General features: G+C 44.9%; 51 protein-coding genes and 2 pseudogenes (1 of these 53 running past the window's edge). 17 read left to right on the top strand and 36 right to left on the bottom strand.

What is annotated here, in order from left to right; genetic code table 11:
* From NQ492_RS10475 to NQ492_RS10465, 3 genes are all read left to right on the top strand, one after another.
* Nucleotides 1-608 carry the 3' portion of a hypothetical protein gene (locus NQ492_RS10475; RefSeq protein WP_015547494.1) on the top strand. It extends 151 nt beyond the left edge of the window, so only the last 608 of its 759 coding nucleotides appear in the window; its start codon lies beyond the left edge, outside the window; it ends in the stop codon at nucleotides 606-608.
* Between the two features lie 100 nt (nucleotides 609-708).
* A complete protein-coding gene (locus NQ492_RS10470) occupies nucleotides 709-1,083 on the top strand; it encodes a helix-turn-helix domain-containing protein (RefSeq protein ID WP_015547493.1) in 375 nt (124 codons plus the stop codon).
* A 2-nt stretch (nucleotides 1,084-1,085) separates the two neighbouring features.
* Entirely contained in the window at nucleotides 1,086-2,159 is a 1,074-nt protein-coding gene (locus NQ492_RS10465; protein ID WP_015547492.1) for an AAA family ATPase, read from the top strand.
* Between the two features lie 1,012 nt (nucleotides 2,160-3,171).
* On the opposite strand, the pseudogene NQ492_RS10460 reads toward NQ492_RS10465, so the two are convergent.
* Nucleotides 3,172-3,441: pseudogene (locus NQ492_RS10460) on the bottom strand (tyrosine-type recombinase/integrase); the annotation flags it as partial.
* A 165-nt stretch (nucleotides 3,442-3,606) separates the two neighbouring features.
* On the opposite strand from NQ492_RS10460, the gene NQ492_RS10455 reads away from it, so the two are divergent.
* A complete protein-coding gene (locus tag NQ492_RS10455) occupies nucleotides 3,607-4,521 on the top strand; it encodes a transposase (RefSeq protein ID WP_259872901.1) in 915 nt (304 codons plus the stop codon).
* A 7-nt stretch (nucleotides 4,522-4,528) separates the two neighbouring features.
* On the opposite strand, the pseudogene NQ492_RS10450 reads toward NQ492_RS10455, so the two are convergent.
* Nucleotides 4,529-5,188, bottom strand: a pseudogene (locus NQ492_RS10450) (tyrosine-type recombinase/integrase); the annotation flags it as partial.
* 94 nt (nucleotides 5,189-5,282) lie between these two features.
* Between NQ492_RS10450 and NQ492_RS10445 the strand changes: the two are divergent.
* Nucleotides 5,283-6,392, top strand: a complete 1,110-nt coding sequence (locus NQ492_RS10445) for a restriction endonuclease subunit S (protein WP_083810296.1) — start codon at nucleotides 5,283-5,285, stop codon at nucleotides 6,390-6,392.
* Here the strand turns inward: NQ492_RS10445 and NQ492_RS10440 are convergent.
* The 5 genes from NQ492_RS10440 to NQ492_RS10420 form a co-directional block, all read right to left on the bottom strand.
* The gene (locus NQ492_RS10440; RefSeq protein ID WP_259872904.1) at nucleotides 6,385-6,915 is read right to left on the bottom strand and encodes a restriction endonuclease subunit S; all 531 of its coding nucleotides are present in this window, start codon (nucleotides 6,913-6,915) and stop codon (nucleotides 6,385-6,387) included. The two genes, NQ492_RS10445 and NQ492_RS10440, sit on opposite strands and share 8 nt — an antisense overlap.
* Nucleotides 6,916-6,948: 33 nt before the next feature.
* On the bottom strand, nucleotides 6,949-8,112 hold the full coding sequence (locus NQ492_RS10435) for an IS4 family transposase (RefSeq protein ID WP_141405246.1): 1,164 nt from the start codon (nucleotides 8,110-8,112) through the stop codon (nucleotides 6,949-6,951).
* Nucleotides 8,113-8,340: 228 nt separating this feature from the next.
* On the bottom strand, nucleotides 8,341-9,192 hold the full coding sequence (locus NQ492_RS10430) for a ComEC/Rec2 family competence protein (protein WP_083810236.1): 852 nt from the start codon (nucleotides 9,190-9,192) through the stop codon (nucleotides 8,341-8,343).
* On the bottom strand, nucleotides 9,185-10,468 hold the full coding sequence (locus NQ492_RS10425; protein ID WP_231839918.1) for a patatin-like phospholipase family protein: 1,284 nt from the start codon (nucleotides 10,466-10,468) through the stop codon (nucleotides 9,185-9,187). Before NQ492_RS10425 ends, NQ492_RS10430 begins: the two co-directional genes overlap by 8 nt.
* A 2-nt stretch (nucleotides 10,469-10,470) precedes the next feature.
* Nucleotides 10,471-11,526 (bottom strand): MBL fold metallo-hydrolase, encoded by a 1,056-nt coding sequence (locus tag NQ492_RS10420; protein WP_015547488.1) that lies wholly within the window; start codon nucleotides 11,524-11,526, stop codon nucleotides 10,471-10,473.
* 305 nt (nucleotides 11,527-11,831) lie between these two features.
* Here NQ492_RS10420 and NQ492_RS10415 point away from each other — a divergent pair, with 305 nt between their 5' ends.
* The gene (locus tag NQ492_RS10415) at nucleotides 11,832-12,287 is read left to right on the top strand and encodes a restriction endonuclease subunit S (RefSeq protein ID WP_231839917.1); all 456 of its coding nucleotides are present in this window, start codon (nucleotides 11,832-11,834) and stop codon (nucleotides 12,285-12,287) included.
* Here the strand turns inward: NQ492_RS10415 and NQ492_RS10410 are convergent.
* The 9 genes from NQ492_RS10410 to NQ492_RS10370 all read right to left on the bottom strand — a co-directional run bounded on the left by NQ492_RS10410 (nucleotide 12,280) and on the right by NQ492_RS10370 (nucleotide 26,548).
* Nucleotides 12,280-13,332, bottom strand: a complete 1,053-nt coding sequence (locus NQ492_RS10410) for a restriction endonuclease subunit S (RefSeq protein WP_157359492.1) — start codon at nucleotides 13,330-13,332, stop codon at nucleotides 12,280-12,282. The two genes, NQ492_RS10415 and NQ492_RS10410, sit on opposite strands and share 8 nt — an antisense overlap.
* 5 nt (nucleotides 13,333-13,337) lie before the next feature.
* On the bottom strand, nucleotides 13,338-14,753 hold the full coding sequence (rhuM, locus tag NQ492_RS10405) for a RhuM family protein (RefSeq protein ID WP_015547486.1): 1,416 nt from the start codon (nucleotides 14,751-14,753) through the stop codon (nucleotides 13,338-13,340).
* A gap of 19 nt (nucleotides 14,754-14,772) precedes the next feature.
* Entirely contained in the window at nucleotides 14,773-16,326 is a 1,554-nt protein-coding gene (locus NQ492_RS10400; RefSeq protein WP_015547485.1) for a type I restriction-modification system subunit M, read from the bottom strand.
* Between the two features lie 16 nt (nucleotides 16,327-16,342).
* Nucleotides 16,343-18,046, bottom strand: a complete 1,704-nt coding sequence (locus tag NQ492_RS10395; RefSeq protein WP_015547484.1) for a DUF262 domain-containing protein — start codon at nucleotides 18,044-18,046, stop codon at nucleotides 16,343-16,345.
* A 4-nt stretch (nucleotides 18,047-18,050) separates the two neighbouring features.
* Nucleotides 18,051-18,974, bottom strand: a complete 924-nt coding sequence (locus NQ492_RS10390) for a DUF5655 domain-containing protein (RefSeq protein ID WP_044054497.1) — start codon at nucleotides 18,972-18,974, stop codon at nucleotides 18,051-18,053.
* Nucleotides 18,975-18,976: 2 nt separating this feature from the next.
* A complete protein-coding gene (locus tag NQ492_RS10385) occupies nucleotides 18,977-21,805 on the bottom strand; it encodes a type I restriction endonuclease subunit R (protein WP_015547483.1) in 2,829 nt (942 codons plus the stop codon).
* A 22-nt stretch (nucleotides 21,806-21,827) separates the two neighbouring features.
* Nucleotides 21,828-22,109 (bottom strand): helix-turn-helix domain-containing protein, encoded by a 282-nt coding sequence (locus tag NQ492_RS10380; protein ID WP_015547482.1) that lies wholly within the window; start codon nucleotides 22,107-22,109, stop codon nucleotides 21,828-21,830.
* A 202-nt stretch (nucleotides 22,110-22,311) separates the two neighbouring features.
* The gene (locus tag NQ492_RS10375; protein WP_044054495.1) at nucleotides 22,312-24,033 is read right to left on the bottom strand and encodes an ATP-dependent nuclease; all 1,722 of its coding nucleotides are present in this window, start codon (nucleotides 24,031-24,033) and stop codon (nucleotides 22,312-22,314) included.
* A 1-nt stretch (nucleotide 24,034) separates the two neighbouring features.
* Nucleotides 24,035-26,548 (bottom strand): N-6 DNA methylase, encoded by a 2,514-nt coding sequence (locus NQ492_RS10370; RefSeq protein WP_015547480.1) that lies wholly within the window; start codon nucleotides 26,546-26,548, stop codon nucleotides 24,035-24,037.
* 659 nt (nucleotides 26,549-27,207) lie between these two features.
* Between NQ492_RS10370 and NQ492_RS10365 the strand changes: the two genes are divergently transcribed.
* Nucleotides 27,208-27,786, top strand: a complete 579-nt coding sequence (locus NQ492_RS10365) for a metallophosphoesterase (protein ID WP_015547479.1) — start codon at nucleotides 27,208-27,210, stop codon at nucleotides 27,784-27,786.
* A 1-nt stretch (nucleotide 27,787) separates the two neighbouring features.
* Nucleotides 27,788-28,555 carry a metallophosphoesterase gene (locus tag NQ492_RS10360; protein WP_015547478.1) on the top strand — a complete coding sequence of 256 codons (768 nt, stop codon included), beginning with the start codon at nucleotides 27,788-27,790 and terminating at the stop codon, nucleotides 28,553-28,555.
* Nucleotides 28,556-28,792: 237 nt separating this feature from the next.
* Here NQ492_RS10360 and NQ492_RS10355 read toward each other — a convergent pair whose 3' ends face one another.
* Both NQ492_RS10355 and NQ492_RS10350 read right to left on the bottom strand, forming a co-directional pair.
* Nucleotides 28,793-30,283 (bottom strand): type II toxin-antitoxin system HipA family toxin, encoded by a 1,491-nt coding sequence (locus NQ492_RS10355; RefSeq protein WP_015547477.1) that lies wholly within the window; start codon nucleotides 30,281-30,283, stop codon nucleotides 28,793-28,795.
* A gap of 11 nt (nucleotides 30,284-30,294) precedes the next feature.
* Entirely contained in the window at nucleotides 30,295-30,603 is a 309-nt protein-coding gene (locus tag NQ492_RS10350; RefSeq protein ID WP_013612025.1) for a helix-turn-helix domain-containing protein, read from the bottom strand.
* A gap of 718 nt (nucleotides 30,604-31,321) precedes the next feature.
* Between NQ492_RS10350 and NQ492_RS10345 the strand changes: the two genes are divergently transcribed.
* The gene (locus NQ492_RS10345) at nucleotides 31,322-34,429 is read left to right on the top strand and encodes a glycoside hydrolase family 2 TIM barrel-domain containing protein (RefSeq protein WP_259872903.1); all 3,108 of its coding nucleotides are present in this window, start codon (nucleotides 31,322-31,324) and stop codon (nucleotides 34,427-34,429) included.
* A 119-nt stretch (nucleotides 34,430-34,548) separates the two neighbouring features.
* On the top strand, nucleotides 34,549-35,589 hold the full coding sequence (locus tag NQ492_RS10340; protein WP_015547476.1) for a nucleoid-associated protein: 1,041 nt from the start codon (nucleotides 34,549-34,551) through the stop codon (nucleotides 35,587-35,589).
* Between the two features lie 2 nt (nucleotides 35,590-35,591).
* On the opposite strand, the gene NQ492_RS10335 is transcribed toward NQ492_RS10340, so the two are convergent.
* The 3 genes from NQ492_RS10335 to NQ492_RS10325 are packed head-to-tail and all read right to left on the bottom strand — an operon-like array spanning nucleotide 35,592 to nucleotide 37,323.
* Nucleotides 35,592-35,987, bottom strand: a complete 396-nt coding sequence (locus NQ492_RS10335; RefSeq protein WP_044054822.1) for a hypothetical protein — start codon at nucleotides 35,985-35,987, stop codon at nucleotides 35,592-35,594.
* 2 nt (nucleotides 35,988-35,989) lie between these two features.
* Nucleotides 35,990-36,709 carry an SDR family NAD(P)-dependent oxidoreductase gene (locus tag NQ492_RS10330; RefSeq protein ID WP_015547474.1) on the bottom strand — a complete coding sequence of 240 codons (720 nt, stop codon included), beginning with the start codon at nucleotides 36,707-36,709 and terminating at the stop codon, nucleotides 35,990-35,992.
* Between the two features lie 53 nt (nucleotides 36,710-36,762).
* Complete coding sequence (locus NQ492_RS10325; RefSeq protein ID WP_044054493.1) at nucleotides 36,763-37,323, bottom strand: Crp/Fnr family transcriptional regulator; 561 nt, start codon at nucleotides 37,321-37,323, stop codon at nucleotides 36,763-36,765.
* A gap of 245 nt (nucleotides 37,324-37,568) precedes the next feature.
* Here NQ492_RS10325 and NQ492_RS10320 point away from each other — a divergent pair, with 245 nt between their 5' ends.
* From NQ492_RS10320 to NQ492_RS10310, 3 genes are read left to right on the top strand one after another with little or no spacing between them, the layout of a single operon-like run.
* Nucleotides 37,569-37,826 (top strand): hypothetical protein, encoded by a 258-nt coding sequence (locus NQ492_RS10320; protein WP_022062005.1) that lies wholly within the window; start codon nucleotides 37,569-37,571, stop codon nucleotides 37,824-37,826.
* A gap of 60 nt (nucleotides 37,827-37,886) precedes the next feature.
* Nucleotides 37,887-38,345: a YqaA family protein gene (locus NQ492_RS10315; protein ID WP_015547473.1), complete on the top strand. Its 459-nt coding sequence runs from the start codon at nucleotides 37,887-37,889 to the stop codon at nucleotides 38,343-38,345.
* Between the two features lies 1 nt (nucleotide 38,346).
* On the top strand, nucleotides 38,347-38,793 hold the full coding sequence (locus tag NQ492_RS10310; RefSeq protein ID WP_015547472.1) for a GNAT family N-acetyltransferase: 447 nt from the start codon (nucleotides 38,347-38,349) through the stop codon (nucleotides 38,791-38,793).
* A 688-nt stretch (nucleotides 38,794-39,481) separates the two neighbouring features.
* On the opposite strand, the gene NQ492_RS10305 is transcribed toward NQ492_RS10310, so the two are convergent.
* The 9 genes from NQ492_RS10305 to NQ492_RS10265 form a co-directional block, all read right to left on the bottom strand.
* Nucleotides 39,482-40,006 carry a ferritin gene (locus NQ492_RS10305; protein WP_022062013.1) on the bottom strand — a complete coding sequence of 175 codons (525 nt, stop codon included), beginning with the start codon at nucleotides 40,004-40,006 and terminating at the stop codon, nucleotides 39,482-39,484.
* A 187-nt stretch (nucleotides 40,007-40,193) separates the two neighbouring features.
* Nucleotides 40,194-40,637, bottom strand: coding sequence for a PepSY-like domain-containing protein (locus NQ492_RS10300; protein WP_015547470.1), 444 nt, complete (start codon nucleotides 40,635-40,637; stop codon nucleotides 40,194-40,196).
* Between the two features lie 89 nt (nucleotides 40,638-40,726).
* Nucleotides 40,727-42,007 (bottom strand): sensor histidine kinase, encoded by a 1,281-nt coding sequence (locus tag NQ492_RS10295; RefSeq protein ID WP_044054492.1) that lies wholly within the window; start codon nucleotides 42,005-42,007, stop codon nucleotides 40,727-40,729.
* Nucleotides 42,004-42,681 (bottom strand): response regulator transcription factor, encoded by a 678-nt coding sequence (locus NQ492_RS10290; protein WP_015547469.1) that lies wholly within the window; start codon nucleotides 42,679-42,681, stop codon nucleotides 42,004-42,006. Before NQ492_RS10290 ends, NQ492_RS10295 begins: the two co-directional genes overlap by 4 nt.
* 148 nt (nucleotides 42,682-42,829) lie before the next feature.
* A complete protein-coding gene (locus tag NQ492_RS10285) occupies nucleotides 42,830-43,807 on the bottom strand; it encodes a glycosyl transferase family 90 (RefSeq protein ID WP_022062016.1) in 978 nt (325 codons plus the stop codon).
* 191 nt (nucleotides 43,808-43,998) lie between these two features.
* On the bottom strand, nucleotides 43,999-45,003 hold the full coding sequence (locus NQ492_RS10280; protein ID WP_044054490.1) for a beta-ketoacyl-ACP synthase III: 1,005 nt from the start codon (nucleotides 45,001-45,003) through the stop codon (nucleotides 43,999-44,001).
* Nucleotides 45,004-45,027: 24 nt separating this feature from the next.
* Nucleotides 45,028-45,975 carry a phosphate acyltransferase PlsX gene (gene plsX / locus NQ492_RS10275; protein WP_083810235.1) on the bottom strand — a complete coding sequence of 316 codons (948 nt, stop codon included), beginning with the start codon at nucleotides 45,973-45,975 and terminating at the stop codon, nucleotides 45,028-45,030.
* Between the two features lie 150 nt (nucleotides 45,976-46,125).
* A complete protein-coding gene (rpmF, locus tag NQ492_RS10270; protein WP_010264557.1) occupies nucleotides 46,126-46,311 on the bottom strand; it encodes a 50S ribosomal protein L32 in 186 nt (61 codons plus the stop codon).
* A gap of 43 nt (nucleotides 46,312-46,354) precedes the next feature.
* Nucleotides 46,355-46,960 (bottom strand): YceD family protein, encoded by a 606-nt coding sequence (locus NQ492_RS10265; protein ID WP_015547467.1) that lies wholly within the window; start codon nucleotides 46,958-46,960, stop codon nucleotides 46,355-46,357.
* 201 nt (nucleotides 46,961-47,161) lie between these two features.
* Here NQ492_RS10265 and NQ492_RS10260 point away from each other — a divergent pair, with 201 nt between their 5' ends.
* Nucleotides 47,162-47,566, top strand: a complete 405-nt coding sequence (locus NQ492_RS10260) for a hypothetical protein (RefSeq protein WP_022062019.1) — start codon at nucleotides 47,162-47,164, stop codon at nucleotides 47,564-47,566.
* 308 nt (nucleotides 47,567-47,874) lie between these two features.
* Nucleotides 47,875-49,104 carry a site-specific integrase gene (locus NQ492_RS10255; protein WP_015547466.1) on the top strand — a complete coding sequence of 410 codons (1,230 nt, stop codon included), beginning with the start codon at nucleotides 47,875-47,877 and terminating at the stop codon, nucleotides 49,102-49,104.
* 116 nt (nucleotides 49,105-49,220) lie between these two features.
* Here NQ492_RS10255 and NQ492_RS10250 read toward each other — a convergent pair whose 3' ends face one another.
* The 5 genes from NQ492_RS10250 to NQ492_RS10230 all read right to left on the bottom strand — a co-directional run bounded on the left by NQ492_RS10250 (nucleotide 49,221) and on the right by NQ492_RS10230 (nucleotide 54,481).
* Nucleotides 49,221-49,604: a hypothetical protein gene (locus NQ492_RS10250; protein ID WP_015547465.1), complete on the bottom strand. Its 384-nt coding sequence runs from the start codon at nucleotides 49,602-49,604 to the stop codon at nucleotides 49,221-49,223.
* 11 nt (nucleotides 49,605-49,615) lie between these two features.
* The gene (locus NQ492_RS10245) at nucleotides 49,616-52,990 is read right to left on the bottom strand and encodes a BACON domain-containing protein (RefSeq protein WP_259872902.1); all 3,375 of its coding nucleotides are present in this window, start codon (nucleotides 52,988-52,990) and stop codon (nucleotides 49,616-49,618) included.
* Between the two features lie 72 nt (nucleotides 52,991-53,062).
* Nucleotides 53,063-53,506 carry a hypothetical protein gene (locus tag NQ492_RS10240; RefSeq protein ID WP_157359490.1) on the bottom strand — a complete coding sequence of 148 codons (444 nt, stop codon included), beginning with the start codon at nucleotides 53,504-53,506 and terminating at the stop codon, nucleotides 53,063-53,065.
* Between the two features lie 499 nt (nucleotides 53,507-54,005).
* The gene (locus tag NQ492_RS10235) at nucleotides 54,006-54,182 is read right to left on the bottom strand and encodes a helix-turn-helix domain-containing protein (protein ID WP_231839957.1); all 177 of its coding nucleotides are present in this window, start codon (nucleotides 54,180-54,182) and stop codon (nucleotides 54,006-54,008) included.
* Nucleotides 54,183-54,310: 128 nt separating this feature from the next.
* Nucleotides 54,311-54,481, bottom strand: coding sequence for a helix-turn-helix domain-containing protein (locus NQ492_RS10230; RefSeq protein ID WP_015547463.1), 171 nt, complete (start codon nucleotides 54,479-54,481; stop codon nucleotides 54,311-54,313).
* A 593-nt stretch (nucleotides 54,482-55,074) separates the two neighbouring features.
* Between NQ492_RS10230 and NQ492_RS10225 the strand changes: the two genes are divergently transcribed.
* Both NQ492_RS10225 and NQ492_RS10220 read left to right on the top strand, forming a co-directional pair.
* Nucleotides 55,075-55,488 carry a hypothetical protein gene (locus NQ492_RS10225; protein WP_014775546.1) on the top strand — a complete coding sequence of 138 codons (414 nt, stop codon included), beginning with the start codon at nucleotides 55,075-55,077 and terminating at the stop codon, nucleotides 55,486-55,488.
* On the top strand, nucleotides 55,485-56,375 hold the full coding sequence (locus NQ492_RS10220) for an IS3 family transposase (RefSeq protein WP_014774758.1): 891 nt from the start codon (nucleotides 55,485-55,487) through the stop codon (nucleotides 56,373-56,375). Before NQ492_RS10225 ends, NQ492_RS10220 begins: the two co-directional genes overlap by 4 nt.
* A 136-nt stretch (nucleotides 56,376-56,511) precedes the next feature.
* Here the strand turns inward: NQ492_RS10220 and NQ492_RS10215 are convergent, their stop codons facing one another.
* Nucleotides 56,512-57,426 carry a transposase gene (locus tag NQ492_RS10215; protein WP_259872901.1) on the bottom strand — a complete coding sequence of 305 codons (915 nt, stop codon included), beginning with the start codon at nucleotides 57,424-57,426 and terminating at the stop codon, nucleotides 56,512-56,514.
* Nucleotides 57,427-57,671 lie beyond the last annotated feature (245 nt).

Below are 57,671 nucleotides of genomic sequence, written 5' to 3'. Positions count from 1 at the left end.
TGGTAATGCTCATTTTGACCTTTGCCGTATTCCGCAAAGTAATGGCAGGACTTTATAAGAGTATTTCAAATAGTGCTATAAATGAACAAGCACAAAGCAACTGTTCGCAAGAGGTTAGCTCAGATAATTCTACAACAGAGACTCAACCGGTTATACTGGAACAAATGCCTGACAGTTTGGAAAAATACGAGAGTATTCTCGTGGAAGAGCAGCTGAAAGAGGTGAAGCGGAAAAGGGATACCATGATAGCCATCCGTGAATATGTGGTGGAAAAGGCCTCGAAATATCTGTCAAAGGAGAATATCAGCACGTTATTCCACAATATCGAGTGTCTTGCCGAAAATCGGGTGACAGACTGCCAGCCAATCCATTCAACGAAAGAAGCGAAGCTCAGTTCTCCCTCTTTAAGACATTTGGCTTGGAATATCGGAGAACGGCTTGGAGTCTCCCGTCGCGACAGGGCTGTATTCATCAAATCATCTTTCCCATACGAATTGCGAAACGCTGATATAGAATATCTGGAAGCCAATTTGCGTGTTAATGCCCCATGCGACATCCCTATTGACGTACCGGACAAAGGAGATTTCCGCTTTCATAACAATACTTGAGAATTAAACCGTGCAGACGGTAATCATTCTTCCGGCTGACGAAATTCTGCAAGATTTCATTCTGTTGGTTTGCAGCATATTAATTTAAATTATTGATAATATGACTGCAACTGAGTTAACTTTTAACGACCTGCCGAAAGTGGTAGGCGAACTATGCGAGCGAATCGCAAGTATGGAAAATTTGCTTAGGGACAATCTTAACCGTCAAAGCGAACCAAAGGAGAATCTGCATGTACCTATGACGGTACAGGAAGCCTGTACTTATCTGAAAATGCCGGTCTCCACCTTTTATTACAAGATAAAGAAGGACAGCATTCCTGTAATCAAGCAAGGAAAGCACCTCTATATCTATCGTGACGAGCTCGACAAATGGCTGGAATCATCACGCAAAACGTCAGTACCTCTCACCTATGAGGAAGAAAACGAAGCGATGTATTCCTCACATCGTCGCAAGCCTAACCCTAAAAACTGGTGAGTATGGAAACGCCAACACCCATTCAAGATCTTGCCCAGGTCGCTACAAGATGGCAAGATACCATGCTCAGCTTGGAAAAGGAGTACGAGCAGGAGCCGGAAGTTCTGAAAATAGGTGGAGTGCCTGTCGGGACATTGGGAAATTTCAGTGCATCCATTGGCAAGGCAAAAAGCAAAAAGACTTTCAATGTTTCCGCTATGGTGGCAGCTGCTTTGTCCGGAAAGGAAGTCCTTAACTACACAACGGACTTCCCAGAAGGAAAGGACCGCATCCTTTACATTGACACAGAGCAGAGTCAGAACCATTGTATGATTGTGATGCATCGTATCATGAAACTGGCAGAGTTGCCGGCCAATGAGGATTGCGGCCGTTTCTATTTTCTCGCTCTACGCAAGTTCAATCCCAAGGAGCGTTTGGCTATCATAGACGATGCCATCAGTCAGATTGAGGGTCTCGGCTTCGTGTTGATTGACGGAATACGCGACCTGGTTTATGACATCAATTCTCCGAGTGAAGCCACATGTGTAATATCCAAACTTATGCAGTGGACTGACGAGCACCAGATTCATCTTCATACCATCCTTCACCAGAACAAAAGCGATGAAAATGCCCGTGGGCACATCGGCACGGAAATCAACAACAAGGCTGAGACTGTCATCCAAATCGAAAAAGACAAGGACAACAGCAACATCAGCAAAGTGGAAAGTGTGCATACCCGTTCCAAAGACTTCCTGCCATTCGCATTTTGCATCAATGACCAATCACTGCCCGAACTTCTGCCGGACTATGTGCCGACAAAGAAGAGCGCAGGTCGTCCCAAACAGGAACCGTTCTCCCCTTATAAGGATATCCACGAAGCCATCCATCGCAAGGCTCTCGAACTGGCTTTTGACGGTAAAGAGACTATTTCGGGATATAAGGCTCTGGAAGAAGAACTGACCACTGCCTACGAACTGGAAGGAACGAAATTGAATCACAACAAGATTGTAGAGCTGATTAAGTTTCTCACGAACAAACGGATGGTGGTTCAGGAAAGCCGTGGCATTTATCGGTTCATGCCGGATTACCACTACTAATCCCCCACTTGACTTTATTCTAAAAGAGTCTATTCGGGATAAGTCAAAGTTCAAGCGCAACGACTTGTTTCATGATAATTCACGGAACTGGTCGCTGCCATTGATTGGGCTTGCCCGTTGTACGGACATTATCTTATATGGGTAGCCTAATTCCCCAAGCAACCAATCGGTTGTTTGAGATTGCCAAATCCTTCAGCAAGCTGATTGTGAGAAAAAGGCGTTATTTGGGCATTTTTTCTTTTCGCCAGCCTCCTAGTTCTCGACAAAAAGCGAAATTTGTCCACTAATTGCATCCTGGGCTTGCCCATTATACAACATTTATTGAGTTAGGGTAACTCAATACCCCAAGCGATAAATCGCTCGTGAGAAGTTGCCAATCTCCAGCAAGCAGGATTGAACTTTATAGCGATTATGGAGTTCGTTTTCACTCCATGTGCATCGTCTTTTTGGAGTGTCGTCTAACACCTCTGTAGCCTCCGTTTGACAACGGCCACAGACAAGCATATTTCAGTAGTTCTTTTACGAACTCTTTTATGAACTCAACAGTTTCTTTCAGGAACACTTCATCACCTTTAGGAACTTATTTTCGTCTTTTAGGAACTGTTCTTGCTTTTTCGTAAACTCTTTTAGGAATCGTTTTTCATAATTCAAGTTCCAATGAGTAGTATTCCGGAGCAATGCCGGCCACATAAGTGACGATACTCGATGACGAACATGAACACAGGACTACTGTGTCCAAATGCCTGCCAATTTAACCATATCAACCTGCCAGATTCCTAAGATTGATTTTGCCAACTTCCGAATGGCATCCTAAAATAGGAAATAGCCTATCTTCTTTGTAGTGCGCAAAAAATACGCAGTCCATTGCGTAAAATGTAAGGTTATACATTTGCTAATAAATTTCAACCAGTTGCTTATTTGCAGACTCGCTTTTACGAACTCAAAAATCGCCAATCATATTGGAATCGAGAGTGAGAGGATTGCCTTTGAATATCCTCCCACTCTTTATTCGTCATTTGCCAAGTGACTTGAATACTTTTGCAATGCAACGCTTTTTCTGTTCCATATTTGGATGGACATAGAGATCCAAAGTCGTTGAGATATTGGAATGTCCAAGCAATACACTGACTGTCTTGTAGTCGCATCCGGCTTCTATGCAACGAGTGGCAAAGCTATGACGCAGCCCGTGATATTTTAGTTTTGGGACACCTAACTTTTCCATTAGTTTGGTGTAATAATTCCGGTAGGTACGCGGTTCTGTCGGGTATTCATCATTGGTTAGAAATTCCAATCAGCAGTTGAACTGCTGTGATTTATAAGTTTAACTGAGGTCATTTAAGCCTCGGAATTAGTTGTAAATATTTGAAAATCAAGGGATGAAAATACTTGCAAAATCCTTGGAAATCAGTAACTTAAAGTAAAAAAATACCCCTATTTTTTGCTTGTTATGATTCCCAAGGACAAAGAGTATAGACTAATAAAAATCTATATGTATATCTGCGATATGTACGAACAAAGCCTCAAATACCATTGCCAAAGATACAGCAATAATTCGAAACCGTTGTTCTCCGACGAGGAAATCCTCACGATTTATTTCTTTGTCGGTCATGAGCAGAAGTACACCCTCATCAAGGATATTCACAACTTCGCTAAAGAGTACTTGCGCGACTGGTTCCCGAACCTGGTGTCCTATCAGACATTCAATTACCGTCTCAACAGGATGGCCGGTGCTGTTAGGGAACTGTCCTCGCAGTTATTAAGGATGTTCAGGCCTTCTGACTGTCAGGATGATACCGTGATTGTTGACTCGATGCCGATAATCACATGCTGCGGAAGAAACCGTACAGGCAAGGTCGCCAGAGATATCGCAGACAAAGGATACTGTTCCACCAAGAACCTGTACTATCATGGACTAAAGCTTCACATGGTAGGATATCGCAGGAAAGGGCATCTTCCTCATCCGTGCCAGATAGCGCTCTCTCCTGCCTCCGAGAATGACCTGAAGGTCTTCCAGAGCGAATGCATGCCGGATCTTTTCAACAAGAAGATCTTCGCTGACAAGATATACCGAAGCAATGACTACTGGGAGCAGGAAAGACGCGATAAGGCCAATGAGTTCTACGCTCCCGTCAAGTCAATCAAAGGGGCTCCTGAAGAAGAGAAGCAGAGAAACAAGGCCGCTGATGACATTTATTCTCAAGCCGTTTCATCTGTCAGGGAACCCATTGAAGCGCTATTCAGTTGGCTGAACGAAAAAACAAATATTCAAAGAGCTTCAAAGTGCCGCTCTACTTGCGGACTGCTAATTCATACGATGGGAAAGGTAGCCATCGCATTTTTATATCTTATTTTCAACTACTGATTCAAATTAGAATATAAAAATCTTCATTGACTACCTTTTTCAGAGGCTTCATCATTGCGAGCAATTCCTTTGTCATAGGAATCTCTCTACAAGAATTTTGGGTTTTGGGAGTATTGATAACCAACTCTGTATGTTTCTGTGTCCCATCAATGATATATATTCGCTCTATTGTACGGTTTACTGTAATAGTTCCGTCTATTGTGTTGATATCGCTCCACTTCAAGGCACAGACCTCCCCAATGCGAAGCCCAGTACATAGACTGATGTAAATACCGAGTCCGGCAAAAGAGAAATGGTTTTGAATATGGTTGAGCACCTTTTTGTGATTGGCAACCGACAAAACCTCCAATTCTTTGTTTGTCGAAATGGTCGGATATTTGATGTCCCATTCATAATAGTCCATCCATTCGTTTTTTACCCCGAACTTCATCACCATTTTGAGGACAATCAAAATGTCCTTTACAGATTTTACACTTAATCCACTCTCGATTTTTCGCAGGACATAGTCCTGCACAGTCTCTTCATGGAGCGAATCACACTCTCCAAAAGAGGGAAGGATGTGGTTCTCCAAGATTAGCACATAAGCAGCCATTGTAGACTGCTTCACAAATGGTCGCTTGCTCTCTTTCCATGCGACCGCAATTTCTCTAATTGTCATGTTGCTCATATTATTTCATTTAATGATAAATGTCTATAATTAGAGAAATATAATGAGCGATGTTCCCCATTTGAGATTCCCAGAGTTTAGTGGAGAGTGGGAAATGGCATCACTTCAAGATATAGCCGCTATAAATCCAAAATCAGACCAGCTTCAGAACACTTTTATTTATATAGATTTGGAAGCCGTCGAAAAAGGTGAGTTGAGAAAAATACAAGAAATAATGCGAGAAGAAGCACCAAGTAGAGCACAGCGCGTTATAAATAACAATGATATTCTGTTTCAATGTGTGCGTCCCTATCAGAAAAACAACTATATTCATAGAATTTTAAATACGAGTAATCAACAATGGGTTGCTTCTACTGGATATGCTCAAATTAGGACAACAGAATCACCAAACTATATTTATCATCTATTGAATACAGACGGATTCAATAGAAAAGTAATGGTTCGTTGCACAGGCTCAAGTTATCCTGCTATTAATAGTGAGGATTTAGCAACAATTCGTTTTTATTATACGCCTGACAAAAAAGAGCAATTTAAAATATCTCGATTATTAGATTTGATAGACGAGCGCATCGCTACCCAAAACAAAATCATTGAGAAACTTGAATCCTTAATCAGAGGAATAAGAAATAGCCTGCTGTACTCTGATAATGGCACACCGATTAGAATCGGGGATATCTTAAAAGAGCGAGTTGAGAAAACGACGGTCAACAATCAACACGAGATTTTAAGTTCAACGGTCAAAGGCATATTCTCGCAACGTGAGTATTTCTCAAAGGATATAGCCAGCGAAAATAATGCTGGCTATAAGGTAATCCGATTACACGATGTTGTATTGAGCCCCCAGAATTTATGGATGGGCAATATCAATTACAATGATCATTTTGAGGTGGGAATTGTATCTCCTTCTTACAAGATATTTACCATTGCGGAGAAATATGACAAAACCTTTATCGCATCAATGCTAAAGACTCAGCGGTCCTTATATAATTACATGTTAGTGTCAGAGCAAGGTGCAAGTATAGTGAGGCGAAATCTAAATATGGAGGCATTTGAACAACTCGTATTCAAAATACCTCCATATGAAAAGCAATGCGAAATAGGAAGAACTATGTCGACCTTGCGAACTAGGCTGGCAATTGCTAATGCTACTAGAATAGCCTACGGACAACAAAAGCAATGGTTGCTCAGACAGATGTTTATATAAACATTTTAGATAATAAGTAACCCTTTTGACTTTTAAGCAAGTCTAACATCCGGCTTGCTAGAACTAACTTGTCTTCAATAGCAGATGTTAGATTCACAATATTTATCAATTCTGGTTTTTCAGGGATAAACACGTTGTTATCAAGAAAGTGAGAATTCGTTATGTTAATAGTGTTTTTAGCTCCTTTCTGAATCAGACGATGTAAATAATTCTTAGTATTAATAGGGCTTTTGAAGTACAAATGCAGATACTTGCCAATGTAATCATTTTTAGGTTGATAGACTCCGTATAATGGCGACACAGCAACTGGTTTCTGAATGTGGCTACGCTTAACTATGCCATATGGAAAATCTCCAGTGGGGCTCTTGGTATAAACAATATCACCATAGTTGACAACATTGTAATGTAGGGTCTCCTTTGCAGCAAAAGATCTGCCAAGATAATCTATCTGATTGATGATCCCTTGACTAACTGATACTGAATAAACCTCATAATTATCTGTATTTTTTATATGTCTTTCCATTAGTGTCCCGTTAAAATTGGGACGAAGTTAATATTAATCAAATAGTCCCTCCAAGAGGGGATAATCGAGTTCTTTGACATCGTTGAAATTAGTCTTTTCGAAGAGATCTCTCAGTGGAGTCTTATCCGTTAGTGAGATGCTCAAAATCTGCAGGACCTCATAAGTTGACCGCTTTAGTCGCATGTCGTGTTGGACGATGGCGACAAGGCAATAAGTTATGATTGCAGAGCAAATTTGTATTCTGACAGCGTTCTCTGTAGTGCCCCAGAATTTCTTAATCTTGAGGTGCTGCTTGAGCCACTTGAAGAACAACTCAATCTGCCATCGGTTCTTGTAGAGATTAGCAATTTCGAGAGCGGTAAGATGGAATGCATTCGTCAAAAATGCGAAGTCTCTGTCTTGCTCGTCATCGTGAAATCTCACAAGTCGCAGCCTCTCAGGAAACTTCTTCTGTGTGTTCACATCCGTGAGTTCAATAACGGAATCAGAAAGCACATTCTTAGGCAATCTACGTTTCCATTTCGTACACTTGTACTGTAAGTTCTTCTTCGCCCGAACCACGAAGTATGATTCATTAAGACAAATCTTGTAGAGTTCCTTGAATGCATTGTAACCACGGTCAAATACGTAGTAAGAACCTGATTCATAGGGAATCTCCTTCATTGCCTTTGAATCGTGTACCGATGCAGTCGTAATATGGAAGAAAGCAGAAACTTGGGACTCCAGATCATAAAGGACATGCGCCTTAACGCCTCCTTTCTTCTTGCGGAACTTTGCCCACCAGAATACTGACAAGCAGAGCGGAATCGTTGTTGAATCAAATGCATAAACATTCCCCTTCAGCTTGAAGATGTCGGTTGCTCGTTTCTTGCGAGCCTGTTCCATCATGAAGAAGGCAAAGTCTTCAAAGATCCTGTAGTCACGATTCTGATTCGCTGTGGCAAATGTCGTTTTCGCTATTGGATTACGCCCCATTCCAAGGTGATAACATTTGGATTGGTGAGTCTCCAATGCAACGACAACATCACGCAGGCTCTCACGGTTACAGAGTTGTCCGAACATGAGTGCCATGAGCTGATTCCAGCAGGTGAAGTTCTTGACATACCTGTTCCCATCATACTTGTCAACCAGGTGACGGAACTTGTTGTTGTCGAGAAATGCAACCAATTGAGCGAATACATATTTGTCTTTGTTCATAGAGCAGTCCCTTTATGGGCTGCAAAATTACAAATTCAAATCGTCGCACATGAAAAATTACTTCTAATAGACTATGTTTCAACTATTTCAAAGACCGACTTGCCCGCTTTTACGGGACAGTAGTGATGTCTTTCAATTAAAATATCTCGAAGAAATACATACTTACCTTTCACAAAAGCTCCCGAGCAAATCTTTGTAACAATTCCTCTGATTAGGAATTTTAGGTCCTTAATTATTCACTAGGAGTTTTGGAACGAAATTTTTAACAGAGCTAATTTGTGTGCTATCGGCGGATAGGTTGTATGCTCTAACTATGTTATCCTCTTTGCATTCTATAATTATATCTCCCGTTTTTGTTGTGAATAGGGTGATACCAGAATAGTATAGAAGATCTCTTATAAATTGAGCAGGATGTTCGAACAGATTGTCATAATTCGATGAGCATATTGCTATTTTAGGTTGTATGGCATCAATTAACTCCCTTGTTGTAAAACCATTGTCTGCGCCATGATGAGCAAGAATCAACACATCTGTTTCATTTACCATTCTACTATTAATCAATCTGCGAGCAATAGCAGGATCTTCACAATCACCAAGACTAAGCAACGAAAATCTACCTTGCCTAAATAATTGTACTACAGAATTGTCATTACTATTATCAGAAATGTATATTGGATTGTATAATATGTTGTTGTATTTTTTCTCTTCACCTGGAGATAAAGAGTTGATGTACTCAGGCGAAATTCTTTCCGTATATCCCTGATAAGCCTCTATTAACTGTTTACACTTTATTGCATTGTCTGTATGAGGCGCATATCCTGGATATTCTATTTTCCAAGGTTTAAAATATTTTAAAATTAATGATAACTCATCATAATCACAATGGTCCTGATCCCAACTTGTTATATGCAAACAATTGATATCGTTTTTATTTAATAGTTTTAATTCTGCGCTAATACCCCGTATACTCATGGGCGTTAGCCGAGCTTCTATCAATGTAAAATGATCATCGACAGAATAAGAAAATGAGGAGCCTGGTGTCCCTAACTGATAAGCTCTAAATCGTGTAATTTTATTCATAATGGGGCTCAATGATTTCTGGTAAATATAATCGTACTTGGATTTCGGTAAGTGCTTCAGAATGACGTATAAGAGCATCAATCTTTTTCCGCTTTAGTCTGGTTAAGTTTGTACCTACAGACCTCGCCATCTTGCAACTCTCTTTATCCGGAAATATCTTGGAAAGTCGATCCCAGCCAATACTCTTTTTTAATGTTGTCACAATATTTTCAAATGCATTCTTTGATATCTCCTTGTCTGAATTCTTAAGGTTATTAATATCTTCCGAAGATATCTTGTGCCAAGAGTATAACGATTCGACTATATTACCATCTATAATATTTCGAACAAACCCCCTAATTAGTCGTTCTTCAATGTCCCACTCTAATGGTACATATGCATATCTATTAGGGTTCGCCCTAGTATATATGTTTTGCTGTCGCTGAAATGTCTTGATACGCGCCATCATAATGTCTGATGTTTTTATCAATAGACTTATGGGATTTAGAATCCATTTTGAGTTAATCTGTGTATTGCCGGCATCACTGACAATTATATAGTCCGTGTGATATCGGCTTTTTTGTGTACTTAACTTATGTGTTCCTTGATTATCGTACAGTCCTCCATCTATAAGTATAGGCGTTTGAGTATCTTCCTTGCAAAACTCTTTTGATATCTTAATAGGGGAAAATGCAAAAGGCACACATGATGATGCCATCACAGCTTTAGCGATAGTAAATTGCGTATTATCAAAAGGTGATGTTGAATAATCACCATTCTTATAATAAGTATAACTGCCCATTTTTAGTTGGGAAAATGTATATAACTTTCCATTTGAAACATCTGTTGCATTTATTGCGACTAAAGGGCTTATTGGCAAGTCTGAAAGTTTTTTCTTTTTAAAGAATAATCGATTATATGAATACTCAATGAAATAGCTCACGGGGAGAATCCAATACCAGCATATTAACAATATTATAACTTCTAGTATTAGTAGCCACCAACTAATAAAGTAGCACGCGAGTAGTAATGCACTAAGTAACAATACAAGATAAGCTATCGAAGTTCTAAGAACGCCTCTCTGCAATTTATTAATAAAACTATCCTCAAAAACTTCATAGTTATCTTTGTGAAGAGCATAATATGCTGCAGTAATCGATCCGCCAGAAACTGCAGATATTACATCAACCTTATCAAGTATACCTAATCTATTTAAGGCTCTTAATGTCCCAATATGATATGCTGCAGCTCTATACCCACCGCCTGAGAGAGCTAATCCAATCTTTTTGTCTTTCATATCTATAAGGGTGTTGCTGTTGAATATCCTTCTCGTTCTCCAATTTGTTTATGTATGAAATTGCTATGATCTCGATGTGTTGAATAAACATCACATTTGGAGCGTTTTAAGGCATTTATAGTACACCTATTAGCATACTCATCATTACTATTTGCCGATATATAAGCAACTTGGGGTTTTATCCATTTTATCATCATTGTATCTAAATTATGTTTGCTACCATGATGAGGAACTTTTAGCCATTGTATATTTTCGATTAAAAATTTATGTGGCATCGGAATATGGTTAAACGCATCTCGTCCTGCATCTCCCATAAATAGGTATTTTTTATTTTCATGAGGTTGGAACAAAATTATCATACTGCTTTGATTGTGAGCTGAACTATCATCATCTGCGGCATCCAATGTTGGGCTTAAACTTTCGTCTGTTGGGCTATCTGCTGATTCATTGTACATGTTATCAGACTCCTTATATTTTATGTCATCTCTGAACTTAGGAATGAGTTCTTCGTAATATGCTTTTGTTGGACCAATAATATACAAGAAATTGAAAACTCGATCAGGTACAGGTTTTGTTAGCTTCCCGTTTGCATCCTTTATACTTATAGCGAATTTTTCCATTCGATCAATCTCTAAATAGTCTATTAACTCCAAAAGATTTAGTCCATTACAATCATAGACTTTCCTCGCTCTGTTATTTACCGCCGGTTGATTGTTGATATATTTGACATCATCAACATAAATGTGATTTTTACCAGGGTCATTAACCCAAAATTGGCCAATACCAATCGCATCACGCTCTCCTTTTTTTAGTTTCTCCAGCATTCTAACAAAACCACCATAATGATCATCATCACAATGAGTAACAATGGCCAAATCAATAACAGGATTGCTATAATACTTTCTAATGTGTTTGATTATTATGTCCCCATCATTATAATTTCCAGCATCTATAAGGATAAGATGTCCCTTATCTTGGTTATCAATCACATACAATATGAAAGCATCAGCTGCACCAACACTCAACATTTCAATGTGATAATCTTTAGCAATAATCATAATAGTCTAATTTTTGTCATGAAGTTATGGCATTTCACCTTATATAGCAAATAATTTGGACTTTTTTATGTTATTCTATCAAATCATAAGTTCGCACATCGATATAATCCGTTACTAACTATTGGACCATAAATCCTTAATTAAGGGACTAAATGATTCTTTATATAAGCAATATGGTAATGCAATAACAACATCTTTTTCTGATTTTGGGACATTCATATTCTGGATTGTCTGGAAAATCCTCAGAAGACTTTGGAAGTGGCAAACCATTCATAACATATCTGAATGTATATTCTAATAGTGTTGTGAATGAGAACGAATATCAATATGTTCGTATAAACGATGGGGAAAAGCAAAATATCGTTCAATGTGGAGATGTGTTGTTTACTTTGTCTTCTGAAACGCCAGAAGAAGTAGGAGTTGGCTCTGTTTATTTGGGAATAGACGAAGTGTTTTTGAATAGTTTTTGTTTTGGCTTCCACATCGATAATAAAGAATTGGCCTATCCTCCATACTTTTCTTACTACGTTTCTTCGACTCCTTTTAGAAAATTTATATATCCGTTTGCGCAAGGAAGTACACGTTTTAACCTTTGCAAGGCAGATTTTGAGAAGGCAAGTATAAAACTGCCTTCGTTGAATAATCAAAAACACATCTATGCAATTTTGAACAGTATAACAGAGAAAATAGAAACGGAAAAAAACTTACTTGAATACTATACTACTCAAAAGCAGTATCTGCTTCGTCAAATGTTCATATAAACATCTGACGGAGCAAGTATTGCTTCAGCAAACTAAGATTTATTAGAACATTTTGTTCTGTCAATAATTTATCATCTATTGTGGCCAGAAACTTGGCGTATTTTAATTGCTCTGAATATGACGGACAAAAGATTTGAGCTTTTCCGTAGTCTTTGAAATATATGTGAGGTATTGCCATTCCTGTCTTATATGGCTCAAAATTAAAAATATTCAGTAAATAATAGAGATATCGGAGTGAAAAGCCTTTTTTCGCTTGTAAGATATTCAATGTTCCAGTTGCAGAACATTTTCCCGCAACATAGGAAACTGCCCCAACACCAGAACCATCTTTTATAATGTATATAGCTTCATTTGAGGTATTATAATTATCAAGGAAACCGACTACACCATTAGCACCATAGACAGGATATGCACCACATTCCAAAACATCACTTTCCTGCAATGTTGAAGAACTGCATTCCAAACATTGTGATATGCGTACATTAGGCTTGTTGCGATGTACAATATTCTGTGCAATTCCCTTAATTAAGGATTGCAATTTCTCAATGATTTTGTTTTGGGTTGCAATGCGCTCGTCAAGCAATGACAAAAGCTTTGCTATTTTCTTTTGCTCATCAAGTTGAGGAATTCTCACTTTGATTTTCTCAATAGTATCCTTTGAAAGGCTCGGTACTCCAGACGCTTCATTATAACGAAGCCAATTTATGGTTTGAAATAGGCAATAAACAAATTTGGGGATTACCCTTTTGAATGAGTGAGTATAAAACAGAGTATCAACTGTCCAAAATTTGCCATTGTAGTAAAATGGTTTATTGATTGTCCCTTTTCGTCCTATAAACGTAGTTTCGCCTTCGTATAAACATTCGTTTACAGATGTCATATAGCCACCTGTTCCAAAAACAGGTATATCCCCTTTGCTTAGATGTTTATAATCTCTGCCATTTCCTATGCAAAGTATGTCGGCGATTCTATATGTGTCCCACCTCTCCGTAAACTCCGGAAATCTCAAATGGGGAACATTAAGGACTTTTTTATCTATTGCCATAGTTGTCATTCTTTTGTAGGATTCAAATCAAATGGAAGCAATGGAGTTTCATCATTACCCTCATTAAAACGATCAAAATCTGATATGTATGATTTATCTTGAATCAGTTTATATTTTTCGTATTCGCTATAAGCCTTATCTTTTGCTTCTTCTTGTGTCACTTTTCCTGCCGTATCGCACGGCTCGTAATCCATCGCTGCAAGATATTGTTGAAGGAACCTTTTCCAATCATCCATAGTTGAAACGATATGACGTGCAGCACGTGATTCTGCCATATCAAGAAAGGCAGTTGTGATAAGATTCAACTGGGACAATTCAGAATCTGACAGGTAATTTTTTGCAATGATGGTATCAGACTTTTGCACTCTTCCATCAGGAGCTTTCTTCCATGTGGTAAGTCCCATGTAAGGTTGCTCGGAATCAGCCCGTTGATAGATAATTTCCGCAGCCGTATGATGGGTAACGGCAAGGTGCATCATATTCTGTACCATCTTGAAGAACAACTTTGTATCTTCTGATTTCTGGTCGTAATCCGCACTGCATTCTGCATAAATGTCAGTTATCTTTTGGTAATATCTGCGCTCTGAGGTGCGTATTTCACGAATACGCTCAAGCAAATCGTCAAAATAGTCCTTTCCGAAATGTTTGCCCTGTTTCAGCCTCTCGTCATCAAGGGCATATCCTTTAATGATAAACTCTTTCAGCACTGAAGTTGCCCAAATACGGAATTGAGTAGCTTGATAGCTATTTACTCTATACCCCACCGCTACAATAGCATCGAGGTTGTAGAATAGCGGCATACGCTCCACTTCCCGGTCTCCTTCTGTTTGAACTATCCCAATTTTTCGGATAGTTGCCTCTTTGGTGAGCTCTCCGCTTTCATAAATCTGTCCAAGATGGTAGTTAATGGTGCGGACATCAACCCCAAACAAATCTGCCATTCTTTTCTGGGACATCCAGAATGTTTCGCTGTTGAAAATGACTTCTATACGTGCTTCCCCTTGGGCTGTTTTATACAATAATATATTAGCGCTTAGCGAATTATGCATGAGTTCTGTCATTGAGACAGATTGCGAGAAAAAGTCTCGTGCCTGTTGAACAAGCAACTTTTTGCCATCAGCATTTTCCGCAATAATCATACATGCCATACGAGAGAGACGGAATATGTTTACCTTGCGGAATGAACCGTTTCCTATCCTGACCATATCAACCGCTTGGTTGAAATGCTCGTCCACATTCATTCCTTTTTCTCCGGCTACTTTGATGGCTTTATCTATGACCCTTTGAAATTTCCAATAAGTAGAATAGCCCATTGCACCACAAAGGTCACGGGAACTCCAATATTCATTTCCGCTCTCGTCCTTTCGGAGTATATTCTCAAATGATGGAACCATCTGAGGTATATTGTCATTTTCTCCCATATTGCAATTACTCGTTAGCTTATTCTACAAGACCCAATTCTTTCAGATATACCTCAATCTCCTTATCCAACTCAGCACGCTTGGCTTCCAGTTCCTTTATTTCAGCCATTACAGCCTTGATGTCGATAGGTTCTTCCTCTTCAAAAGTATCAACGTAGCGTGGAATATTCAGATTGTAATCGTTCTCCTCTACCTCTTTCAAGGTAGCCAAATGACTGTACTTTTCTATTTCCTTGCGGTCACGGTAAGTTTCGACAATCTTTTGGATATGCTGCTCTCGGAGTTTGTTTTGAGTCTTAACTTTTTCAAACTCCTTGCTGGCATCAATGAACAGGATATTGTCGTCTTCTTTGCGGCACTTCTTGAACACAAGAATACAGGTCGGAATACTTGTACCATAAAAGATATTGGCTGGCAATCCGATAATGGCATCCACGTAGTTTTTCTTTTCTATGAGAAAACGACGGATAACACCTTCTGCATTACCACGGAACAACACACCATGCGGAGCGACACAAGCCATTGTACCGCCTTCGTTCAAGTGATAAATCATGTGCAGGATAAAGGCATAGTCGGCAGTCTTACGTGGTGCAAGCCGTCCTGCCTTGCTGAAACGGTCATCATTGTTGAATTTGTCGGCAGCACTCCATTCGGCGGAGAACGGAGGATTTGCAACCACTGCATCAAACTGAGTGTCACCAAACGCATCCCATTCAAGCGTATCACCATTTTCAATCTTGAAGTTACTGAATCTGATGCCATGCAGCAACATATTCATTCGGGCAAGGTTATAAGTTGTAGGATTCTTTTCCTGTCCGTAAATATCAACTGCATTTCCGATATTGGCAGCACGAAGAAGCAACGAACCACTACCGCAAGTAGGGTCATAGACATTGCGTAAACGCTGATGTCCGATAGAAACAATTTCTGCCAAAATACGGCTGACTTCCTGCGGAGTATAGAACTCTCCAGCCTTTTTTCCGGCTCCTGCGGCAAATTGCGAAATCATATATTCGTAAGCATCACCCAAAATATCAATTTCCTGCGACGCCTCTACACCGAAATCTATATCGTCCAATGCAAGAAGGACATTACTAACGAGCGTATTCTTGTCATCGGCTGTCTTACCCAATTTTGGTGAAGCCAAATCTATGTCTGAGAACAGTCCGCCAAAATCTTCTTCGCTATCTTGTCCCAAAGTGCTGTCCTCGATACGTTTCAGTGAACGCTCCAGCATAGGAAGAATGTTCTCTTTTCGTTTGACAGCCTCTATTACAGAAGAAAACAAGAACTTCGGTTCAATGAAATAGCCGATATTCTCCAAGCATTGGTTCTTGGCTTCCTCTTGTAGTTCCACCGCATCGGCATCTTTCATTTCCCATAACTTCTTAAAGGTTATTTCATCATCCACCAAAGCATTGTTGGCGTACTTTTCAATTTTCTCTGACAGGTATTTATAAAAAATGAACCCCAGTGTAAAATACATGAAGTCACTTGCCGACATATTGCCACGCAAACGATTTGCGACCTCCCAAAGCTGGTCACGGAGTTTCTGCTGTAATTCTTCGCTCATTATTTCTAACCTTTATTTACTGTAAAATAAATTCTTTAATTTGCTTAGTCAATAATGCTTTACGCTTTTTGATAAAATCAAGGAAATAGTCTAAACTATAGTCGTTCATTTCAGGTATATGATGACGTTCCTTAAAATTAGCATCTCGATCTTTTAGCCAGGAATCAAAAGGTTTAGCATTTTTAGATTTGTTTTCTGAGTCATCCAACAATTCTAAATTCAAAATTGAATTATAGCAGGCCTGGTACTTTTCTATAGTTGCATCATCATATCCTTTTGCACGAAGATTTTTTATTTTAAACTCATTTTGTGGATAAATATGATCTTCATTGTATTTCTTATCTTTCCAATCTCTCCCTGGATACAACAATGATAAAATCAAATAGCTATATTTAGTACCATAACTATAGTTCAGCATATTTTCTATCTCCATATCGTTGAATGTCATTTCTATTTTCAATTCTCTACAAAGTTCAACATAGGGGAAATAGTCTGTTGCTAATTTAACAACAGGTCTCATACTATTCAATTTATTATCAGTTGCACTACCTAGCACTCCTTTAAGCAGCATCATGATAATCCATTTTTGAATATTATTTTGATCCTCAACATCTTTCAAATTAGAGGAGGTAAGATAGCCTTTGTTTTTCCCTCTCAAATATTGAGCAACAGGAAGTAACACCAACCTTGCTACTAAATTTTTATCTGTAAAGCCATAACGACTAACCAATTTGATACTATTGGCAATGGCATCTTTTGTTTCATCCCAATGATCCTCTATACATTCTAGATTTTTCTTCGTGAATGAACTAAGTTTATACTGTATAGGAAGATTTTCAGTTAGATACATCGCCCCTTTCATCACAAAGTCTTTACCAAAATTATAACCAGTTCCTATCTTGTTAATTTCATCTGTAAATTCATTGATTTCTTCTCTTGCGTTCAAATTCCTCCATTTAGCAGTCGCTGTTGACAAAAGAATATCGCTATACTCTAGTTTTTGGCCACCAGTATTAGTACGAATAAATATCTCTAAAACCTTATCATAGTCATCTGATTTTTCCTCATAATAATTTATGTTTTGAGATACATTTACTACACTAAAAAGTTTACTTATCATCTTTCGAGCTTTTTTCTTAGCTTCTTCATCAAAAGCATTAAGCTGATTTTCTATAGAATCTTTAGCATCTTCTGCATCATCATAATTTAATATATCCCCAACACGATACCATAATTGAGGATAATCCGTTCTTTGCAGAGGTGTTTCATCCTCTTTAAATAAAAATTGATATGTCATCTCCTCTGGATTGTCATCTCCCTTATCCCAAAGAAGATTTAAATATAGTCTTGTTGTTCGCCACTTTCGATAGAAAAAACGATATGAACCACGTAAGGCTATATTTATAGATGTTATTCTCTGCTGTCCATCAAGAACCAAATATATATCTTGATTTACACCATCCAAGTTAGCCTCTTTATTATGCGGTTTTTCTTGATCAAAGTCTTTTATAAATTCATATGAAGTCCAATCTTTCTTCTTTTCTTCTCTAATCTTCCAAAAAAGGAAAGAACTGATAGGATAACCACACATAATAGAATCAAACAGTTTTTCTACTTGCGCTGGATTCCAAACGTATTCTCTCTGAATAGCAGGTAAAAAAGTATTCCTCCCTATTCTTTCGGAGATTAAATCCTTTATCGTAGTATTAAAATAAGCCATATGTTTATTCTTTATTCTTATTTATTGTTTGACGTAACAAGTTAAAAACATAATCTATTTCAGTTTCATTTTTCAAAGGAAAACGAACCTCATAAGCTCCATTTCCCCAGTGTCCAACTTCTGATACATCACGGGTAATACCTTCCGGGTCTTTGAGTGTTCCTTTCTTGGCGTTTAGAAATAGTCTTATGCCCTTGTTTTGCATAACTATATCACAAAATACCTTCCCTCCTATCTTGAAACCAATGGTTTTCTTTTTGGGATATATCGTAATATCTTCTCCAAAAGACAGCAAGAATTCTTTAATTTCAGCATATATATTCAGGAAGTCATCTTCAACGTTCTCCAAATGATCCTGTTCGCTATATACCTTTATCTCCTTACTTACAGTTGTTATTGTCTCGTTGTTTGAGACTGTTTTAATACTTTCTTTGCTTGAACGATTCACAATCTGTTCAAACGAAAGAGTATCATTTGTAAAGCGTTTAATTTCCCATAGTTCTATAGGTAAATCCTTGAAATTAATTGCTTCTTTTTGATATGTTGTAAAATTAGGCGATACAAACAACACTTTTGACTGAGACCAGTCCACATCATTTCGTTTGAGTATGCCAGACTTTGATTCGTTATACTCCAAGATGAATTCCGCCTTGTTATTTAGCATTAAAGACAAGTAAGCATAACCTTGGTCGATTACACTGAAATTCTTATCCCTTTTATATTCTATAATTACAAAAGACTTCTTCTCCGAATCAAATGCCAATGAATCTATACGGAAGGATCCAAGGGAAAATTCCGTTCTGATAAAATCAAGCCCAAGCAATGACTGGAGATTCTTTTCAACTATGTTTTGAATCTCTTTCTCCAACTTAAACGGCTTCTCCTTTATAAGCGTTAGTTGCTCATTATATATTTTATATATTGACATGTCTACTCCCAATTAAAAGTCCTTATTATATTGCGCAGCCTTTCCATTATTCTCGTCAAAGCCTTCCGGGTTTTGATAAGTCCGAGGTGCTTCTCTTTCAAGGCTTTCTGTATTATTTCCGGCTGCTCCTTTTGTAAATAGTCATACTCTTTGATGTAAAGATTAAGCACATCTGCTGAAATTTGTTCATCATCAGCCAAATCATTCACCGCCTTATTGCGTTCCGAAACAATATATTGGTTCAAACGTTCCTCCAACTCATTTGTTCCATCAGCCTTATGTCGTCCGTTCATAAAGTTCTCCTTGTCTTCATCCACATTCTTCCGGATAAAGCCGTCAATGAGTTTAGCCTTGCCTCGCATTCCTGCATCCTTAATCATAGTATCAAGAATATGCTGGCGTTTTGCGGAATAATCATCGCTATACGGGTCAAGTTCCGCAATGAGTTCAAGAATGTAAGCCACATTAATAATGTCGCTATGCAATAATTCAAGACAGAAATCAATATCTTCCAATCCTTGACTATTTCCATAAGGCACAGGATCTTCTGCGACAACAGACGGTGTTACAGGCGGATCGATAAACCCGACTGTAATATCAAGATATTTACTTTTATAATCGTTGAACTGTTGTTCAGTCATTCCAAGGTCATCCGCATCCTCATTGTAGTCCTCGTATATCTGTATTTCTGCATGTTTACGGATAATATCACGGAATGCAAGCACAAAATTCTTCTTGTCATTTTCGCTTTGCAGAAGGTCTATGCTGCTTGGTGTAGGATATTTTTGCAAGAAATCTACCGCCAGTCTTTGATATTCCTTTTTTACATCCTCAAACGGAGGACGGATTATATCTTCCGGATTATCTGAGTTGCTGAACAATTTGATAGACTTATCGACATTGCTTTTCAAATCACGGAAACACACAATCTTGCCGAATCGTTTCTTCTCGTTCAACACCCGGTTGGTACGGCTGAATGCTTGCAGCAGACCATGATATTCCATATTCTTATCTACATAAAGCGTGTTCAGCTTTTTGCTATCAAAGCCTGTAAGGAACATACCCACGACAAGACAAAGGTCAAGCGGTTTCATATCCGCTTTCTTCTTTTTCATACGCAGGTTGATGTCATCGTAGTATGCACGGAAATTTTCGGTAGTAAATGCTGTACCAAACATTTCATTATAATCGTCCATGATAGCTTGCAGCTCATCCGCTTCGCCTACACTCTCACTAACATATTGCCCTGTACCCATACCTGTCTGGTCATCATCCTGACTACTGTTTGCACCATAGGTAAATACTGCACCAATACGAATACTTGGCTTTAACGATTTGAATATCTTGCAATAGCGGATAAGCATCGGTACGGACTGCACGGCAAACAGCGCATCAAATTCTCCGTCGAATGTAGACTTGTTGAAATTATTGATAATGAATTTGGCAATTTCTTCCATACGACTTTGATTGTCGTTATCAACAATTTCGTTGCCATGATAATACTCCACAAGGAAACCAAGCACATTTTCATCGGCAATAGCATCCTTAATAAGATATTTATGAAGACAATTTCCGAATATTTCTTTAGTCGTATGACCGTCTACAGCATTCTCGGTAAAAATAGGTGTTCCCGTAAATCCGAATATTTGGGCATTGTCAAAGAACTTCATAATTTTCTTATGACTATCTCCAAAGTGGCTGCGATGGCACTCATCAAATATCATAACGATACGGGAATGACGAATATCCTCAATCTTGCTGCTGTACCATGTTTTGCTTACTGCGGCATTAAGTTTCTGAATGGTAGTGATGATAATCTTAGAATTGCTTTGCAGGCGTTTTACAAGTTCATCAGTATTATCAGTACTATCCACCGCACCCGGTTCAAATGCTTCATATTCCGATTGGGTCTGTGTATCGAGGTCATGGCGATCAACTACGAACATCACCTTGTCCACATCATCCAATTCCGATACAAGCTGTGCTGCCTTGAACGATGTCAATGTCTTTCCTGCACCTGTTGTATGCCAGATATAACCGTTGTCATTGGAGTTTTGCACCCTGTCCAAAATCTTTTCTACGGCATAGAACTGATATGGGCGAAGCACCATCAGGCATTTGTCACCCTCATGAAGCACAATGTATTTGCCGATGATTTTTCCAAGCGTGCATTTTTCCAAAAAGAATGCAGCAAACATATCCAATTCATTGAATGGATGATTTTGAACATCAGTCCAATTGAATGTAAACTTGTAGCCGCTATTTGGATTATTGGCAAAATAACGGGTATTGACACCATTTGAGATGACAAACAACTGAATATAGTCAAACAGTCCGTGGAATGATGTTTTGTGATAACGCTGTATTTGGTTGTATGCCTGTTTCAGTTCAACGCCACGACGTTTCAATTCAATCTGTACCAAAGGCAAGCCATTGATAAGGATTGTCACATCATAACGGCATTTCTTGCGTCCTTCCACAGTTATCTGATTTGAAACCTGAAACTCGTTTTGACACCACTGCTGTCTATTGAGAAATTCCACCCAAATCCTCTGTCCGTTTGTGGTATCAAGCGGATAGAGGTCACGAAGCTTCTTCGCCTTTTCAAAGCGGGTGCCACCTTCAAGGTAGATTAGAATTTTCTCAAACTCCTCTGCTGTAAACTCAGTACGCCCATGTTCCTCCAATCTTTTGCGGTTGTGAATTTCCAACTGCCGCTTGAAATTAGCACAAAGATTATCCTCTTCTGCAATATGGACATATTCATAGTCCATTTGCTTAAGAGTGGCTATCAGTCCGGCTTCCAACGCCGCTTCGCTTTGTATTGACATATCCTTGCCTTATTATGAGTGGTTACTTTACTTTTATATTACTGTTCAGTATCTTTACATCCAATGCTTTTTCAATCTTGCACAGAGTTTCCAATGACAGATTCTCACGTCCTTTCAGTACTTTAGAGATGTATTGCTGAGAACAATTCATCTTCATAGCCAACGCCTTTTGAGTCATACCGAGCTGCTCCATTCGATTCGACATAATTGTTGCAATAGTCTGTGAATGCAACATCCACGCATCTACATCATCTGCGATAATATTTTCAGACTGTTCTAAAGACGTATCAATTTGTACTTCCATCACTGTATAATATCAGAATACCTTTGTCTTATCGCAGACAAAGGTACTATAAATAATCGAGAATCCACAACTTTCAGGTTGTTAGTTGGCTAAAACACAGATTTTTCACCCATACATAAAATCAATATAATACATTCACCACTTGATACAATTATTACAAAATAGTTAATATCTGTCGGATAAGTGAACAATGACAAAACATCTATATAGCTACATCCCCTCGTTTCTCTGCTTCTTTTATTGCTACAATATGATCGAATAAGGTGCTAAACTTCTCATAAAACTTTTCATCAATTTTCCCTTTTTTACAATCTTCCTCCAATTTACCTTTGAGACCATCTTTACTCTTTATTGTATCAAGAGAGGTAAATGACAAAATATATTTGCGAAATAATTGACATGTAAAATAGTCTTCAATATTAAAGTTCTCGATATTTTTTCTACGCGCATATGGAGGATAAAATGAGAACCACGTACGCTGATTCTTGCGAGCCTTACCAAAATTCTTAATATCCCATTTTATTTTTTTACCTAACGTACATGGTATAACTTGGTTCATACTTTTTACGCCTGCATCATCTCCATCAAATAAGGCAACAACTGTTTGTCCATCTTTTGGAGTAAATTTTTGTGCAAATGCTTTCACATTGGATGCTCCTCCACAAGGAATAAATTCAAATGACAAGCTTGTATATCTCCCATTTTTTTTGAAATACTTGAGTGCCGCAGATATAAATGTTTCATCGGTTGGACCTTCTACTATTAATATATCATCATGAGATGCAAGGAAAAGATTCTGTTTTTGAGAAGTCCAAATACCACTAGTTAATCTTTCAACTAGGTTAACAATGTCTTTATCAATAACCTTCGCCTTACCATTTTCATCCTTATCAAGCATAACGATTGCGCCTTTAGTTTTCTCTTCAAAAGAAGCGGTCAAGGTTGGCGAGTGTGATGTTATTATATTGCTACGATGGCTCATATGATCAAACATTTCTCTCAGTTCACTCTTCCTTGATATATGTATATGACTGTCAGGTTCATCCATTAATACCAATGTTTGTTCATCTGATATAGCCTCTAAGATGAATAGTATAACCATCATCTTCTTTTCTCCCTCACTTAAAAATGCAGACTCAATTCCGCCGTTAAATGAGATATTCAAAGTATCTATAACTTGGCTAGCGCCCATATACTTATTAAATAGCAGACGAGCGTCATCATCATTAGGATTGAATTTGGAAATATCATTAGATGATATGCTCGGGCTATCTCCAAATAAAGCACGAAGTTGACGGATGAATAATGTTATTTGATTCTCCCTTCTCCATTTACTTAGCTTTGCTGTATTGAAATTCAAATCAATGGAATCCAAATTACCTGAAGCTATTCCCAATTTTTCTTGAAGGAACTTATCAAATGCAATATTAACATCTCGTGTTGCAAGCATACATAATAATATGTATTTCCACATAGTTCTATCAATGTATATCATAGATAAAACATTGGGAGCTTCAGCTGTACGCACACTTTCTAAATACTCTTCATTCGCTTTTTTATAGTAGTTATCCCACATTCGAGTATCTTCACCGCTGTAGTTACATACTATTCGATTGGGATAAATCATATCCACATCAGTTACTACAACATCATCTTTTTGGTACTCGGTAGTAGATGTAGCTTTATCATGCTTTACCCGATATGTAATATCGTTGATTTCGTAACGTAACACAAAGCTGAACATGAAATCAGTTGAATGGCTTAATAATGTTGAAAAAACACTACTTAATGCTTCTAATATATTCGTTTTACCAGTGCCATTGTTGCCTATAATCACATATGTATCATTGGTCGAATCAAAACGTAAATTTAAGCCTTCAAGGTTTCTAAACCCAGAAATAATTTTCAGTGCTAGTAGCTTCATATTATGAGAAAATCTTGTTATTGAAGTATTCTATATTTTTTTGCATCTGTTCTTCCAAGGATTTTTGAGTTTCTCTAATCTCTAAAATCTTTGCTAAGAGGTTACGTTGCTCATCAATTGACGGTAAAGCTATTAACGTGTTTTCAAATACTTTCTGAGACAATCTTCTTCTTCCTGTAGTTCCACTACTTGAAATAGAGAACTGATTCAAAATAGCATCATTAGTTAATACTAACTCTAAATATTCAGGAAGTATTTGTGTCGTATCAATATCATATACCAAAAAATCCGGAGTAACAATAGCCCCTTCGAGAGATGAGTCCACAATACCAAAAGCCGCACTTTTGCCATCTATCTTTGAAATAATAAATTGGCCACCTTTTACTCTAGTTTGACGTTTGGTACCAATTAGAGCACCTATAACGGAATCACGTTCCTGAATGCCTTTATTGAACAGTTTTACTGTTAATCGAGTGTATTCAATATTAGGTTCAACGCAAATAACATCTTTACTTAATGACACGACATTTCCAATCCTTACTTTCTTATATAAAGGATTATAGTTAACACTAGTTGTGTCAAAAATAGACTTAACACTCCAGCTAGATAAATCTGAACGATTTACTATTTTTGTATATATCATATTTGACTGAACTTCTCCACTTAGCCAAGAAGCAACTTCTTTAGCCGCTATCGGCAATTCTTCGTTGTTTGAAGGTAATCCTGTAGAAGAAATTCCGGCATCATTTACTTTGGTAACAGATAACAAATAGTCCTTTTCTGGTATCTCGCCATCCATGAACTTCTCAATAAAGACAAGACTTGGTTTTATATTTGCACCAGATGACAAAAACACATCGGCTGGGATTGATGTAATGTTGAGTATTTTAACACGTGATTCTATAAACTTACGAACACGGTCTAATGCAGGATTATCCAACACTCCTTCAGGTAACACAACACCTGCGCGTTTCCCCGGCTTTAGCAAATTTATACAACGTTCAATGAATAAGATTTCTGTGCTATTGTTGTTAATTTGATATAGTTCTAATATACGCTTTCCGATTTTCTTGTCTTTTCCTATTTCTTGTGCATACTCTTTAATAGGAGTGTATACTTTACTAATGTATTCACTACCAAACAACTCCTCATATAAAGCTCTTTCCCTATCAGTAGGGATGTCAGAACTGGTAATACGCATGTCTTTTTCTACATGAGCTCCGAAGGGTGGATTTATAAGAATCACGTCAAAGTTATTGTCATAAACACCTCCAACATTAATGAGACCATCGTGTAGATAAACTCCCACATGCCCATCACCATGCATAATCATATTCATTTTTGAAGTACGAGCCATACGTACATTGGCATCCACTCCAAAGAAATAGTCATGACAAAGTTTGTGATAACGACTGCCTTCTTTTGTCTTATCGCACTCACTTAGCAAAGTGTTAATTTTATATTGTTTTTCAGTATCGGAAAGATTCAGATTGTCCATCAACAGAGTAATCTGTTTATGGATGTCTTGATCTATCTGATTCTGTACATGTTCAAATGCTTTTATAAGGAATCCGCCACTTCCACAGCATGGGTCACACACTTTATCACCCTCCTTTACATTCAGTACTTCAACCATATAATTTACTATGGTTCTAGGAGTGAAAAACTGTCCTAATTCTCCTCGGAATGTTTTACCTAAGAATAGTTCAAATGCAATACCCTTAATGTCGTCAGAAGTATCATATAATTCAACACTGCTTAATTCCTCTAAAATGAGCAAGAAGCTTTCTCTGCGAATTCTTATTTTATCTTCTGAATCAAAAAGACCGTCTGTCGAGTAAGTTCTCTTAACTTCATTAAATAGATGCTGAATATAGTCTACCTCGCCATTATATGATAGTTCATCTTTTATGAATTTATCCTTGCTATAAACGAGTTCATCTTTTGCATCACGTTCATAAAGCATTTTTATGAATAAGATTTTGCTTATCTCATCAAATGCAGCTTCTGGTGAGAACTTATCAACATTGCGTATAATGTTATGACAACGAGTTAAGGTCTTCAAAAATTTATCTTTTGAATAACCTCGTACTTTATTTACAAATAAAGTTAGATTCTGGTCTGAAACAATATCTTGTGCTGTCGGGAAATCGCTAATACGCTCTATTTTTAGTGGTCTAGCATTTCGGTCAATATAAAAGACTTTTGTTTCTTTAAGATTATGAGCAACATAAAACGCCATATCATTTAGAACCGCTTGTTTATATTGCTCGAAATAATCTTCTGCTTTAATTTTTATATGCTCAGCTTTACATGCAACAAGAACATAAATATCAGGAGCAAGTCCAGATTTTTTATCATCTGGGCTACGCCATATTGCAATATCCGCAACCGATGTTGGAGACACCTTTACACCAAATTCCATCTGCTCTGGCAGATACCCATAAGAATCCACCAAACGTTGAAAAAAAGTTTCTGCCAACTCTTTCTTGCTATGATTAATATCTGTTATCATTAAATACAATAATCGTTATATTTTCAGAGCGTTAACTTTACAGTACAACGCACCCAATTAACTGCAAAATTACGAAAACTTTGCGGCATATGCAACTTGAAAAGTTTATTTCTTTATCCACTCTCCATATGACTATTTATCGATGCAACATTTGTCAACAAGAATAAGGCAAATAAGATGGCACATTATGAATCAATATACCTACACAACACTATTAACCTATAAAGCACTGAAAGATAAGAATATATTTTGCAGCAAAAGAATTTAATGTAAAATGATGTGTGATTGGGATTTATTTACTAATTTTGCACCGCTTTTGAGACAATATAAACATTAACGATGCAAAGAAACAGAATGAACATATTATCAATCACAACCGCAATTCTGAGCAATAAACGCACAGAATCCGTGTCGAGTGTTCATGTTTCATGCATTGAACCTCGTAGAGTAAATACTTTCCAGCGAACATAGCAAGTACTTTATTGTACTTTGAGAGAATAGAAACTGAATAGCTGGAGAGTCTTTACCAAACTTTCCAACTTTTTTTGTTATGCCCATTTGTGACAGTTGCCTTTACGATGCTCTTCTGCCATTTCCGTCTGATGGGCTGTTAGTAACCGGATTATTAACGTGCAGTGATGCACATAAATTGAGAAGAAATGAGCTATAAATTTGACGGCAATAAGGTGTTCTTTACATCTGACACCCATTTTTATCATGGAAATATCATTCGTTTCTGTAACAGACCGTTCAAGGATGTGGAGATGATGAATGAAACTATCATAGCCAATTGGAATAATACAATCGGACAAGATGATATCGTGTTTCATTTGGGCGATTTCTGTCTTGGCGGTTCAGCCGAATGGACTAAAATCCTTGACAGGTTGAACGGAAAGATATATCTGATTATGGGCAACCATGATTTGAAGAATATACGCCAAGGTTACATTGACAGATTTGAGTATGTGGCAATGCAGATGCACATAGAAATCGGAAAACAGAGGATATATTTGAACCATTATCCCTTTCTATGCTTTGATGGTGGATACAAGGATGTATGGCAACTGTTCGGGCACGTTCACACACGGAAGAACAATACCGGTATTGATGCAGACAGGCTTCAGTATCTTAATCCGACACAATACGATGTAGGTGTTGATAACAACAATTTTACACCTGTATCATTTGAACAGGTCAAAAGGATAATAACCAAACAAATAGAAAAAGGAGGACTGTAAAATGAAAATACAATATATGAGCGACCTGCATTTAGAGTTCAGCGACAACAGCAGGTGGATAAAACATAATGAATTGCCTGTAACGGGCGATGTTCTGGTGCTTGCCGGAGATATATTCTATCTGAAAAACGAAGTTGCGCCTTTGGCTAATTTCTGGGAATGGGCATCTGAGAATTATCGTCAGGTGCTCATTGTGCCCGGAAACCATGAGTATTACAATTATTGTGATGTGATGGATAAGGGATTGCAATGGAATTGGATGTTCAAGAAGAATGTAGGATATTATCAGAATAAGGTAGTGCGGATTGATGATACCGATTTCATCATGAGCACTTTGTGGTCTCAGATTTCTCCATCTGACGAGTATTTTGTATGGAAAGGTATGAACGATTTTCGGCAGATAATGTATAATAGCAAATTGCTCCAGACAGAGGAATTCAATAAGATGCACAGTTTCTGTTTGGATTTTATCAAACAAAGTCTGGCAGAAAGTACTGCGAAACACATTGTGGCGGTGACTCATCATCTTCCAACATTGGAGGTCGTCGCCCCTCACCATAAGGGTTCTGTGCTGAATAGTGCTTTTGCAACTGAATTGAGTAGGCTTATTGCCGACAGTCGCATTGATGCATGGATTTATGGGCATTCCCATACCAATATTGATGTTGAAATAAACGGGACGATGGTCGTGTGTAATCAGATGGGGTATGTTTTTCAAAACGAACATATCGCCAATGGTTTTGATCCGGGCAAGTGCCTTGTCTTGTAGCAAATATTGTCTTGGTTGATATGCTTAAGACCTCAATATATCATATAGTAAACAAAATAGCTCTATTTTGCATATTATATGATATGTTACGATAGAGTATTTTCAGTTATTTGAATTTTTCGAATAACTGAAAATACTGATTTTTACCATTACATACTTATCGTAACGCAAACATCGTAATGATCACCCAGCATCCTCATTGTAAAGGGGTTTTCTTTTGGTCAGCATAACTTAACCTTACAGATTAAAACATTTTCCCACCAGAGATTTCAAATACTCAGTCGTAAGATTTGCCAAACCAATTTGTTCTATATAGGCAAAGTCTGCATTCTTTTTATTTATCACAAATTTTCTTTCTACGCCATCAATGCTTGCCAGCAGATGGTAATTCCCTTTATAAGTTTGCTCAACACGCATATTGCTGATGGCGTGTCCATCGATTTCCATTGCAGCATCTTCGACTTCGCACTCCCATTCGCCCCATACCTTCAGGTGGTTGGCGATAGTTGACTCAACTCTGCCTATCCACGACTCCGATATCCCAATCTCTGCTGCTATTGTACGGAATTGCTTCAATGAAGAAACAACATCTTTGATGATAGCATCGGGACGACGAATTCCGTTATCACGGGCAAATTCAATAACATCCGAGCGTGTGATGTCATACAGTTTAGTCCGAATATACATGCAATGTTCCTTGTTTGGCAAATAACCACCTCTATCAATGATGTAAGTAATATCGTATGCAGGGGCAAGACGCCAAGAGCCATCGTCGCTCATAATAAACGAAAAATTTTTGTTATGGTCATCTGTGTTATTCGATAGAATATTGAAGACCATTCTTCGAAATACTTCCTGGCAATCCGCATCAGGCAGACGGAGCTTACGGCAAACAGATATCAATTGCTCATAACTCTCTGCATCGGGATATATGGCAGCCAAAGTCTGTGTATGAATCTTTTTTCCACCATTACGATCAAACCGTCTGGTTAAAAAATGATTGTTTCCATCCACTGAATATAACATTGACGGCATCATATTTATACCTGCCATAGTTGCCAACTTATAATAAGTCATTTCTAATTCTGCCGAACAATATTCGGAGTTACCAAATTTGAGAAGATAATAGTCATATCCTTCCAAAGCTGCAATTTGACCGCTTCGTATCTCTCCTGTTTCTCTGTTTATCGCAATAATCGCTTTCGGCTGACGCCCCCCAGCGGATGTACCTACAGTCAACAAAGATTGCATGGTTATGGACTCCTCTGGCATAATACGGGCATTCTCCCTTTCTACAAAAATGCGTTCTGCCAAATCTGCCAACGACTTAACATCTATTTTTTCTGTTCTTCGCTCCCTGTTAGTTTCCGGAATAAATTCTAACGCTCCCATTCCTCGTCTGCCTATAAACGAGAGCTTATCCAACGGATTTATCTCTGAATTGGATATTTTTTGCTGTTGACGCCATAAATCAAACAATTGGTTACCCCAGGCATCAGGCAATGAATCTGCGACAAATGCCGGAAGCTTCTGGTAAATCTTGGCATCTTCACCCCAAACAGGCAACAGCCCTCTGGTACCATCAACAGGTGCAACCAAAGGGGATATATTCAATCCTTTTCTGATAAAATCGGGATTATATGTGAAATAAGAAAGATGTCGGCGTTCATCCCAAGCCAAACGACCAATTTCTTCTTCCCAAAGTATTATTTTTAACGACTTCATCATATCTGTATGTCTTATTTAGAGTGTCTGATTCGTTGCGCTTTTTTCTCATTTTCACGCATAAGATAAGGCGATTCGGGCAATTCCGGCAAAATATCGTCTAAAGAATTAATCTGACCGACGACCTTCAACAAGAGAATAAATGTTGACAATGAAAGGTTGCCTGCCGTGCCATTTTCAAACTTGTGTATGGTAGTAAGCCCGACACCTGAAAGTTCCGACACTTCTTTTTGTGTCAGATTGCACCGCATTCTATATTCCTTAAAACGAGTACCCAACATGCGTACTAGCTCAGGAGTGGAGTATTCAAACAAATCTTTCATATTTATATATCACTATACTGATGATTAAATACTATATATCGCCATTATATTCACTATATTGACATTTACAATACAAAAGTAGTAATATGTTTTGAAATAGCCAACGAATGCGCATAATTATTGGCTTGCCAAAAGAAAAAGATACTCAACTTGACTTTAATGACCGTTATTATATACACGGGCAATAAAGTTAAGTCAAACAGAGGGAAAAGGAAGATTTACCCGACTGATTTTTCTTTTCGCCAGCAATCGGTATAAGTCACTTCGTATTCAATCTTGGAGAAATAATTTGCGATATAATCACAACATAATAACAGATGAAACACCCTACAACATCTTTCGTAAATATCATTGAAAGACTTACAAATTTGCACCCAAAATCACCTTTTTTATCAAAGTCTTCTCATTTGTTTCCTTGTACCGGAAAAACGCATTATCTTTGCAAAAGTTCAGCGCAGGAAAAGGGGCAAAATCAGACTTTCCTACCATTTAAGTTTCAAACTATTGGTAGTCAATTGGTCTAACATGCTGCATCGGAAAATAACCGTCACCCGGCAAAAATGCACCGGAACAATACGGCTGTCGTCTTTTTCAGCCGCCATATTTGGAGTTTCCCGACATTTTTCCGAAATTTAACCGATCGGACCGCGCCGGACATCCGGCACAGCGGAAACCGCTTCGGCAGACTATGCCTAAACCTTAAAAACAGAGATAACCGATGAAGAAAATCCTCTTATGCTGGCTGGCCGCGGCGACGGCGCTGACGGCCGGCGCGCAGAGCAACGAATGGCAGGACGCCGGCGTGAATGCCGTGAACCGAATGCCGATGCATGGCTCCTGGTTCGCGTACGAATCGCCGGAAGCCGCACAAACGGGCGACAAGACCCTCTCGGAGCGGTTCGTCACGCTGAACGGAAACTGGAAATTCAACTGGGTGCGCGACGCCGACCAGCGACCGACGGACTTTTTCCGCGTCGGCTACAACGACAAAGGCTGGAACGACATGCCCGTGCCGGGACTCTGGGAGCTGAACGGATACGGCGATCCGGTCTACCTCAACGTCGGTTACGCCTGGCGGGGCTGGTTCAAAAACGATCCGCCGCACGTTCCCGTCGAGCAGAACCACGTGGGTTCCTACCGCCGTACGGTCGACATCCCCGCGGCATGGGCCGGCAGGCAGATCGTCGCGCATTTCGGCTCGGTGACGTCGAACATCTACCTCTGGGTCAACGGCCGCTATGTGGGTTACAGCGAGGACAGCAAGCTGGAGGCCGAGTTCGACCTGACGCCCTACGTGAAACCCGGCCGGAATCTCATCGCGTTCCAGGTCTTCCGCTGGTGCGACGGCACATACCTCGAAGATCAGGACTTCTTCCGCCTTTCGGGCGTGGGCCGCGACTGCTACCTCTACGCGCGCGACAAACGGCAAATTACGGACATTCAGGTCGACGCCGCGCCTTCGGCCAACTACACCGCGGGAACGGTAGCCGTCAAAGCCTTCTTCCCCAGGCAGGCGCGGGGATGCAGCGTCGAACTGGCGCTCACCGACGCCCAAGGGCGCAGCGTCGCGTCGCAGCAGCTGCGCGTCACGAAGGACGAGGAGCGCTGCACGCTCGACGCCGGGAAAGTCGCCCTGTGGAGCGCCGAGACGCCCGTGCTGTACGGACTGACGGCGACGCTCCGCGCGCCGGCGGGCGAAGTGATCGAGGTCATTCCGCTCCGGATCGGATTCCGCGACGTGAAGATCGAGGGCGGGCAGCTGCTCGTCAACGGCCGGCCGGTGCTGATCAAGGGCGCCAACCGGCATGAGATGGACCCCGACTACGGCTATTACGTCTCCGAGGGGCGCATGCTGGAGGACATCCGCATCATGAAGGAGAACAACATCAACGCCGTGCGCACGTGCCACTACCCCGACGACGCCCGCTGGTACTCGCTCTGCGACCAATACGGACTCTACGTCGTGGCCGAGGCCAATATCGAGTCGCACGGCATGGGTTACGGCGAAAAGACGCTGGCCAAGAATCCGCTCTACGCCAAGGCGCATCTGGAGCGCAACGAACGCAACGTGCAGCGCAGCATCAACCATCCGTCGGTCATCATCTGGTCGCTGGGCAACGAAGCGGGCGACGGGCCGAACTTCGACGCCTGCTACGACTGGATCAAGGCTTACGACCCCTCGCGGCCGATTCACCACGAACGGGCCGTCTATTCGCCCGGCAGCCGCAACACGGACATTATCTGCCCGATGTACTGGGACTACGAGCGGTGTGAGAAATACCTCGCCGAGAATCCCGCCAAACCGCTGATCCAGTGCGAATACGCCCACGCCATGGGCAACTCGATGGGCGGATTCAGGGAGTACTGGGAGCTGATCCGCCGCGAACCGAAATATCAGGGCGGATTCATCTGGGATTTCGTGGACCAGTCGCTGCACAAAAAGGGGCGCAACGGCGTGACGGTCTACGGCTACGGAGGCGACTGGAACCCCTACGACCCCTCGGACCAGAACTTCTGCGACAACGGCCTGATCGGTCCCGACCGCATTCCGAACCCACACATGGAGGAGGTGCGCTACTACTACCAGTCGGTCTGGACCTCGTGGGCCGGCGATGCGGGGAATACGGTGGAGGTCCTCAACGAAAATTTCTTCCGCGGCCTCGAAAACTACGACCTCCATTGGGAGGTGCTCTGCGACGGGACGCCCCTCCGCCGGGGCGTCGTCGACGGACTGAAAGCCGCGCCGCAGCAGCGCGTGCGCATCACGCTCCCCTACGATCCGGCCACGCTGCCCGCGGCGGGCGAACTGCTGCTCGACGTGGCCTACAAACTCAAGACGGCCGAAGGCATCCTGCCCGCGGGCCACACCGCGGCGCGCGCCCAGCTGCCGATCCGCGAATACGTCTTCACGGCTCCCGCGGCGAAATCCGCAGCCGAAGGTGAATCGCTCTTCGTTGCGGACAACCACAAAGACTTCCTAATCGTCGCGGGCAACGGCCTGCGGCTCGACTTCAGCCGCAAGACGGGCTTCATCACCCGTTACGAAGTCCGCGGGCTCGACTTCCTGGCCGACGGCTCCACGCTGCGCCCCAACTTCTGGCGCGCGCCGACCGACAACGACTTCGGCGCCGGACTGCAACACAAAATGGCCGTCTGGAAACAGCCGGAGATGAAACTCAAGACGCTGACCCATGCCGAGGCCGACGGCATCGTCACGGTGAAGGCCGGCTATGAAATGCCCGGGGTGCAGGCCACGCTGGAGATCGAATACGCCGTCGACAACACGGGCGCCGTCACGATCGCACAGTCGCTGCACGCCACGCCGGGGGCCCAAGTTCCCGACATGTTCCGCTTCGGCATGCGCTTCGAGATGCCCGAGGCGTTCGACCGCCTGCAATACTACGGCCGCGGCCCGGGCGAGAACTACGCCGACCGCAAATCGTCGGCCTTCGTGGGACTTTACCGCCAGAGCGTCGACGAGCAGTTCCACCCCTACATCCGCCCGCAGGAGACCGGCACGAAGAGCGACCTGCGCTGGTGGCACCTCGCGGACATCGGCGGACGGGGTCTTACGGTGACCTCCGACGCTCCGTTCTCCGCCTCGGCGCTTCACTACCCGCAGGAGTCGCTCGACGAAGGCCCCGCAAAACGACAGGGACACTCGCCCGAGGTCGAAAAGCAGAAGAACGTTTCGGTATGCCTCGACAAGGTGCAGTACGGACTGGCGTGCGTCAACTCGTGGGGCGCGCTGCCGCTGCCCGAATACCGGATTCCCTACGCCGACTACACGTTCCGCCTGAAGATCGCGCCTGCGACCCGCCTATAAGCCGCGCCACACGCCCGAAGGCCGGAGTCCCCCGCGGATTCCGGCCTTTTTATCGGCCGCAGGACTTGCCGGGGAGACAAAAAATGCGCATCTTTGTCGTCCGTTAAACGATCCCGAACATGTTATACACCGAAGATACGCGCATCGAAGCGCTGGCCGTACACGTCGTCGGCAACAAATCGAAGGACGAACCCCTGACGGTCTCGCCCGAACTCTCGGCACAGGTCGCCGACGAAGGGCTGATGCGCACGCTCACGGCCTATTTCCTCGGCGGCTTCAAGAGCGAGGAGTGCTACAACCTCCACCACGAGACCGACCTCGGGTGCAACGAGGTCTGGAACTTCGCATGCAGGATCTTCGACGATCCGGAGGCGCTCCTCGAACATTCGGTGAGCCTGGCCAAGCACCTCTACGAGAGCGGCATGCACCCGCAGATCAAGGGCGGCGAATTTTACACGGTCTACTTTTCGGACTGCAATTTCGGCGGCGAACGCTGCGACGCGCTGGGGCTGTTCAAGTCCGAGACGCGCGACACGTTCCTCGACGTCGAACAGCAGGCCGGAGGGGTGCACATCGCGGCCCGCGAAGGCATCGACATCAAACGGCTGGACAAGGGAGCCGTCATTTTCAACACGGAACGCGAGGAGGGGTTTGCGGTCTTCGTCGTCGACAACACCAACCGCACCGAAGCACGCTACTGGATCGACGACTTCCTGCGCGTGCGCCAGCGGCAGGACAACTACCACAATACGCACAACACGCTGGCGATGTGCAAGAAATACGTCACGAAACACCTCTCGAAGGAGTTCGAGGTGTCGAAGGCCGACCAGGCCGAGCTGCTCAACGAGACGATGAAGTATTTCCAGGAGCAGGAGAGCTTTTCGATGGACGATTTTTCGGAGAAGGTGATCCGCCAGCCGGAGGTCGTGGAGAGCTTCACGCGCTTCCGCCAGGAGTACGAACAAGACCGCGACATCCGCATCGAGGACGAATTCGGCATCTCGGATTCAGCCGTCAAGAAGCAGGCGCGGTCGTACAAGAGCGTCATCAAGCTCGACCGCAATTTCCACATCTACGTCCACGGCAACCGCAACCTGCTGGAGCAGGGCGAGGACGAGAAGGGCAAGTTCTACAAAGTCTATTACGAAGAGGAGGAGTAGGACTACCCGAGCATGCCGCCCAGCACCAAACCGAACAGCACGAGGAACAACGCCCAGTGGCACAGCCGGAGGTAATGACGCCCTCCGGCTTTTTCACACAGCAGCGACACCAGCCAGAAGACGCACCAGCCGCCGAACACCAGCAGCAGCAGGAGTTCGAGCGCGAAATTGCGCGGCAGGACGCTCGTCCCCAGCAGCAAAAGAAAAGCCGCGCAGAGGAACAGGTCCACTGAAATCATCTGAACGCCGCAGCGGCCCATCAGCCACGCCTCGTAAGCTCCGGAAGGGGCCGTTGCCGCATCGGGGCGCGCCGCCGAGTAGAAGCGGTTGCCCGAAAACACGTGTACGAAGAATGCGGCGGCGAGCAACGCTCCGGCCGCCAGAAACCATCCGTTCATCATCATCCCATTTTACGGTAAATACACTCCGGCATGTGCCGGATCAGCCACGCAGGCAGCCGCCAGCGGCGTGTGACGACCGCCACGCTACGGCGGCGGCGGATGGCCCGCACGATCCCCTCCACGACCCGGTCGACGGGCATCACCCAGAACAGCCCCTCGCCCTTGGCCATCTCCGTCGCGACGAATCCCGGACGGATGTCGGTTACCGGGAGGGGCAGTCCGGACTTCGCAGCCCGCTGCCGCAGGCCCTCGGCATAGTTGATCTGATAGGCTTTCGAGGCGTTGTAGGCCGGAGCCGCACCGCCGCCGCGCAGGCCCCCGACCGACGTGATGACGACCAGATGGCCGCCGCCCCGCTCCTCGAAACGACCGTAGGCCCAGTCGACCGCCGCGGTCCAGCCCACGACGTTGGTGCGGATGGCCGGCTCTTCCAGCGCATAGTCCAGTCCGGGATTCAGGTCGCCGGTTCCGGCGCTGACCACGCACAAATCCATGCCGCCCAGCTCTCCGGCGAGGCGTTCCAGCGCCGCACAGGCGGCGGCAGGGTCCATGATGTCGGCCGCGGCGTAACAAAAGCTGCCCGGACGGCTGGCCGCCAGCTCCTCCAGCAACGCCTCGCGCCGCCCGGTCACGCCGACCCGGTATCCCTCGGCCGCAAGGCGTTCGGCCAACGCCCGGCCGATGCCGGAAGTGGCCCCGATGACAATCGCTCGTTTCATGGAAACAAAGTTAACGGGTGCGCCCCAAAAAAACGTTGACGCAGATCAAGAAATCAGCGGACACGGCGGCGGATGCGGCTCAACGTCTCGGGACGCACGCCCAGATAGGAGGCCAGTTCCCGCAGGGGAACGAGCTGCAACACGTCGGGACAACGCTCCGTCAGGGCCTCGTAGCGTTGCTGCGGCGAGGCGGCATAGCGGTCCAGCAGGCGTTCGTAAACCTCGGCCAGCATGTGTTCGGCCAGCCTGCGGCCCAGCCGCTCGCAGGCGGCATCGGTGCGGTAGAAGGTTTCGAGCCGTTCGCCGGGAACAAGCAGGGCCTCGGCGCCGCACATCGCCCCGATCGTCACCTGCGACGGCGCATCGACGCACATCGAGATATAGTCGCCGACGAACTCTCCGGCAAAGGCGTAACCCACGACATGCTCCTCTCCCGCGGCGTCGGCGTGCACGTAACGGAAAGCGCCCTGCACGACCAGTCCGCAGCGGTGGCTGCGGAGTCCCTGCCCGGAGAGGCGTTCGCCGCGGGCGAAACGCCGTACGACGCCCTCGCGGCGGATAAAGGCGGCGAGTTCCGAAAATTCGGCCTCCGTTATGTAGCGGTTGATATTCACGGCTGTAAAGATAATCCATCAATTTGGGAGAACCAAACGAAGGCATCAAACATGCTCTGCCTCGCGGCCTTCGCGCTGCTTTGGATCGCCGGTCCCGGGCGGTATGCCGCCGGCAGCCGGATCGCCCGGCGGCTCTGCACCCGGCCCCCTGAAAGCCATTCGCACGCCGTCGGCACGCCACCTCGCAGACAAACGCCGCTCCGCTGGCCCGGATTTTGCCGTCCGGAAAGAAAAACCACACCGTCATGGCTCCGAAAACCAAAACTCCCGACCGGCTCACCGTCGAAGAACGCCGCGAACTCCCCGCATCGGCGTTCGGAATCCCCGAAACGCGCGAATTCCCGCTCGTCGACGCAGCGCACATCCGCGCGGCGGAAGCCTATTTCCGTTACGCGCCCGACGACAGGAAAGCCGCCCTGGCGCGCCGCATTCTCGCCCGCGCCCGCGAAATGGGCGTCGACGTCCGCAGCCGTGTGATCCGCGGCTGGGCCGGGGAGGCGTAGGAACCGAAAAAATCGCTATCTTTGTCTGCACGGGCCGCCGAAAGACCCGTGCGGATAGATATGGAAACAATCACCGAATTTCTCATCGACTGGGGCTACTGGGGCCTCTTCCTCTCGGCGCTGATCGCCGGAAGCGTCCTGCCTTTCAGCTCCGAGGCGGTGATGGTGGTGCTCGCAGGCATGGGGCTTGATCCCGTGGGATGCGTCGTCGCGGCCGCGCTGGGCAACACGCTCGGCGGCATGACCTGCTACTGGATCGGGACGCTGGGCAAGACCGAATGGATCACCCGGCTGGGTGTCTCGACGCGCCAACTGGCCCGGGCGCGGAAATTCCTCTCGGGACGCGGGGCGCTGATGGCCTTCTTCGCCTTCCTGCCCACCATCGGCGAGGCCATCGCCATCGTGCTGGGACTGATGCGCAGCAACGTGTGGCTGACCGGCAGCGCGATGCTCGCGGGCAAGACCCTGCGTTACATTGTCGTACTGGCGACCTTCCGGGGCGCCCTATCCCTTTTCTGATATGGAAATTCGCAAAACCGAAACCCCTTCGCGGGAACTGTTGCTGCTGGCCGACGAGGTCGAAGCCTCGGTGGCCGACTACATCGGCCGCGGAACGTGCTACGCCGCCTGCGACGACGGCCGGATCGTCGGACAGTACGTGCTGATCCACACGCGGCCCTTCACGGCCGAGGTCGTGAATATCGCCGTCGTGCCCGACCGTCAGCGGCAGGGCATCGCCACGGCCCTTTTGGCCCACGCCGTCGACACGGCCCGCCGGGCGGGGTTCCGCCTGCTCGAAATCGGCACGGGCAATTCGGGATTCGGGCAGATCGCCCTCTACGAACGCTGCGGATTCGTCCGCTGCGGCATCGACGTAGACTATTTCCGCAAGCACAGCCCTACGCCGATCTTCGAAAACGGCGTGGAGTGCCGCCACATGGTGCGCCTGCGCATGGAACTCGTTTGACCGGGTTCCTGCCGGCAGGGAGAAAAGACGTGCGGCAGGAACCCGATCTGTTCTCACGCCGCCGACCGCAGGGCAGTCCTCCTATAAAAAAGCAAGGACGCAGGTACAACCCCTATTGGTCGGCCTCGCGAGCCTTAACACGGTGAGTTGCCCTTACGCCCAAGCCTATATTCCGTCCAAAGCCGAAGCCGCCGGACGAGACTATAAAAAAATGCGGAAGGAACCCGGCCCGGCGAACAAACAGTGACGCCTCATTTTGCTTTGTCCGGAAATTCCATGAAGAATCTCCCAAAAGCCGGACCGGGTTACATTCCTTCCGCACAAGTCATGTACCTGGTCCGTTCTCACGCCGCCGCCCGCAGGGCAGTCCTCCTATAAAAAAGCAAGGACGCAGGTACTAACTCCTTATGGTAGGCCTTGCGAGCCCTTCACGGTAGTTTTTCCTACGCCCAAGCCTGTCCCCCGCCCGAACGGGCAGGGACAAGGCTCAAGTTTCAGACAAAATTTATACCGTGAATAAAGCCGTATTACTACGACAGTCGCAAGTTTACCATAAGTATAAAGGTTTGTCTTAACCTTTGTTTCTATTTTCTATTGCGAAGATAGTCAAATAATCCGACTAACCAAAAAATCCGGCCCCCTTTCGGAGGCCGGACCCACTATAAATAACTATGACAAAAACTTTCGTTTATGCGTTGGCGGTCGCCAGCGGCGAAGCCTGCGTGTAGGTGCGGGCGGCCAGCTCCTTGTCGAGCATGTACAGCCCGAACTTGTTGCCTTCGACGGCCTCGCAGGCGGTGATCATCTCGCGTGCCGACTCCTCCTCCTCGACCTGCTCGTCGACGAACCAGACGAGCATGTTCGACGAAGCGTAATCCTTGTCCTCGGCGGCGATGGCGGCCAGATTGTTGATCATGGCCGTAACCTCCTTCTCATGGACCAGCGTGTCCTGGAACATCTCCAGCGGCGAAGTCCAAGCAGTGCGCACCTCCTCGATCGGGAGCAGCTTCACCTCGGCGTCGCGCGAGAGAATGTAGTTCATAAAGATCCGCGCATGGTCCTGCTCCTCCTGGAACTGTACGTAGAACCAGTTGGCGACACCCTTCAGCCCCTTGGCCTCGGCGTCCATCGACATCGAAAGATAGAGATAGGCCGACCAAAGCTCGGCATTGATCTGCGCGTTCATCGCTTCGTGTAATTTCTTGCTTAACATAACTGTATTGTTTTAAGTTTGCGGTTTATCATCGTTCGTGATACAAATATACAATAGTTTTTCGTGATTTGTATCAAAATAGTCATCAAATTATTTTATATCGAAATGGCGAGACATTATAAAACAAAATAGACGGCGTCCGAATACGTATTCGGGCGCCGTCGGATGGTTTTCAGCGGAATGCGGATCAGTCGTCGATCTCGATCAGGCGGAACTGAAGGTCGAATTTCAGGTCGAGACCGTTGTCGAGCTTCACCTCCCAGTCGCGCTTGTCGCGGTCGATCGAGACGATCTTGCGGCCTGCGAAGTTCTTGGCGACATAGTCGCGGATCTGCTGCGGAACGATGGCTGCGGGAACCTCGCCGTACTTGCAGTCGACCTCCTTCCACGCTCCGTCCTTGGCGAACTCGACCTTCGAGCCGTTGACGAAGACCACCTTGTAATCCTTGTCGAACAGTTCCTCGTCGACTTTGGCGTAGGAGACCTCGACAGCCTTGAAGTGGGTCTGGACGAACTGTTGCGCAACGGCGGGAAGTTCGCCGACGGTGATGATCCGGTCTTTACCGGCGAAAGCGGGAACCGAAGAGGCCATGACGGCCAGCGAAGCGAGAAGAATCGTGAACTTTTTCATAATCGTAGTGTTTTAATTGAATTTCGTACTGCAAAGTTGCGGCCCGAAACTGAAACGAATCTGAAAAAAGCGGATTTCCTGCATTTTTTTCACGCCGGGAAATCGACCGCGAAGCAATGCCGCCCCTCCTTATAAGAATAGGACACCTTCAACCCGTAGAGACGGCAGACTGCGTCGACCACGGCAAGGCCCAGCCCCGTAGAACCCTCCTTCTTCGTTCCCTGATAGAACCGGTCGAAGATACGCCCGGCGTCGAGCGGACCGCCCGCACCGCTGTTGCAGACCGTGAAGCGACGCGGAGCGACGCGCACCGTCACCTCGCCGCCCTCGTCGCCGTGAACGAATGCGTTTTTCAGCAGGTTGGCGACCACGCTCCCGGCCAGCGACGGATTCATCCGCGCCGTGAGCGGCCCCTCGTCCACGAGCGCAAAGCGCATGCTGCGGTAGGCGTAAATCTCCTCCATGTCCTCGGCCGTGCGGCGCACCAGTGCGTTCACGTCGACCTCTTCGGCCTCGGGGAACTGGCCGTTGTCGATCTTCGACAGCAGCAGCAGCGAACGGTTGAGCCGCACGAGGTAGTCCAGCGTCCGCTGCACCTTGGCGATCTCGCCCAACTGCTCCCCGGTGAGCGCATGCGCATCGTCGACCAGCATTTCCAACCGGTTGCGGCAGACCGCCAGCGGAGTCTGCATCTCGTGCGAGGCGTTGCCGATGAACTGTTTCTGCCGCTCGAACGACGACTCGGCCCGCTCGGCATAGCGGCGCGCGGCATCGTTGAGTTTCCGGAACTCCGTGACGGAGGTCTCGACGGCCAGCGGCGCATTCCGCGCCCCCACGGTGTAACCGTCGAGCCACCGCAGCAGGGCGTAGAGCGGCCGCATCGTGCGGTAGAGCACGATGACCGTGACCAGCAGGATCATCAGCAGCAGGAAGAGGTAGAGGCAGACCATCCACCGGAGGATCGACTCCCGGAGGTCGTCCTTCTCGATGGTCGGAGTCATCACCGTCAGCTCGCGCCATTGCCCCGCGCCGTCGCGGAACAACTTGCGCAGCACGCGGGCCGGCTCCTTGTCGTCGCGTTCGGGAATGAAAATCTCCTCGTCGGAATAGCGTTCGTGGTGCTGTGCGGCGGCATATTGGGGCGACACTTCGTGCAGGAAATAGCCGTTGTTGCCCTCGTCCGCCGGAACGGGAAGCTCCCGTCCGGCCAGAACCCGCTTGACGATCACTTCGGCACGAGCTTCGAGCGCGTCGTCCACCTCGTCGTTGATCTCGTCGATCAGCGTGAAGTAAAACAACACGGCCCATGCCGCCAGAAGCAGCGACAGCGCCCACGAAAGGTGCAGCAGGATGCGGTAAACCAGTTTCACGGCTGTACGAGTTTATAGCCGAAGCCGTAGACTGCGCGGATCTCGATGTCGGCGCCCGCATCGTGGAGCTTGCGGCGCAGGTTCTTCATCTGCGCATAGACGAAATCGAAATTGTCGGCCTGGTCGATATGGTCGCCCCAGACCCCTTCGGCCAGCGCGGTCTTGTCGACCGTGTGGTTGGGGCGGGACATGAAGTAGTGGAGGATGTCGTACTCCTTGCGCAGCAGCTCCACCTCGCGGCCCGCCACCTCGACCCGGCGGCTGTCGGGCCACAGGCGCACGTTGCCCGCGTCGAGGCTCTCGTAACCGCCGCGCTGGTGACGGCGCAGGACGCTGCGGATGCGGGCGCTCAATTCCGCCAGGTGGAACGGCTTGGAAAGGTAGTCGTCGGCGCCGAGTTCCAACCCCTCGATCTTGTCGTCGAGGGAATCGCGGGCCGAAATGATGATCACCGCAGCCGGGCTGCGACGCCTCTTCAGCTCTTCGAGCAGCCGCAGGCCGCTGCCGCCGGGCAGCATGATGTCCAGCAGGATGCAGTCGTAGTCGTATGCGGCGATCTTGTCGAGCGCCGCGGCGTAATCGGCGGCCTGCTCGACGACGTACTGCTCCCGGGTCAGCGTCCGGACCATGATCTCCCGCAGGGAGGGTTCGTCTTCAACAATGAGTATCTTCATAATACACTCCTTTTTCTCGTTTCTCGGGACAGGGGGAGGGGCGAAAATCCGGTCTTGAAACCCGCGGCCCGCCACCGCCCTCCGAAACCCGTCTTTCAGACGGGCGAAATTACGGCCCGAATCCGAAAGGAAACTGAAATGCCGGGAATCAGCGCTGCCCGGTGCGCCGGAAATAATTCTGCAAGACCAGCAGTGAAATGATCTTTTCGCGCCGGCGGTCGCGGAACTGCGCGACGTATTCGTGCGCATGCGCGATGATCGCCTCGGCCTCGTCCGGATGCTCGATGTAGTAGCGCATCCGCTCTTCGAGGTCGGAATAGTCGGGCCGGATCTCGACGTAGTGGTAACCGGGGATGAGCGTGCCCTCCATGAACCACGTCTCGTAGGTCGGACGGGGCATCACGGCCAGCGAGTTCGACGACATGATCCACTTGAGGTTCGTCGCCACGTCGTAGCCCTCGATCGCCAGAATGAACTTGTAGTTCAGGTGGTCGTACATCGAAATATGGGGTTTGGTCCACTCCGGGGGATATTCGGGACGGGGCGTCGAGATGCCGGCATCGCAGCACTCCGAACCGAAATACATGCGCATGAAACGTTCGCGGTGGGGACGCCGCGTGATCGCCAGCCGGAAAATCGCCTTGTCCGACTTCTTCCGGAACGGAATGTCGTCCCGCAGGAAGATGAAATGGCGAACCTTGTCGAGGTTCAGCAGCACCGAATTGGCGTTGTCGCCGCAGATCGGCCTGCTCTTGACGATCGACGGCACGTCGGGAACCGTCGTCACGTCCCCGGGAACGGTATTCCACAGCAGGCGGTCGCTGAACCAGCGGGTGAACTCGTAGGTATCGAAGAAATAAGCCGTCTTGACGCCCCGGCGGAACTTGTGGTCGCCTAACGGACGCAGCCCTTCGCGGGGGGGGGTCGCAGGCGCAGGCGACAGTTTGTTGTAATAATCCGCCCGCCGGCAGATGTACTCCCAGTCGGGGCGGCGTTCCGCCTCGGCGAGTACCCGGTCCAGACGGGACTGCAACAACCGTTTCGGCGTAAGGTAACGCGCGAAACTCCGCAGGAACCAAAACAGTTTGATCTGTTTGTTGTGAAAAATACGGTTCAGACGGTTCATCGGCAATGGGTTTAGCTCAACAAAGATACGAAAAAGTCGAATGGGTTGCAAAACAGAACCGTACAAGATTCCGTAAAACCGCCTACTGATATAAAAGGGGCGTTACGGCTCCAAAGATAAAAAAATTCCGCGAAAACGAACAAAAAAAGGCGGAAACCGATGTTTCCGCCTTTTGCCGGGGATCGCCCCGTTTATGCCTTCAGGCCGTCGTAGGCCCACTTCACATAGGTCGCACCCCAGGTATATCCGCCGCCGAAAGCCGACAGAATGAGGTTGTCGCCCTTGCGCAACTGGCTCTCGTAGTCGCAAAGACACGAAGGAATCGTGGCGGCCGTGGTATTACCGTTGCGGTCGATGTTGATCATGCACTTGTCCTGCGTGATGCCCATACGGCGCGCCGTGGCGTCGATGATGCGCAGGTTGGCCTGATGGGGAACCAGGAAACGGATATCCTCGCCCTTGAGGTTGTGACGCTCCATCATCTCCACCGAAACGTCGGACATCTTCGACACGGCAGCCTTGAACACGGCGTGGCCGTCCCACATGATCGTGTGCCAGTTGTTCTGCACGGTTTCGACCGAAGCCGGGTAGCGCGAACCGCCCGCCTTCATGTAGAGCTGCATCTCGCCCGAGCCGTCGGAATGCAGGATCGAATCCACGACTCCGAGACCTTCGGTATTGGCTTCCAGCAGCACGGCGGCGGCAGCGTCGCCGAAGAGCGGGCAGGTCGAACGGTCGGTATAGTCGACGATCGACGACATTTTGTCGGCGCCCACGACGATGACCTTCTTGCTCGTGCCGGCCTCGATGAACTTCGCGCCGGTGGTCAGGGCGAACAGGAAGCCGCTGCAAGCTGCCGAAACGTCGAACGCGAAGGCGTTCTTGCAGCCAGCCTGGTCGGCGATCAGGTTACCCGTCGAGGGGAAGAACATGTCGGGGGTCACCGTGGCGCAGATCACCACGTCAATCTCCATGGGGTCCACCCCCGTCTTATCCAACAAATTGATGACCGCACGGGCGCCCATGTAGGAGCTGCCGATACCCTCGCCCTTGAGGATATGGCGCGTCTTGATACCCGTATGCGACATGATCCACTCGTCGTTGGTGTCGACCATCCGGCTCAATTCGTCGTTGGTGAGGATATATTCCGGAAGGTACTGTCCCACACCCGTAATAGCTGCTGTTATCTTACCCATTAGCTTTGGCTTTTCGTGTTTTGGTTAATTTTGAAACGCACGTTGCAGTTTCGCTGTCAGATCGGCCTTGATGACCTGTTCGGTCGAAAGGATCATGCTCCGGATCGCCTGGGGCGAAGAGCATCCGTGACCGATGATAACGGGCGCGTTGACGCCCAGGACGGGTGTTCCGCCCACGTTTTCGTAATTCATGGCGTCCCAGAAGGCATTGCGGCAGCCCAAGGCCGTGTTGATGCGGTAGAGGCCCTCGGCCATTTTCAGCGCCGTGTTGCCGACGAATCCGTCGCAGACGATCACATCGGCGACCTTGCCCGAAAAGAGATAGGAACCCTCGACATTGCCCACGAAATTGATCCGGCTCTCCGCCTTCAGCAGTTCATAGGTGGCTTTGGTCTGGGCGTTGCCCTTGGTCTCCTCCTCGCCGATGTTGAGCACCGCCACGCGCGGACGCTCGATGCCCAGCACCGCCTCGGCGTAAATCGAGCCGATCAGGCCGTACTGCGCCAGCACCTCGGGCTTGCAGTCCACATTCAGGCCCACGTCCAGCAGCAGCGCAGGACGCCCTGCGATGGTGGGAACGATGGATGAAATCGTGGGACGCACGACACCCTCGATCGGTTTGACGGCATACATCGAACCGACCATCATGGCGCCGGTCGAACCTGCGCTCGCAAAACCGTCGACAGCTCCCTTGGCCAGGTAGCCGAACCCGACCGTGATGCTCGAATCCGCCTTGGCCTGGAAAGCCTTGGCCGGATGGTCGCCCATCTCGATCACCTCGGTGGTCGCTACGATTCCGAACCGCTCGGCGGGACATCCCTCCGAAGCGAGCACGGACTTAATTTTCTCTTCGTCGCCGAACAGCACGATACGGCTGTCCGACCCGATCGCATCGAGCGCCATGACGGCTCCCTTGACAGCCGCTTCGGGTGCATAATCGCCGCCCATGGCATCTACGCCAATCTTTATCATACTCGTACGAGTGTTGGTTGATATCCTGTCCCGCTCCCGACCCGCCCCCGGAAAACATGCACGACCGGGGATTCAGGCGGCCGGAAGGGAACCTTCATAAATTAAAAAAGAGGCACTCCCCGCGGGGATGCACTCTTTTGAGCGCCGGAATTATTCGGCAGCTTTCTTCTCGATGGCGAGCTTTCCGCGATAGAAGCCGCACTCGGGGCATACACGGTGATAGAGCACCGCTGCGCCGCAGTTCGAGCAGGTAACCACCGTCGGAACGGTAGCCTTGTAGTTGGTTCTGCGCTTATCGCGTCGCGTCGACGAGACTTTGTGTTTAGGATGTGCCATTTTTAAATATAATTTATAAGTTTAAACGTATCTTTATCCGTGTTTATTTCGTGCCACCGGGTTCTTCGCCGCCTTCGCCTTCTCCGCCGTCCGCGCCTTCGGCCTCCATCCGCTCGCGCAGGGCGGCCAGCTTGGCCCATTCGCCCACGCCGCGCTCCCCGGCGCCTTCGGCCGCAGCCTCGATCGACGCGAACTCCCGGTCGGAAACGATCCGGAAGCGTTCGAGCATCTCGGGGTTGCACTCCCCCTCGGGATGCACCCGCTGGTAGGGCAGCGACAGCACGATGCTTTCGTAGATGTACTGCGCAAGCTCCACGCGGTCCTCGCCCGGCAGCATCCACATCACCTCGCCGTCGTATTCGTGCACCTCGTCGGAGAATTTCACCACCAGCTGCCCCTCGAAATCAATGGGCACACGGCAGTCCTCCAGGCATCGGTCGCATTCGACGACGACATGACCCGTGATCCCGACATCGAGCGTGAGCTGCTTCTCCGAGCGGTCCACACCGACCGAGACCTCACACCGTCCGTCCTTGATCTCCGTGCTTTCGAAGGCTTCGAACAACGCCTTGTCGACCTCGAAACGGAAGTCGTGACGACCGTTTTTCAGCCCTTTCCAGGCAATCGAATATCGTTGAGCTACCTCCATTTACGCACATTTAGTGCGCAAAGTTACGAAAAAATAAGACATTTGCAAAGAAAACCGCGAGTTTTAGCACTCCCGGCCCGGCGGGGCGCAAATAAATTTGGCGTTGCACGACAGTTGTATTATTTTTACGGAAAAATAGTCCGCGCACGGCCCGCCGAACCGATCCGGCGCCGTATCCGGCCCGCGCGGCCCCGACAGAACATGGACGAAAAAGGATTTACAATCGAAGTCACGAGCCGCTACGAAGGGTGGTGGCGGTACAATGCGGCGCTGATGTGCGGCTGTTTCGACGCCGCCGGCCGGCGCATCGGATTCGCCTCGTCGGCATCGACCGTGGCCGACGTCGGCTCGAACCTTGCCGAACGCCCCGCAGACATCGCCGCGGACCGCACGGCCGCGCTGCAAACCATGCCGTGCGACCACCTCGTGCTCTACTTATATATAATCCCCCACACGCTGCCCGCGGACAACGAAATCGACGCGACCAGGCCCTTCGGGATCGAGGTGAGGATCTCCTATGCCGGACGCCGCCTGCGCACCGAAAAGCGGGAGATCAACCAATGGTCGGGCGCCTCGGTCGAAATGCGGGTAGATTCGAAAAAATAGGCTCCCGACCGACCCGGAAGCCGATATAAAGAAAAGAGGAAATCATACGAATCTCCTTTGAAAAAATGGGATAGACGCAATATAATGTAAACAGTACATTTATAGCTGTTTAACAATATTGCGGCCAAGGTAGTAATCGGGTTTCAGCCCTTGAAAAAGCAAAGTTCGGAAATAGTTGCGTTACCAAATCGTTACCGCAGCTATTTCCGAATAGTTTTTAACATAGTGCTGTTTTTCAGTTTGTTGCACTGAATTTACCAACAACAAATAACTCTATTCAACGTATTAACAGTAAAGTTATTAGAGTTATGGTAAGAAGCACTTTCAAAGTCCTGTTCTATCTGAAACGACAATCCGTGCAGAACGGCAAAGCTCCCATCATGGGGCGCATCACGATCAACGGTACGATCTCGCAATTCAGTTGCAAGTTGTCCGTATCTCCCGCACTCTGGGATACGAAAGCCAATAAAGCCGCTGGCAAGAGCGTCATGGCCCAGCGCATCAACGAAAAGCTGGAAAATATCAAAACCAACATCGGTAAACACTACCAGCGTATCTGCGACCGTGATTCGTATGTTACGGCCGAAAAGGTCAAAAATGCGTGGCTGGGTTTCGGTGACGGCTACCAGCTGTTGATCGAAACTTTCGACGCTTATCTGAAAGATTTTGAGGAAAAGCGTGCAGGTAAAGACCGTGCGATAGGTACACTCGTTTGTTATCGTAAAGCCCGCAATTATCTTGCGGCCTTCCTTCGTTACGAATATAAGGTAGAGGATATTCCGTTCAAAGAGTTGAAGCGGGAATTTATCGAAAGATATGTCGTTTACCTTTCGACGGTGCGGAGAATGCTTCCGGGCAGTATCCACACGCCGATCAAGAAACTGAAACTGATGACCTATACGGCCTTTAAGAACGGTTGGATCACTACCGACCCGTTTTCCGGCTTCCGTATCTCGGTAACGTACCGCGACCGCCGTTTTCTGTCCGAATCGGAACTGCAAGCCGTGATGAATGTCCGCCTGCCCAATTACAAAACGGCCATTGTCCGGGATATCTTCGTGTTCTGCTGTTTCACGGGGCTATGCTATGCCGATGTAAAGAAACTCTCCCGCGAAGATATACACACGGACGAGCGGGGCGATATGTGGATCATCGACCAACGCACCAAGACGGGGACGCAGTTCCGGGTGAAGCTGTTGCCCGTTGCCAAACAACTCGTCGAGCAGTACAGTCGCTTGCAGTTGCCGGACGATAAGGTGTTTCCGGTCAAGGACGATAATTCGATGAATATGTCGTTACGGCATGTTGCCCGACATGCCGGACTGTCGTTCAATCCCACGACGCACACGGGTCGCCATACCTTTGCAACGACGGTCACGCTGACGCAAGGCGTACCGTTGGAAACGGTCAGCAAGATGTTGGGGCATAAGCATATCACCACCACACAGATCTACGCGAAGATCACCAACGACAAAATCGGGCGGGATATGGATGTGCTGACGGATAAGATTAGAAATAAGTTCAAGTTGGTATTTTGATGCGTAAGGTAATCCAACTATTCTTTAAGCACATTGAATTGTATATTCGGAATAGTTTTGAATAGTAGTGGTGGGAATAAAAGAGGCTACTGCACAGCAGCCTCCCTTATTTGATATCAGAATCTAGAATTGTAAAAATCACCCTCTGTTATATCCTGTAATTCTTGTAGAACGGCAAAAGTAATAGCATCTTCCGTATATTTCTCTTTCAATTCCACATAACGTATAAAAGCTGCAATTTCTTCTGGAAATCGATCTCTAACAAGATAAACGAACGCACGTGTATCTTCTATACTAAATTCGCCAAGAATCTGACTTTGAATTTTATTTATATCCTTTGCCGCAATCTCGACGTCATTATCGGCATAACCTAATGCTACTATAGCAGTAATCCACGTTTCAATTAATGCTTCATTAGTCCGGATATTATCAATTCTCCCCATACCTTGTAATCGCATATGAAGACTTTTCCTAATTAATCGTTTAACTTGTTCTTCCATAAATGTTCATTTTATTTATACATAATTTTTGTTTGTTCTGGAATATTATAAATGCTGCGTTCGTAAGTTATCCCTCTCAAATCCCATCCATCTTTTAAATATAAATTTTTTAAAGTAGGCATCGGTGCACATACCAAGGTAGCATCATGTCCCCAATTTGTATATAAACTTGATTCACTGACATCCAAATTCTCTATTTGGTTATTACCACATGACAACCATGTTAAATTTCCGCATTCTTGTAGAGATAAATTATTTATCATATTTGACGTGCACTCTAACTTTTGTAATGCTGTTAATCCATTACAATCTAATTCTGTCAATTTATTAGATGATATACACAAGTTATTTATTTTGGTATAAGATCGTATATTTAGCTGCGTAATAGCATTATTTTGTGCATAAATTGTGTGTATACTCACATTCCTCTTTAAATCAAGTGTGGTCAAATCATTATGACTACAATCTAAAGAATATAATCCGCCTGCATCAGGTAACTCTATATTATTTAAATGATTATTACTGCAATTTAAATTTGATATTGAAGCGTCTGTAATATCTAAAGTTTGCAATCCACAATAACTGCAATCTAAAGAACGTATTGAAGTTATGCTTGATACTTTTAGATGTTTTCCCCCTTCAATTACATGATTTAAATTTAATTCACCATAATATAAATATTCTTCGAGTCCATCTCTAATTAAGCGTTCTTTCTTTGTATAATCGTCATATTCAGTTGTATAAGGCAATGCTGTCCCCAAGACAATGGACTCGAATTGATTATCTAACCATCTCAATTGCTTTAAATTTATATTTTGTGAAATATCCAAATGTTTTATTTGGTTTGAACGACAGTCCAAATACTCAAGTATAGGACATTTTGAAATGTCTAATTTTACTAGCTCGCATTCGTGTATGTCTATGCCTTGAACAGCATCTCCTGTTATTGTTAACTCTGTAGATCCACATAAACTTTTTTTTGTGAAAGTTGGCTCAACACAAAATATATTTCCATAAGGATCTGTCCTTGTCCGAAGATTAACATTCCCGAAATGAATAGTAGTAAGTGGATTACCATCATAGTGCACGTTAAATTGGTCTGTAATATTCAAATTCCTTAAATCTAATTCTTTCAATTGGTTATTTGACACATTTAACTCCTCTAAAGGGCAATTTGCATAATTTAAGTTTTGCACTTGATTATTAGCGCAACTTAAATTGACAAGATTCGGACATTGGGATATATCTATATCAATTAGAGAATTACCCGATACATCTAATGCTGCAAGTGTTTCACTTTTTACCTGAAGCGATTTTGATTTTCCCACCTTTAATCCTAACCTTTCATCATTATCGGCGTCCAGATTAAATGATTTAATTTTAATATTTCCTAAATTAAGTAGGGATAATGGATTATTATTACAATCAAGACGCGTAAGTTTTGAATTATGCGATACGTCTAAAGTTTTCAGATTATTGGCATTACAATAAAATGTTTGCAAATTCGGACATGCAGAAACATCTATTGATTCCAATTTACTACTTTGGGTAATCCACAAAGTAGATAAATATTCACTAATGACTTTTATATGGGTCGAATTTCTCAGACATAATTTATTTTCTGCAATATTAACATTTGCCCGACCTAAATCAATAAGTTCCAAAGGATTGTTGTTGATCCGAATTACCTTTAGTTTAGTGTTTTTACTCAAGTCTAGACTCTTAATCATATTATCATAACATTCTAATCTTTCAAGATTAGGACATTCGGAAACGTCCAAAGCCTGTAAAGCACATTCAATAACAGTCAATCCTTTCATACTGGAACCAATAATTTTAAGAGTCGGTCCAACCATATCGTATAAGCCGAATACAGGTGAATCATTCCAAGTATTCTCAGTATATTGATAGGGTGAAATATCTCCTAAATTGATATAGCAAAATGGATTCTTATTCCATATAATAATTTCCAAATTTTTATTATAACTTAAATCAATGTCTGTTATCTTATTTTGAGAGCAATTTAGCTTTTGTAGGTTTACTGCATATTCAATACCTTGTAAAGAGGTAATATCTAAATTAGAGCAGTCTATTTCAACAATATCTGCCATTTCGGATATAGACATCTCCCCGTCACCATTCTTGTCAAAATATTTGCATAAATACGTTTTAAAAAGAAAATCTTGAATGTCTACAATCGTATATTCAGCAGATTGAACAATTGTAAGTTCAACTTCTTTATGCGCATCTGTATTGACGAGGGTTATTTTTCCAACTCTTCGACTCCCGCTAGTATTTTCTGATATATTTAAGGAAACTGTACTACTTTGTAAGGCTCTTGTCTCAACTAAAGAAATCCAATCTGTCATTTCAGGAATTTTAACCGAATAATTGATATTACTTTGAATATCAACTTTAACGATTGATGCAGAGTTTCCTATATAATAATCGGTGGTAGATACTATTATTTCATTTTGTTGGCCTTGTATGATATTTACTGTTTGTTGTAAAGAATTTTGCTGATTTATAAAAAGAATTTGAGCATTGCGATTATCTGGCGTACCATTAGGAGTTATTGTATAATAATGCGTATGAGTAGACATTGATCGGGTTTTATTTTCAATAATCCAATCTACATCGGGCATTTTTATTTGATAATCAACATTACTAGATACTTCGACTTTTATAGTTTCTCCCTCATTTGATACGGCGTAATCACTTTGTGTAAGTACTATAGAGGGTGTTTCTCCATTTTGATAAATATTTACTGTTTCAGATACTTTCTCACTTTTAATAATGATTGCACCTTCTCTCCTCGACACATTTTCATTAGGCTGGACTTTAAATGTTAAATATGTTGTCTGCATTGCACGAGTTTCCTCTGGTAAAATCCAATCTCTGTCTTTATCTGCAATTTCATAGTCAAACTGTATATTGGATTGTACCTCTATGGTAATTGTTTTACCACTTGCAGGGACTTCGATTTTTGATGATGTTATAGTTAGCGCATCCCGTTGTTTTTGGATAATTGTCAATTTGGCAGAGGCTTGCCCACAAACAAAAGTATATGTTGCATTACGTTCATCTACACTTGCATTTTCTTGGGTTGTAAAAGTTATATTCGTACCATTAGTACCTTTCATGGTAGATACTTCACACCATGGAACCTCTCCCGATAAAGTCCACGATTTGTTGTCGGAACAAATAATTTGTATTGTCTGTGTCCCGCCTAAAGCATCAAAAGTCAATATAGACGGAGTGACAGAGATTGCATCTTCTTGTACGGGCGGTGTAGGCGGATTGGGATCGGATTCCGTAGAATCTTTACTGCAAGCAGCGGCAAAACACAAAACAAGTACCGTCAAAAAAATTTGAATAGATTTCATATGGTAGCTTATATGTAATGGTTCTTTAATTACATTTATAACTGATTATAAAAAGATAAAACAGAAGCCTATCTATATAATTCCAAAGTGTTTAATCAAATTCAGCAGATAGGTTGCACAAGCATTATTTGAAGTTGCATATTTATTTATATCCGATTCTGGCGTTTTTAAGATAACTGTTGTCAAATTATCAAATCTCATAGCATCTTCAAATGGTTTATGTACCGTATTTCTCATAAAATTCATATTGCAAGCACATATAACAGTATCGTAATCAATATATTTTGAGCAATAATCGTTTAATAAGTATGGATAATCACCCCAAGTTGAGATAACAATTTTTTTATTTGTACAGCTACAATTCATCAAGTATACGTAATCTTGTTGAGAAGGATTTCCTACGGAAATTTTAGATTCTTCTACGACAGTATTCGTATTCAATAGCATATTATGCAATAGATTGAGACTGGCCGTTTTGCCACAATTACTTTTTCCCGATAAAATAATAAGTTTCATAATTAACAATTTTTACCGTATAAACTCCTACTGCGGTGGGTTATATGCAAAAAGAAAGTGTGGAGTAGATTCGTTTATCTCAAGAAGGTTGTGGAATGACCCTGTAGTAATAAACGACGCAATACCCCACACTTGAATAGATATGGAATATGGGCGCAACAAAAGTCCGCCTTGCCATATTCTAACAAGAAATGAGTGCCGTTCGTTGTCCTACTACATTGAAAACTTCCACATTTTCTTGAAGGACAGTGCGAAAACACTTTCTATATGTCTACCGCAAACGCGGTAAGACAAAAGTAGAAAATAATTTTCACAACGAACAACACTCATATAAAAATTCATTGCAAATTTCAGCAAAACAAACTTTTTCTGCAAGTGTAAAAGTCCTTGAAATACAACTTTATTATTCCCAATTTGAGGATTATCGGGCCTTTTGCGTACAGAGCAAGCGGTGGCACGAAAATGCCACCGCTTTTACTACTACTAATCAACAATCCCGTTAAAACGATTCTTTTACCAGTCTTAAATTCTCTTTCAATACCTCATGTATTCCGCTTTCGGGATATATAATCAACCGTTCCCCTACGGATGTAAATGGGATTCTCCGCATATCGCGCAGAGTCTGCAGCGTCCGGGGCGAAATATGCAGGTATTCGCATACCTCGTCGCCCGTCATATAGCGTTCCCCACAAATCACAGGACGGTAATTCCGTTCCGCAGTTTGCAAGACCCGCTCTATCTCGGCAATACATGCCCGGGCATCCTTCACCTCTTGGGTGTCCGCCGTCAGATAATCCAACGCCATTATTTCACCCCCTTTCTTTTAGTCCGCGTTCGCAAATATTCGTCGATGTCCTTCGGACGGTAATAAAACTTTCCTCCGACGGATGAAAAGGCTATTATGCCCTTATTGCGGTAGCTTTGCAGCGTGCGTTTGGTAATGTTCAGCAACTGGCATACCTCTTGGCTGTCCATTCAGCCGTCCGCAGTCTTCGGGTCGAATTGCGCCTGTACATGCCGGGCTTTTACACTCAATGCTTTCAATCTTCCGACGAGCGAAGTCCACACCTGCTCGTCGATGCATAATACTGCCATACGACAAAAAATTAAAGTTAAACATATGTCACGCGGGATTCTCCCGCGCCTGATTTTTCAGTTCGCTCTTTTTCAGTAGGGGTTGCAGGAACCCAACGTCTGCTGCCTGCGGAATGTTTCGCACCCATTCTCCCACGACAGTCATTGGCGTTTGTTGGCTTCATCCCTGATACGAATTCCGGCAGCCAACATCTTTCCCTCCTTCTTTATTTTTCCGACAGAGCCGCAAGATAATGCCGTCTTACGGGAAACGATTTCCATGACCGCTCCAGTCCGCTCCAGTCCGCAACACACGCATTTTTACCGCTACACCGGCTGCTTGCAGTTGCAAGATATACCCCAAAAAAAGATGTTTTCACCTGTTACCCGAATCGGGGTATGTTTTGTCTGCGGCGGTCGCCTTTTGTCCGCGCCTTATCCCTAATGCCGATCTGTCCCGTCCTGAAAAAGGTTTACAGAAAAGAGTAAATCTTATGCAGCAAACAACGAATTCAGACTTATCGCGTCATTATTTACCGCGTCAGTTGCGTCATCTGATTTTACAGGAGTATTTGAGCGGAGTCAAGACGGCTCGCCAACTCTCCGAAGAACATGGTATTCCCATGTCTACGATTCATAAGATGGGTCAGCGCTGGAAAGCGAAAAATAGTTGTAGCTTTGTGAGTACCCCTAATCCTTATCCGATCATGTCCCGCGTTACGAGTGAAGAAGCCAGTGAATTATTATCCGAGAACAAAGCCCTTCGGCGGCGCTTGGAAGAGGCTTTATTACGTCTGGAAGGCTATGAGATCATGGGAGATATCCTCCAAGAAGAATACGGTATCGACCTGCTAAAAAAATCCGCAGCCGGACAGTCCAGCGTCTCAAAGAAAGACACACAGCAATGAGCCTGTCGTTTCTGTGCGGGTTGTTCGGCTATACCCGTCAGGCCTATTATAAACATTTACGGCGTAATAGGGAAGGATCCTTGTCCGACACCCTTCTTTTGGAGCGGGTGGGTTACTACCGGAAACTGATGCCCAGGCTCGGCGGTCGTAAACTGTGGCATTTGCTGCAACAAGACGGATTTCCGGTCAGCCGGGATCGGTTATTTACGCTGCTTTCGGAAAACAATCTTCTGGTCAAACGTCGGAAGAAATACAGCGTTACGACCTGCTCGCGGCACTGGATGCGTAAATATCCGAATCTGATCCGGGGTTTCGACCTCGAGCGGCCGCATCGTTTATGGGTCGGAGATATTACGTACATTTCTTTGAAAGAAGGATTTGCATATCTGGCTTTGATAACGGATGCCTATTCCAAACGGATCGTAGGCTATGATCTGAATACGACATTGGAACGGGACGGAGCGCTCCGTGCACTGAGGATGGCCATAGACCAGACTCCGCAGCAAAAACGGCAAGGGTTAATCCATCATTCGGACAGAGGATGCCAATATTGTTCGAAAGAATATGTGAAATTGCTGACCGATAATGGGATTCGCATCAGCATGACTGAAAAGGGCGATCCGTATGAGAATGCCGTTGCCGAACGGGTGAACGGTATTCTGAAGAGCGAATGGATCGACGAGGAATGTTTTGAAAGTTTTCAGGCAGCAAAAGAACGCATCGACCAGATCGTTATCCTTTACAATTCACTCAGACCTCATGCCAGCTGCGATTGGCTTACGCCCTTGGAAGCGGAACTTAGAACCGGGAAACTCAAACATCATTGGGGCCGAAAGACGGTTGTTCGGAAGGCATATGTAAACTTATATCAGGACAATATTTTTTGAACCAAAATGTTTATCTTTAATTATCAATCACTGTAAACCTTTTTCAGGACGGGACAATCGGGTTTATTCGTTCGTTGGTATATAAGCACGGTAAACGACTGCTTATCGCCGGAAATAATCCGATGAATAATTTGAATCAGTAGTTGAAAATAAGATATAAAAATGCGATGGCTACCTTTCCCATCGTATGAATTAGCAGTCCGCAAGTAGAGCGGCACTTTGAAGCTCTTTGAATATTTGTTTTTTCGTTCAGCCAACTGAATAGCGCTTCAATGGGTTCCCTGACAGATGAAACGGCTTGAGAATAAATGTCATCAGCGGCCTTGTTTCTCTGCTTCTCTTCTTCAGGAGCCCCTTTGATTGACTTGACGGGAGCGTAGAACTCATTGGCCTTATCGCGTCTTTCCTGCTCCCAGTAGTCATTGCTTCGGTATATCTTGTCAGCGAAGATCTTCTTGTTGAAAAGATCCGGCATGCATTCGCTCTGGAAGACCTTCAGGTCATTCTCGGAGGCAGGAGAGAGCGCTATCTGGCACGGATGAGGAAGATGCCCTTTCCTGCGATATCCTACCATGTGAAGCTTTAGTCCATGATAGTACAGGTTCTTGGTGGAACAGTATCCTTTGTCTGCGATATCTCTGGCGACCTTGCCTGTACGGTTTCTTCCGCAGCATGTGATTATCGGCATCGAGTCAACAATCACGGTATCATCCTGACAGTCAGAAGGCCTGAACATCCTTAATAACTGCGAGGACAGTTCCCTAACAGCACCGGCCATCCTGTTGAGACGGTAATTGAATGTCTGATAGGACACCAGGTTCGGGAACCAGTCGCGCAAGTACTCTTTAGCGAAGTTGTGAATATCCTTGATGAGGGTGTACTTCTGCTCATGACCGACAAAGAAATAAATCGTGAGGATTTCCTCGTCGGAGAACAACGGTTTCGAATTATTGCTGTATCTTTGGCAATGGTATTTGAGGCTTTGTTCGTACATATCGCAGATATACATATAGATTTTTATTAGTCTATACTCTTTGTCCTTGGGAATCATAACAAGCAAAAAATAGGGGTATTTTTTTTACTTTAAGTTACTGATTTCCAAGGATTTTGCAAGTATTTTCATCCCTTGATTTTCAAATATTTACAACTAATTCCGAGGCTTAAATGACCTCAGTTAAACTTATAAATCACAGCAGTTCAACTGCTGATTGGAATGAATAAATATTTCTGTATTTATTCTCAAAACGCGTAAGGACATAAATTCAACCCGATTGCAGTCCGACCTCCTGCCGCAAT

Origin of the sequence: Alistipes shahii WAL 8301, from assembly GCF_025145845.1 — a bacterium.
GTDB lineage: Bacteria > Bacteroidota > Bacteroidia > Bacteroidales > Rikenellaceae > Alistipes > Alistipes shahii.
The sequence above is the reverse complement of the archived record's forward strand: the minus strand, read 5'-3'. Positions and strand labels throughout refer to the sequence as shown.

What these genes read in the sequence shown, in the direction of transcription:
- NQ492_RS10470 (WP_015547493.1), top strand. Translation starts at nt 709, where the DNA reads ATGACTGCAACTGAGTTAACTTTTAACGACCTGCCGAAAGTGGTAGGC.
- NQ492_RS10465 (WP_015547492.1), top strand. Translation starts at nt 1,086, where the DNA reads ATGGAAACGCCAACACCCATTCAAGATCTTGCCCAGGTCGCTACAAGA.
- NQ492_RS10455 (WP_259872901.1), top strand. Translation starts at nt 3,607, where the DNA reads ATGATTCCCAAGGACAAAGAGTATAGACTAATAAAAATCTATATGTAT.
- NQ492_RS10445 (WP_083810296.1), top strand. Translation starts at nt 5,283, where the DNA reads ATGGCATCACTTCAAGATATAGCCGCTATAAATCCAAAATCAGACCAG.
- NQ492_RS10440 (WP_259872904.1), bottom strand. Translation starts at nt 6,915, where the DNA reads ATGGAAAGACATATAAAAAATACAGATAATTATGAGGTTTATTCAGTA.
- NQ492_RS10435 (WP_141405246.1), bottom strand. Translation starts at nt 8,112, where the DNA reads ATGAACAAAGACAAATATGTATTCGCTCAATTGGTTGCATTTCTCGAC.
- NQ492_RS10430 (WP_083810236.1), bottom strand. Translation starts at nt 9,192, where the DNA reads ATGAATAAAATTACACGATTTAGAGCTTATCAGTTAGGGACACCAGGC.
- NQ492_RS10425 (WP_231839918.1), bottom strand. Translation starts at nt 10,468, where the DNA reads ATGAAAGACAAAAAGATTGGATTAGCTCTCTCAGGCGGTGGGTATAGA.
- NQ492_RS10420 (WP_015547488.1), bottom strand. Translation starts at nt 11,526, where the DNA reads ATGATTATTGCTAAAGATTATCACATTGAAATGTTGAGTGTTGGTGCA.
- NQ492_RS10410 (WP_157359492.1), bottom strand. Translation starts at nt 13,332, where the DNA reads ATGGCAATAGATAAAAAAGTCCTTAATGTTCCCCATTTGAGATTTCCG.
- rhuM (WP_015547486.1), bottom strand. Translation starts at nt 14,753, where the DNA reads ATGGGAGAAAATGACAATATACCTCAGATGGTTCCATCATTTGAGAAT.
- NQ492_RS10400 (WP_015547485.1), bottom strand. Translation starts at nt 16,326, where the DNA reads ATGAGCGAAGAATTACAGCAGAAACTCCGTGACCAGCTTTGGGAGGTC.
- NQ492_RS10395 (WP_015547484.1), bottom strand. Translation starts at nt 18,046, where the DNA reads ATGGCTTATTTTAATACTACGATAAAGGATTTAATCTCCGAAAGAATA.
- NQ492_RS10390 (WP_044054497.1), bottom strand. Translation starts at nt 18,974, where the DNA reads ATGTCAATATATAAAATATATAATGAGCAACTAACGCTTATAAAGGAG.
- NQ492_RS10385 (WP_015547483.1), bottom strand. Translation starts at nt 21,805, where the DNA reads ATGTCAATACAAAGCGAAGCGGCGTTGGAAGCCGGACTGATAGCCACT.
- NQ492_RS10380 (WP_015547482.1), bottom strand. Translation starts at nt 22,109, where the DNA reads ATGGAAGTACAAATTGATACGTCTTTAGAACAGTCTGAAAATATTATC.
- NQ492_RS10375 (WP_044054495.1), bottom strand. Translation starts at nt 24,033, where the DNA reads ATGAAGCTACTAGCACTGAAAATTATTTCTGGGTTTAGAAACCTTGAA.
- NQ492_RS10370 (WP_015547480.1), bottom strand. Translation starts at nt 26,548, where the DNA reads ATGATAACAGATATTAATCATAGCAAGAAAGAGTTGGCAGAAACTTTT.
- NQ492_RS10365 (WP_015547479.1), top strand. Translation starts at nt 27,208, where the DNA reads ATGAGCTATAAATTTGACGGCAATAAGGTGTTCTTTACATCTGACACC.
- NQ492_RS10360 (WP_015547478.1), top strand. Translation starts at nt 27,788, where the DNA reads ATGAAAATACAATATATGAGCGACCTGCATTTAGAGTTCAGCGACAAC.
- NQ492_RS10355 (WP_015547477.1), bottom strand. Translation starts at nt 30,283, where the DNA reads ATGATGAAGTCGTTAAAAATAATACTTTGGGAAGAAGAAATTGGTCGT.
- NQ492_RS10350 (WP_013612025.1), bottom strand. Translation starts at nt 30,603, where the DNA reads ATGAAAGATTTGTTTGAATACTCCACTCCTGAGCTAGTACGCATGTTG.
- NQ492_RS10345 (WP_259872903.1), top strand. Translation starts at nt 31,322, where the DNA reads ATGAAGAAAATCCTCTTATGCTGGCTGGCCGCGGCGACGGCGCTGACG.
- NQ492_RS10340 (WP_015547476.1), top strand. Translation starts at nt 34,549, where the DNA reads ATGTTATACACCGAAGATACGCGCATCGAAGCGCTGGCCGTACACGTC.
- NQ492_RS10335 (WP_044054822.1), bottom strand. Translation starts at nt 35,987, where the DNA reads ATGAACGGATGGTTTCTGGCGGCCGGAGCGTTGCTCGCCGCCGCATTC.
- NQ492_RS10330 (WP_015547474.1), bottom strand. Translation starts at nt 36,709, where the DNA reads ATGAAACGAGCGATTGTCATCGGGGCCACTTCCGGCATCGGCCGGGCG.
- NQ492_RS10320 (WP_022062005.1), top strand. Translation starts at nt 37,569, where the DNA reads ATGGCTCCGAAAACCAAAACTCCCGACCGGCTCACCGTCGAAGAACGC.
- NQ492_RS10315 (WP_015547473.1), top strand. Translation starts at nt 37,887, where the DNA reads ATGGAAACAATCACCGAATTTCTCATCGACTGGGGCTACTGGGGCCTC.
- NQ492_RS10310 (WP_015547472.1), top strand. Translation starts at nt 38,347, where the DNA reads ATGGAAATTCGCAAAACCGAAACCCCTTCGCGGGAACTGTTGCTGCTG.
- NQ492_RS10305 (WP_022062013.1), bottom strand. Translation starts at nt 40,006, where the DNA reads ATGTTAAGCAAGAAATTACACGAAGCGATGAACGCGCAGATCAATGCC.
- NQ492_RS10300 (WP_015547470.1), bottom strand. Translation starts at nt 40,637, where the DNA reads ATGAAAAAGTTCACGATTCTTCTCGCTTCGCTGGCCGTCATGGCCTCT.
- NQ492_RS10290 (WP_015547469.1), bottom strand. Translation starts at nt 42,681, where the DNA reads ATGAAGATACTCATTGTTGAAGACGAACCCTCCCTGCGGGAGATCATG.
- NQ492_RS10285 (WP_022062016.1), bottom strand. Translation starts at nt 43,807, where the DNA reads ATGAACCGTCTGAACCGTATTTTTCACAACAAACAGATCAAACTGTTT.
- NQ492_RS10280 (WP_044054490.1), bottom strand. Translation starts at nt 45,003, where the DNA reads ATGGGTAAGATAACAGCAGCTATTACGGGTGTGGGACAGTACCTTCCG.
- plsX (WP_083810235.1), bottom strand. Translation starts at nt 45,975, where the DNA reads ATGATAAAGATTGGCGTAGATGCCATGGGCGGCGATTATGCACCCGAA.
- rpmF (WP_010264557.1), bottom strand. Translation starts at nt 46,311, where the DNA reads ATGGCACATCCTAAACACAAAGTCTCGTCGACGCGACGCGATAAGCGC.
- NQ492_RS10265 (WP_015547467.1), bottom strand. Translation starts at nt 46,960, where the DNA reads ATGGAGGTAGCTCAACGATATTCGATTGCCTGGAAAGGGCTGAAAAAC.
- NQ492_RS10260 (WP_022062019.1), top strand. Translation starts at nt 47,162, where the DNA reads ATGGACGAAAAAGGATTTACAATCGAAGTCACGAGCCGCTACGAAGGG.
- NQ492_RS10255 (WP_015547466.1), top strand. Translation starts at nt 47,875, where the DNA reads ATGGTAAGAAGCACTTTCAAAGTCCTGTTCTATCTGAAACGACAATCC.
- NQ492_RS10250 (WP_015547465.1), bottom strand. Translation starts at nt 49,604, where the DNA reads ATGGAAGAACAAGTTAAACGATTAATTAGGAAAAGTCTTCATATGCGA.
- NQ492_RS10245 (WP_259872902.1), bottom strand. Translation starts at nt 52,990, where the DNA reads ATGAAATCTATTCAAATTTTTTTGACGGTACTTGTTTTGTGTTTTGCC.
- NQ492_RS10240 (WP_157359490.1), bottom strand. Translation starts at nt 53,506, where the DNA reads ATGAAACTTATTATTTTATCGGGAAAAAGTAATTGTGGCAAAACGGCC.
- NQ492_RS10235 (WP_231839957.1), bottom strand. Translation starts at nt 54,182, where the DNA reads ATGACGGGCGACGAGGTATGCGAATACCTGCATATTTCGCCCCGGACG.
- NQ492_RS10230 (WP_015547463.1), bottom strand. Translation starts at nt 54,481, where the DNA reads ATGGACAGCCAAGAGGTATGCCAGTTGCTGAACATTACCAAACGCACG.
- NQ492_RS10225 (WP_014775546.1), top strand. Translation starts at nt 55,075, where the DNA reads ATGCAGCAAACAACGAATTCAGACTTATCGCGTCATTATTTACCGCGT.
- NQ492_RS10220 (WP_014774758.1), top strand. Translation starts at nt 55,485, where the DNA reads ATGAGCCTGTCGTTTCTGTGCGGGTTGTTCGGCTATACCCGTCAGGCC.
- NQ492_RS10215 (WP_259872901.1), bottom strand. Translation starts at nt 57,426, where the DNA reads ATGATTCCCAAGGACAAAGAGTATAGACTAATAAAAATCTATATGTAT.